This window comes from Rummeliibacillus sp. NPDC094406 (assembly GCF_044763875.1).
Lineage (GTDB): Bacteria > Bacillota > Bacilli > Bacillales_A > Planococcaceae > Rummeliibacillus.
The window spans coordinates 1-57,671 of the sequence record NZ_JBIWGZ010000008.1 but is presented as its reverse complement, the minus strand read 5'-3'; the positions used below and the strand labels follow the sequence as shown (position 1 = coordinate 57,671).

56 protein-coding genes and 1 riboswitch (1 of these 57 running past the window's edge) are annotated in these 57,671 nt (G+C 35.0%); of the genes, 39 read left to right on the top strand and 17 right to left on the bottom strand.

The genetic code is table 11. The annotated features are described in order from the left end of the window. From dltA to ACIQ4I_RS17860, 14 genes are all read left to right on the top strand, one after another. Nucleotides 1-1,027: the 3' portion of a D-alanine--poly(phosphoribitol) ligase subunit DltA gene (gene dltA / locus ACIQ4I_RS17925; RefSeq protein ID WP_403098471.1), read on the top strand. Its footprint begins 470 nt before the window's first position; 1,027 of the gene's 1,497 nt are visible here — the last part of the coding sequence; the start codon falls outside the window, past its left edge; its stop codon occupies nucleotides 1,025-1,027. Next, nucleotides 1,024-2,190 (top strand): D-alanyl-lipoteichoic acid biosynthesis protein DltB, encoded by a 1,167-nt coding sequence (gene dltB, locus ACIQ4I_RS17920; protein ID WP_403098468.1) that lies wholly within the window; start codon nucleotides 1,024-1,026, stop codon nucleotides 2,188-2,190. Before dltA ends, dltB begins: the two co-directional genes overlap by 4 nt. A gap of 15 nt (nucleotides 2,191-2,205) precedes the next feature. After that, a complete protein-coding gene (gene dltC / locus ACIQ4I_RS17915; protein ID WP_397540041.1) occupies nucleotides 2,206-2,439 on the top strand; it encodes a D-alanine--poly(phosphoribitol) ligase subunit 2 in 234 nt (77 codons plus the stop codon). Continuing rightward, nucleotides 2,436-3,611, top strand: a complete 1,176-nt coding sequence (gene dltD, locus ACIQ4I_RS17910; protein WP_403098466.1) for a D-alanyl-lipoteichoic acid biosynthesis protein DltD — start codon at nucleotides 2,436-2,438, stop codon at nucleotides 3,609-3,611. Before dltC ends, dltD begins: the two co-directional genes overlap by 4 nt. 213 nt (nucleotides 3,612-3,824) lie before the next feature. Further along, complete coding sequence (locus ACIQ4I_RS17905; protein WP_403098463.1) at nucleotides 3,825-4,013, top strand: hypothetical protein; 189 nt, start codon at nucleotides 3,825-3,827, stop codon at nucleotides 4,011-4,013. A gap of 405 nt (nucleotides 4,014-4,418) precedes the next feature. Beyond that, complete coding sequence (locus tag ACIQ4I_RS17900; protein WP_403098461.1) at nucleotides 4,419-6,164, top strand: protoglobin domain-containing protein; 1,746 nt, start codon at nucleotides 4,419-4,421, stop codon at nucleotides 6,162-6,164. Between the two features lie 486 nt (nucleotides 6,165-6,650). Then, nucleotides 6,651-7,247 (top strand): VanZ family protein, encoded by a 597-nt coding sequence (locus tag ACIQ4I_RS17895; protein WP_403098458.1) that lies wholly within the window; start codon nucleotides 6,651-6,653, stop codon nucleotides 7,245-7,247. Nucleotides 7,248-7,302: 55 nt separating this feature from the next. Continuing rightward, nucleotides 7,303-7,455, top strand: a complete 153-nt coding sequence (locus ACIQ4I_RS17890; RefSeq protein ID WP_403098457.1) for a Fur-regulated basic protein FbpA — start codon at nucleotides 7,303-7,305, stop codon at nucleotides 7,453-7,455. Nucleotides 7,456-7,600: 145 nt separating this feature from the next. Beyond that, on the top strand, nucleotides 7,601-9,427 hold the full coding sequence (asnB, locus tag ACIQ4I_RS17885) for an asparagine synthase (glutamine-hydrolyzing) (protein WP_403098455.1): 1,827 nt from the start codon (nucleotides 7,601-7,603) through the stop codon (nucleotides 9,425-9,427). Nucleotides 9,428-9,571: 144 nt separating this feature from the next. Continuing rightward, nucleotides 9,572-10,465, top strand: coding sequence for a C39 family peptidase (locus tag ACIQ4I_RS17880; RefSeq protein ID WP_403098453.1), 894 nt, complete (start codon nucleotides 9,572-9,574; stop codon nucleotides 10,463-10,465). A 647-nt stretch (nucleotides 10,466-11,112) separates the two neighbouring features. Then, entirely contained in the window at nucleotides 11,113-12,327 is a 1,215-nt protein-coding gene (locus ACIQ4I_RS17875; RefSeq protein WP_403098451.1) for a carboxylate--amine ligase, read from the top strand. Between the two features lies 1 nt (nucleotide 12,328). Next, the gene (gene cuyB / locus ACIQ4I_RS17870; RefSeq protein ID WP_403098449.1) at nucleotides 12,329-13,030 is read left to right on the top strand and encodes a cysteate racemase; all 702 of its coding nucleotides are present in this window, start codon (nucleotides 12,329-12,331) and stop codon (nucleotides 13,028-13,030) included. Between the two features lie 87 nt (nucleotides 13,031-13,117). Continuing rightward, entirely contained in the window at nucleotides 13,118-14,389 is a 1,272-nt protein-coding gene (locus ACIQ4I_RS17865) for a DEAD/DEAH box helicase (protein ID WP_403098447.1), read from the top strand. 21 nt (nucleotides 14,390-14,410) lie between these two features. After that, a complete protein-coding gene (locus ACIQ4I_RS17860) occupies nucleotides 14,411-15,640 on the top strand; it encodes an aminopeptidase (RefSeq protein WP_403098693.1) in 1,230 nt (409 codons plus the stop codon). Nucleotides 15,641-16,006: 366 nt separating this feature from the next. Here ACIQ4I_RS17860 and ACIQ4I_RS17855 read toward each other — a convergent pair whose 3' ends face one another. After that, nucleotides 16,007-16,363 (bottom strand): magnetosome magnetite crystal formation protein family, encoded by a 357-nt coding sequence (locus ACIQ4I_RS17855; protein WP_403098445.1) that lies wholly within the window; start codon nucleotides 16,361-16,363, stop codon nucleotides 16,007-16,009. Nucleotides 16,364-16,644: 281 nt separating this feature from the next. Further along, nucleotides 16,645-16,750: riboswitch (TPP riboswitch) on the top strand. A gap of 122 nt (nucleotides 16,751-16,872) precedes the next feature. Here ACIQ4I_RS17855 and thiT point away from each other — a divergent pair. Then, nucleotides 16,873-17,433 (top strand): energy-coupled thiamine transporter ThiT, encoded by a 561-nt coding sequence (gene thiT / locus ACIQ4I_RS17850; protein ID WP_403098443.1) that lies wholly within the window; start codon nucleotides 16,873-16,875, stop codon nucleotides 17,431-17,433. Nucleotides 17,434-17,680: 247 nt separating this feature from the next. Beyond that, nucleotides 17,681-18,433, top strand: coding sequence for a type I methionyl aminopeptidase (gene map, locus ACIQ4I_RS17845; protein ID WP_403098441.1), 753 nt, complete (start codon nucleotides 17,681-17,683; stop codon nucleotides 18,431-18,433). Nucleotides 18,434-18,480: 47 nt separating this feature from the next. Here map and ACIQ4I_RS17840 read toward each other — a convergent pair whose 3' ends face one another. Beyond that, complete coding sequence (locus ACIQ4I_RS17840; protein ID WP_403098439.1) at nucleotides 18,481-19,209, bottom strand: tryptophan-rich sensory protein; 729 nt, start codon at nucleotides 19,207-19,209, stop codon at nucleotides 18,481-18,483. A 189-nt stretch (nucleotides 19,210-19,398) separates the two neighbouring features. On the opposite strand from ACIQ4I_RS17840, the gene ACIQ4I_RS17835 reads away from it, so the two are divergent. After that, nucleotides 19,399-20,169, top strand: coding sequence for a polyphosphate kinase 2 family protein (locus ACIQ4I_RS17835; RefSeq protein ID WP_403098437.1), 771 nt, complete (start codon nucleotides 19,399-19,401; stop codon nucleotides 20,167-20,169). 75 nt (nucleotides 20,170-20,244) lie between these two features. Then, complete coding sequence (locus ACIQ4I_RS17830; RefSeq protein ID WP_403098436.1) at nucleotides 20,245-20,790, top strand: GNAT family N-acetyltransferase; 546 nt, start codon at nucleotides 20,245-20,247, stop codon at nucleotides 20,788-20,790. A 167-nt stretch (nucleotides 20,791-20,957) separates the two neighbouring features. Here the strand turns inward: ACIQ4I_RS17830 and ACIQ4I_RS17825 are convergent, their stop codons facing one another. The 4 genes from ACIQ4I_RS17825 to ACIQ4I_RS17810 form a co-directional block, all read right to left on the bottom strand. Continuing rightward, nucleotides 20,958-21,518, bottom strand: coding sequence for a beta-class carbonic anhydrase (locus ACIQ4I_RS17825; RefSeq protein WP_403098434.1), 561 nt, complete (start codon nucleotides 21,516-21,518; stop codon nucleotides 20,958-20,960). Between the two features lie 80 nt (nucleotides 21,519-21,598). Beyond that, nucleotides 21,599-22,597, bottom strand: a complete 999-nt coding sequence (mreBH, locus tag ACIQ4I_RS17820; RefSeq protein WP_403098432.1) for a rod-share determining protein MreBH — start codon at nucleotides 22,595-22,597, stop codon at nucleotides 21,599-21,601. A 244-nt stretch (nucleotides 22,598-22,841) separates the two neighbouring features. Continuing rightward, nucleotides 22,842-22,982, bottom strand: a complete 141-nt coding sequence (locus tag ACIQ4I_RS17815) for a hypothetical protein (protein ID WP_403098431.1) — start codon at nucleotides 22,980-22,982, stop codon at nucleotides 22,842-22,844. A gap of 179 nt (nucleotides 22,983-23,161) precedes the next feature. Then, entirely contained in the window at nucleotides 23,162-24,394 is a 1,233-nt protein-coding gene (locus ACIQ4I_RS17810) for an aminopeptidase (protein WP_403098429.1), read from the bottom strand. A 194-nt stretch (nucleotides 24,395-24,588) separates the two neighbouring features. On the opposite strand from ACIQ4I_RS17810, the gene motA reads away from it, so the two are divergent. Next, nucleotides 24,589-25,392: a flagellar motor stator protein MotA gene (motA, locus tag ACIQ4I_RS17805; protein WP_403098427.1), complete on the top strand. Its 804-nt coding sequence runs from the start codon at nucleotides 24,589-24,591 to the stop codon at nucleotides 25,390-25,392. After that, nucleotides 25,376-26,194 carry a flagellar motor protein MotB gene (motB, locus tag ACIQ4I_RS17800; RefSeq protein WP_403098425.1) on the top strand — a complete coding sequence of 273 codons (819 nt, stop codon included), beginning with the start codon at nucleotides 25,376-25,378 and terminating at the stop codon, nucleotides 26,192-26,194. Before motA ends, motB begins: the two co-directional genes overlap by 17 nt. A gap of 188 nt (nucleotides 26,195-26,382) precedes the next feature. Here the strand turns inward: motB and ACIQ4I_RS17795 are convergent, their stop codons facing one another. Then, a complete protein-coding gene (locus tag ACIQ4I_RS17795; RefSeq protein WP_403098423.1) occupies nucleotides 26,383-26,607 on the bottom strand; it encodes a DUF1128 domain-containing protein in 225 nt (74 codons plus the stop codon). A gap of 176 nt (nucleotides 26,608-26,783) precedes the next feature. Here ACIQ4I_RS17795 and ACIQ4I_RS17790 point away from each other — a divergent pair, with 176 nt between their 5' ends. Both ACIQ4I_RS17790 and ACIQ4I_RS17785 read left to right on the top strand, forming a co-directional pair. Continuing rightward, nucleotides 26,784-27,146 carry a YtxH domain-containing protein gene (locus ACIQ4I_RS17790; RefSeq protein ID WP_403098421.1) on the top strand — a complete coding sequence of 121 codons (363 nt, stop codon included), beginning with the start codon at nucleotides 26,784-26,786 and terminating at the stop codon, nucleotides 27,144-27,146. Nucleotides 27,147-27,173: 27 nt separating this feature from the next. Beyond that, nucleotides 27,174-28,175, top strand: a complete 1,002-nt coding sequence (locus ACIQ4I_RS17785) for a YihY/virulence factor BrkB family protein (protein WP_403098419.1) — start codon at nucleotides 27,174-27,176, stop codon at nucleotides 28,173-28,175. A 167-nt stretch (nucleotides 28,176-28,342) separates the two neighbouring features. Here ACIQ4I_RS17785 and ACIQ4I_RS17780 read toward each other — a convergent pair whose 3' ends face one another. The 3 genes from ACIQ4I_RS17780 to ACIQ4I_RS17770 form a co-directional block, all read right to left on the bottom strand. Continuing rightward, a complete protein-coding gene (locus ACIQ4I_RS17780; RefSeq protein ID WP_403098417.1) occupies nucleotides 28,343-30,244 on the bottom strand; it encodes a heavy metal translocating P-type ATPase in 1,902 nt (633 codons plus the stop codon). 269 nt (nucleotides 30,245-30,513) lie between these two features. Next, nucleotides 30,514-32,049 carry a fumarate hydratase gene (locus tag ACIQ4I_RS17775; protein WP_403098415.1) on the bottom strand — a complete coding sequence of 512 codons (1,536 nt, stop codon included), beginning with the start codon at nucleotides 32,047-32,049 and terminating at the stop codon, nucleotides 30,514-30,516. Between the two features lie 134 nt (nucleotides 32,050-32,183). Continuing rightward, nucleotides 32,184-32,372 carry an SE1561 family protein gene (locus ACIQ4I_RS17770; protein ID WP_397540013.1) on the bottom strand — a complete coding sequence of 63 codons (189 nt, stop codon included), beginning with the start codon at nucleotides 32,370-32,372 and terminating at the stop codon, nucleotides 32,184-32,186. 690 nt (nucleotides 32,373-33,062) lie between these two features. On the opposite strand from ACIQ4I_RS17770, the gene ACIQ4I_RS17765 reads away from it, so the two are divergent. Continuing rightward, the gene (locus ACIQ4I_RS17765) at nucleotides 33,063-34,235 is read left to right on the top strand and encodes an MFS transporter (protein WP_403098690.1); all 1,173 of its coding nucleotides are present in this window, start codon (nucleotides 33,063-33,065) and stop codon (nucleotides 34,233-34,235) included. A 52-nt stretch (nucleotides 34,236-34,287) separates the two neighbouring features. On the opposite strand, the gene ACIQ4I_RS17760 is transcribed toward ACIQ4I_RS17765, so the two are convergent. The 4 genes from ACIQ4I_RS17760 to ACIQ4I_RS17745 all read right to left on the bottom strand — a co-directional run bounded on the left by ACIQ4I_RS17760 (nucleotide 34,288) and on the right by ACIQ4I_RS17745 (nucleotide 39,413). Beyond that, on the bottom strand, nucleotides 34,288-36,036 hold the full coding sequence (locus tag ACIQ4I_RS17760) for a methyl-accepting chemotaxis protein (protein WP_403098413.1): 1,749 nt from the start codon (nucleotides 36,034-36,036) through the stop codon (nucleotides 34,288-34,290). 175 nt (nucleotides 36,037-36,211) lie between these two features. Further along, entirely contained in the window at nucleotides 36,212-37,585 is a 1,374-nt protein-coding gene (rlmD, locus tag ACIQ4I_RS17755) for a 23S rRNA (uracil(1939)-C(5))-methyltransferase RlmD (RefSeq protein ID WP_403098411.1), read from the bottom strand. 75 nt (nucleotides 37,586-37,660) lie between these two features. Then, nucleotides 37,661-38,458 carry a polysaccharide deacetylase family protein gene (locus ACIQ4I_RS17750; RefSeq protein WP_403098409.1) on the bottom strand — a complete coding sequence of 266 codons (798 nt, stop codon included), beginning with the start codon at nucleotides 38,456-38,458 and terminating at the stop codon, nucleotides 37,661-37,663. A 58-nt stretch (nucleotides 38,459-38,516) separates the two neighbouring features. Beyond that, nucleotides 38,517-39,413 (bottom strand): TIGR01777 family oxidoreductase, encoded by an 897-nt coding sequence (locus ACIQ4I_RS17745; RefSeq protein ID WP_403098407.1) that lies wholly within the window; start codon nucleotides 39,411-39,413, stop codon nucleotides 38,517-38,519. 254 nt (nucleotides 39,414-39,667) lie between these two features. On the opposite strand from ACIQ4I_RS17745, the gene recX reads away from it, so the two are divergent. The 3 genes from recX to ACIQ4I_RS17730 are packed head-to-tail and all read left to right on the top strand — an operon-like array spanning nucleotide 39,668 to nucleotide 41,053. Then, nucleotides 39,668-40,477, top strand: a complete 810-nt coding sequence (gene recX, locus ACIQ4I_RS17740) for a recombination regulator RecX (protein ID WP_403098405.1) — start codon at nucleotides 39,668-39,670, stop codon at nucleotides 40,475-40,477. A 13-nt stretch (nucleotides 40,478-40,490) separates the two neighbouring features. Continuing rightward, nucleotides 40,491-40,796, top strand: a complete 306-nt coding sequence (locus ACIQ4I_RS17735; protein ID WP_403098688.1) for a YfhH family protein — start codon at nucleotides 40,491-40,493, stop codon at nucleotides 40,794-40,796. Continuing rightward, the gene (locus ACIQ4I_RS17730; RefSeq protein ID WP_403098403.1) at nucleotides 40,796-41,053 is read left to right on the top strand and encodes a YfhJ family protein; all 258 of its coding nucleotides are present in this window, start codon (nucleotides 40,796-40,798) and stop codon (nucleotides 41,051-41,053) included. Before ACIQ4I_RS17735 ends, ACIQ4I_RS17730 begins: the two co-directional genes overlap by 1 nt. A 70-nt stretch (nucleotides 41,054-41,123) precedes the next feature. On the opposite strand, the gene ACIQ4I_RS17725 is transcribed toward ACIQ4I_RS17730, so the two are convergent. Continuing rightward, a complete protein-coding gene (locus ACIQ4I_RS17725; RefSeq protein ID WP_403098401.1) occupies nucleotides 41,124-42,098 on the bottom strand; it encodes a metal-dependent hydrolase in 975 nt (324 codons plus the stop codon). Nucleotides 42,099-42,228: 130 nt separating this feature from the next. Between ACIQ4I_RS17725 and mutY the strand changes: the two genes are divergently transcribed. The 9 genes from mutY (at nucleotide 42,229) to nikC (ending at nucleotide 52,030) form a co-directional block, all read left to right on the top strand. Further along, nucleotides 42,229-43,293, top strand: a complete 1,065-nt coding sequence (gene mutY / locus ACIQ4I_RS17720) for an A/G-specific adenine glycosylase (RefSeq protein ID WP_403098399.1) — start codon at nucleotides 42,229-42,231, stop codon at nucleotides 43,291-43,293. Between the two features lie 71 nt (nucleotides 43,294-43,364). Then, entirely contained in the window at nucleotides 43,365-43,625 is a 261-nt protein-coding gene (locus tag ACIQ4I_RS17715) for a gamma-type small acid-soluble spore protein (protein ID WP_403098397.1), read from the top strand. A gap of 132 nt (nucleotides 43,626-43,757) precedes the next feature. Next, nucleotides 43,758-44,306, top strand: coding sequence for a nucleoside tri-diphosphate phosphatase (gene ntdP, locus ACIQ4I_RS17710; RefSeq protein WP_403098395.1), 549 nt, complete (start codon nucleotides 43,758-43,760; stop codon nucleotides 44,304-44,306). A gap of 129 nt (nucleotides 44,307-44,435) precedes the next feature. Further along, nucleotides 44,436-46,181, top strand: a complete 1,746-nt coding sequence (locus ACIQ4I_RS17705) for an ABC transporter ATP-binding protein (protein WP_403098393.1) — start codon at nucleotides 44,436-44,438, stop codon at nucleotides 46,179-46,181. A gap of 181 nt (nucleotides 46,182-46,362) precedes the next feature. Continuing rightward, on the top strand, nucleotides 46,363-47,385 hold the full coding sequence (locus ACIQ4I_RS17700) for an ABC transporter ATP-binding protein (protein ID WP_403098391.1): 1,023 nt from the start codon (nucleotides 46,363-46,365) through the stop codon (nucleotides 47,383-47,385). Next, nucleotides 47,357-48,346, top strand: a complete 990-nt coding sequence (locus ACIQ4I_RS17695) for an ABC transporter ATP-binding protein (RefSeq protein ID WP_403098389.1) — start codon at nucleotides 47,357-47,359, stop codon at nucleotides 48,344-48,346. The genes ACIQ4I_RS17700 and ACIQ4I_RS17695 overlap by 29 nt, the downstream gene beginning before the upstream one ends. A gap of 25 nt (nucleotides 48,347-48,371) precedes the next feature. Then, nucleotides 48,372-49,988 carry an ABC transporter substrate-binding protein gene (locus ACIQ4I_RS17690; RefSeq protein ID WP_403098387.1) on the top strand — a complete coding sequence of 539 codons (1,617 nt, stop codon included), beginning with the start codon at nucleotides 48,372-48,374 and terminating at the stop codon, nucleotides 49,986-49,988. A gap of 125 nt (nucleotides 49,989-50,113) precedes the next feature. Beyond that, nucleotides 50,114-51,118 carry an ABC transporter permease gene (locus ACIQ4I_RS17685; protein WP_403098385.1) on the top strand — a complete coding sequence of 335 codons (1,005 nt, stop codon included), beginning with the start codon at nucleotides 50,114-50,116 and terminating at the stop codon, nucleotides 51,116-51,118. A 15-nt stretch (nucleotides 51,119-51,133) separates the two neighbouring features. Then, a complete protein-coding gene (nikC, locus tag ACIQ4I_RS17680; RefSeq protein WP_403098383.1) occupies nucleotides 51,134-52,030 on the top strand; it encodes a nickel transporter permease in 897 nt (298 codons plus the stop codon). 160 nt (nucleotides 52,031-52,190) lie between these two features. On the opposite strand, the gene ACIQ4I_RS17675 is transcribed toward nikC, so the two are convergent. Then, a complete protein-coding gene (locus ACIQ4I_RS17675; protein ID WP_403098381.1) occupies nucleotides 52,191-53,285 on the bottom strand; it encodes an FUSC family protein in 1,095 nt (364 codons plus the stop codon). A 275-nt stretch (nucleotides 53,286-53,560) separates the two neighbouring features. On the opposite strand from ACIQ4I_RS17675, the gene bcp reads away from it, so the two are divergent. The 3 genes from bcp to perR all read left to right on the top strand — a co-directional run bounded on the left by bcp (nucleotide 53,561) and on the right by perR (nucleotide 55,671). Continuing rightward, nucleotides 53,561-54,034: a thioredoxin-dependent thiol peroxidase gene (gene bcp, locus ACIQ4I_RS17670; RefSeq protein WP_403098379.1), complete on the top strand. Its 474-nt coding sequence runs from the start codon at nucleotides 53,561-53,563 to the stop codon at nucleotides 54,032-54,034. A gap of 3 nt (nucleotides 54,035-54,037) precedes the next feature. Beyond that, nucleotides 54,038-54,982, top strand: a complete 945-nt coding sequence (locus ACIQ4I_RS17665; protein WP_403098377.1) for a D-2-hydroxyacid dehydrogenase — start codon at nucleotides 54,038-54,040, stop codon at nucleotides 54,980-54,982. Between the two features lie 245 nt (nucleotides 54,983-55,227). Then, on the top strand, nucleotides 55,228-55,671 hold the full coding sequence (gene perR / locus ACIQ4I_RS17660; protein WP_397539993.1) for a peroxide-responsive transcriptional repressor PerR: 444 nt from the start codon (nucleotides 55,228-55,230) through the stop codon (nucleotides 55,669-55,671). Between the two features lie 237 nt (nucleotides 55,672-55,908). On the opposite strand, the gene ACIQ4I_RS17655 is transcribed toward perR, so the two are convergent. Beyond that, nucleotides 55,909-56,280, bottom strand: coding sequence for a YgzB family protein (locus ACIQ4I_RS17655; RefSeq protein WP_403098375.1), 372 nt, complete (start codon nucleotides 56,278-56,280; stop codon nucleotides 55,909-55,911). A gap of 131 nt (nucleotides 56,281-56,411) precedes the next feature. Here ACIQ4I_RS17655 and ACIQ4I_RS17650 point away from each other — a divergent pair, with 131 nt between their 5' ends. Next, on the top strand, nucleotides 56,412-57,287 hold the full coding sequence (locus ACIQ4I_RS17650) for a nucleotidyltransferase-like protein (protein WP_403098373.1): 876 nt from the start codon (nucleotides 56,412-56,414) through the stop codon (nucleotides 57,285-57,287). Nucleotides 57,288-57,671: the final 384 nt, after the last annotated feature.

Genomic DNA, 57,671 nt, shown 5'->3' with positions numbered 1-57,671 from the left:
TGTGCAAATAACAGCCAGCAATTTAGAAGCATTTGTATTATGGATAGAAGAGGATGCTCAGCTGCAAGATGGTGTATATCTTAACCAAGCACCATATTCGTTTGATTTATCAGTAATGGATTTATATCCAGCGTTGACAAAAGGTCGGACATTATATGCACTGACAAAATCTCAGATTAATCAACCAGCCATGCTTTTTGAAGCATTGCAACAATCAAATGTTAATGTTTGGACTTCTACACCTTCATTTGTGAAAATTTGCATGATGAATCCACTGTGGAATGCAGAAATGATGCCTACAATTGAAAAGTTCCTGTTTTGTGGAGAAGTATTACCACATGAACTTGCAAAAAATTTACAGGCTAGATTCCCAAATGCAAAAATTATTAATTTGTATGGTCCAACTGAAACAACTGTTGCAGTAACTGCTGTTGAAGTAACGAATAGCCTTCTTGATGATTTTAATGTTTTGCCAATTGCAAAGGCCGATGCTAATCATTTGATTTTACTTGATGAAGCTGGCGATATTGTGAGCGAAGGACAAAAAGGACAATTAGTAATTACCGGTCCTACTGTAAGTAAAGGTTATCTTGGTGCACCTGAGCAAACTGAAAAAGTATTTAAACTTTGGCGCGACGAAGATGTGTATTATACAGGTGATGTTGGTTATTACCAAAATGGCTACATCTTCTATTCAGGTCGTTCTGATTTCCAAGTGAAGCTTCATGGCTATCGTCTCGAAATTGAGGAAATTGAGAAAAAGATTGAATCATTAAATGAGGTAAGTGGTTGTATCGTACAGCCAGTAAAAGTACAAGAAGAAGTAGTGTCTTTAACTGCATTCGTCGTGCTAATTCAAAAGACCGATGAAAAACCATTCCAAACTACAAAACGATTAAAAAGCGCATTATCTGAAGTTGTCCCAAGTTATATGGTGCCAAAGAAATTTATATATGTAGATCAACTTCCGTTGAACGCCAATGGTAAAGTGGACCGTAAAAGATTGGCGGTAGAAGTAACGATATGATACCTTATGGTGATTTTACATTCTTCTTTATCATCGGTATTTTATTGATACCTACAATTATTTTAGGACTTAAAGGAAAATCATCCAAAAAGTATAACATGTTTATTTCAGTTATCATCTTGGCGATTATTTTTAGTTCATCAGTCAAGAGTATACTTTCACTGGTACTATTTACGATTTTCCAAGTACTTTTAATTAAAGGATATCAAACGTATCGATCAAAGAACAATAATGGTACTGTTTTTGTATTCGCTGTTTTGTTAGCAATTCTGCCACTTGTATTAGTAAAGGTGCTACCTATTTTAGGTCTTCACCATCTCTTTGGTTTTTTAGGTGTTTCTTATATTACATTTAAGGCTGTACAAATGATTATGGAAACACGCGATGGCATGATCAAAAAGCCAATTTCTATCGTGGAGCTTGTCTATTTCCTTTTGTTTTTCCCATCAATTTCATCTGGTCCAATCGACCGATGGAGACGATTTGAAAAGGATTTGAATCATGTCCCAGATCGCGATGAATATCGAGAGTTATTATTTAATGGTATTAATAAAATTTTCCAAGGATTCTTATATAAGTTTATTATTGCATTCTTACTTTACAATAAGGTTCTTTTGTATTTACCAAATCATACTTACAATTATTTAACACCTTTTGAAGGGCACCTTGCCTATATGTATGTTTATAGTCTCTACCTATTCTTTGATTTTGCTGGCTACAGTGCATTTGCTATTGGTGTAAGTAAAATCATGGGGATTAAAACTCCAGAGAACTTCAATCTACCGTTCTTAAGTAAGAATATTAAAGATTTCTGGAATCGTTGGCACATGAGTTTATCATTCTGGTTCCGAGACTATGTGTATATGCGTTTTGTATTTTGGATGACGAAAAAGAAATGGATTAAAAACCGTTATACAGTTTCCTATATAGGATACTTTGTCCTATTCCTATTAATGGGCATATGGCATGGGCTTGAATGGCATTTTATCGTCTACGGATTGTATCATGCATTACTTATTGTTTGCTTTGATAAGTTTGAAAGATGGAATAAAGTGCATAAATTTTGGCCAAAGAATAAATGGACAAATGTAATTTCAGTTGTAATTACTTTCCATTTTGTTTGTTTCGGTTTTTATATTTTTTCAGGAAAATTATTTAGTTAAAAGGAGTTTATTATAATGGAAAAACAAGAAGTATTTAAAGTATTAGCTGCTGTATGTGAAGATGATGTTATTTTGGAAAATCCAGATATTGAACTGTTTGAAGAGGGCTTACTTGATTCGTTTGGTACAATTACATTACTAGTTGAAATCGAAGAAAAATTAGGTATTAGTGTACCAATCACAGAATTCTCCCGCGAGGAGTGGAATACACCAAATCATATTGCGGAGAAATTAGTTGAATTAGCATGAAGAAGTATACTTTCCTTCCGCTAGCGATTGCAGTAGTGTTATTTTTCGCCTTTTTATTTTTCCCTAATCGTTGGTTGAAGAGCTGGATAACGGATCAAAGAGTAGAAGAAGCGAAGATTGAAATGAATCCGCTTATGTTTCAAGGTGCCTATTTGCAAAGTCAAATGTTAAAAGATAAGAAAACTCTACCAATTTACGGTTCATCTGAATTGGAACATTTAGATCCTTTCCATCCTTATAATTATACAAAAGCAGCAGGTACACCCTATTCTACTTTTATGGTAGGACGTGGAGGAACCCAAAGTATTACACATTTTTTGAATTTCGCAGAACAAGAGAAAAATTTAAAGGGGAAAAAGATTATATTTATCATTTCTCCACAATGGTTTATGCCTGGGGGGATTGATGATTTTCATTTATCTCCAAATTATTCAATGCTTCATGCTTATGACTTAGCATTCAATCATGAGATGGATCCTAAGATAAAGGAAAAAGCAATGCGTCGTTTATTGCAATTTGATACGGTTAAGCGAGATCATTTGTTAGTGTCAATGTATAAATACGAACTAGCAAAAGATAAAAAGCCAGTATTAGGACGTGTTTCGATGATATTTGGTTATTTGAATCGAGCACTTCTTGAAAAGAAGGATTTATATTATTCATTGATAAATGAAACGGATAAAAATCCACATGCGAAACCATCTCTTATCAAAAATCAAACATTTGAACAGCAAATTCACAATGCAGATGCATTTGGGGAAAAACGTGTTTCAAATAATAATTACAATGTAGCTGATAAATACTATAATCGAAATATTGCACCAAAATATAATGAGTTAAAAAATTCTAAAAAGGATTTAGACTTTTCGAAGTCACCAGAATATAAGGATTTTCAACTTATGATGGATGTATTAAGAGATGCAGGTGCAAAACCTTTATTCATATCAATTCCGATGAAAGGAAAGTGGTATGATTATACTGGATATTCTAAAGAAAAACGTCAAAGATATTATCAAAAAATACGAACTGTAGTAAAAGACTCAAACTTTCCTTTAATCGATTACTCATCCCATGAATATGACCCTTATTTCATTACCGATACGCTTCACATTGGTTGGAAAGGATGGGCATATCTAGATCGAGATATGGATCGTTATTGGCAAGTAAAATAAATAAAGAAGCTGTCTCAACTTGAGGCAGTTTTTTTTTTATAGATTTCTTGTTGAATAAATTATGATTTAAGTACAAGAATTACTTCTTTATGATTTTACTGGAAAAATTTTGTCCGAAATGTGAATGAAATGTTGACAAAATGTGTCCGGAGGTTGTATGATTATGACATAAAGTTGTCACATTTATATACGAAAATACGAGGGGGATGCAAAATGAATTATACTGATATTATTTTAATCGCGGTTGCTTGTATGAGCATTCCATTGATTTGTGCAATTTTCTTTGATGCATTCTACGCAGAGAAAAAAAGTAAATCCTTTTCATTAAAACGAGTTTCTATCTGGTATGCATTATTTTTTGCTGTATCTTTCATACCGTCCGTATTATTTTTAGCGCAATAATTATAATATTTTAAATGGGGAGCCTTCTAAATAGAAGGTTCTTTTTTTATTTAATGTGGCTGTTATTTGAATGGAATAGTCATTGTGCTAGCACTCCTCACACACAATAAGAAAATCTTTGCTATGTTCGCTCAGCGTGCTGGTACTTAGGATAATACATCCATAAACATAGCCTATTCATAAAAATGTCCAAAATGATACATATAATGCGATTGTAAATAATTATAGTAAGGTTTTTTACCTATAATACTATAGTAATAGTGGAAAATATTTATGAAAAAATGTATATAAAAATCAAAATAGTTACATTATAATAGTCTTAAAATCCCATATTTTTTAATATGAGAGGACTCAACTATTTAATGAAATAATCTAATGCAAGTTAAAAGAAAAAGGAGGAACGCTATGTTTGCAAAATCTAAGAAACATTATCAATATTTTTCTGCAACTCCAGGATCTGATATAAATGCTAACAAAAGATTTCAAATTAAATTGGATTTTTTGGGGTTATCTTCAATTAGAAGGGCTTCTGTCCAAGGTTTAAGAGAATTGTATGATGAACATCATAATGAAATTTTGGATAGTTTTTATGGGCATTTAATATCTTTTCAAGAGTTTAGAGAAATAATAGAAAACCATTCATCTGTTGAACGTTTAAAAATATCATTTGATAAGCATTTCAGAAGCTTATTTGAAGATCAACTAGATTTACAATATATTTTCAATCGTAGAAAAATAGCTCACACTCATGCGAAACTAGGCGTCTTACCTGATTGGATGATTTCTGCCTATACATTAATTAACCAAATAATTATCCCGTTAATATTGGAGAAATATAGCCGTAACCGTAAGAAAATGATGGACGTGCTTCTGGCATATGAAACCCTTGTGAGTATAGATCAACAACTTATTGTGGAGACATATATTGAAATTCAAGCAGGTTCAATTGTTAATGGGTTGGGGGAAATCATTGCATTTAATACCCAACTAGATCAAATAAAAAAACTTATTCAGTTTCAGGAAATGCAAAAGAAAGATGTTATTTCGGCCAATTCTTCAATGGAGCAATTAGATGCTAGTATTGAAGAAGTTTCTTCATCAATTGTCGATGTATCAAATGATACACAAAGCTCATTAGAAGAGTTAAGTAAAGGAATTCAGTTGCTTCGAAACGTAAATGAATTATTGAGAACAACTGATCAAGGACAAGAAAGTGTCAAAGAAAATGTTAGTGAATTAGAAAATAGAGTGAATAACGTTACAAAATTGGTGGAATTTATTCAAGGTATTGCTGAACAAACAAACCTGTTGGCATTAAATGCATCGATTGAAGCAGCTCGTGCAGGAGCTGCAGGTAAGGGATTTGCTGTAGTGGCAGAAGAAGTTAGAAAATTAGCTGACAATACCAAATCATCCGTACAATCGATACATGGAGATATACAAAAACTTCTCGAAATTACAAAGAATATTAGTACACTAACAAAACAATCTGCCGAAGACTTACATAAGGGTGTAAATGAAACATCCAACATTACAACAGCATTATCTACATTAAATGATACTTTGCAACACCAAGGATCTAGTATTGAAGAGATTGCTACTGCGACCCAACAACAAGCAGCGGCAGCTAACGATATCACTGTGAGAAATCGTAATATTGCAGAGAATGCCATAAAAAGTAAAGGGATTTCGAATGATACGGGTGAAGCCATTTATACTTTAAGTAGGATGATTGATAACTATCGCACGAAAACAATTTCAAAAAACTTCATCATTAGTCAGGAAGATATTGTTGCCCTAACGATTACTGATCATCTTTTATGGCGTTGGCATATTTATAACCTATTATTAGGATTCGGGCAAATGACAGTGGATGATGTAAAGTCACATAGAGAATCTCGTCTTGGAGAATGGTATTATGGGCAAGGTAAAGAATTGCTAGGAAATGAACCGACATTTAAAGAACTAGAGCAACCCCACGCACGCGTCCATGAAGTAGCGCGAAAAGCAGTACAAGCCTACAATACCGGTAACTATGAATTAGCAGAGGAATATCTAGTAGAAGTAGAAAAATGCTCAAAAATTGTAATTGATAAACTTACGAAATTACGAGAAATCATCATTGCAAGCAAAGAGCCATATATGCATTAAAGTGAATTAATTCCATAACATAATTCGATGTTTAAGCTAAAAACGCGGATGTATTAAATTTCTTTAATTTAAACGAACACTCCATGTAAACCAATGGAGTGTTTTCTTTTGAGGAGGCATGAATTTTAGTAGTTATGTGAACTTAAATGATTCAGGAATTTATCGACGGATATTTAGGAATTTGAAATTTCAAAAGAACCGTCTCATTTATAATAGAAGGTATTCAAAATTTATCCCAAAATTATTCCAAATAAAAATCAAAATGTGCTATAGTAAAATCGCTTTAAAATAAATGTTTTTATAGCACATCATTTTTGCGAAAAGGTAAAATAGTCTTTGTACGAAGGCCTACTGAATATGGTATCGTAGAAGTATAGAGGTAAATTATATAAAAGAAAAGATTGTTAATGAAATTTAATGTTTTTTTGCAACTTATTGTTATATAATTTGTCCTGTTATGAAGAAAGATAGAAATGAGTGACGAAGTTGTCTTATATACTTCAATATACACTCGATATGATGATTGTGATGATCATTGCAACTCCATTTGTTGTGTATATACGCTATAAATCACGGAAAAAACGTGATATTGGTCTAGTAAATCGTTGGCATGAAGTTGGAATTATGACATTTTGGGTTTATTTAATTGGTTTATTTTATGAAACCATTGTTCCCAAAAATGGTGTTAGTCTTCAATATGCAGAAATGCGAATTCAGAATCAAGACGGACTTGGTATTAATTTTCATCTATTTCGTGTTTTCACAGATGTATATAATGCCATTCATTATTTAAACTTATGGCAACCGTTTTTCATTAACTTTCTTGGTAACATCGCAATCTTTATGCCGATTGGTTTTCTACTACCATTACTTTGGCGGAAGATGGAGAAGTTCTTCTTTGTTTTTTTTACTGGACTAGGATTGTCTTTGTTTATCGAGACAATGCAGCTTCCCCAATATAGAAGCACTGATGTAGATGATTTATGGTTGAATACACTCGGAGCCATATTAGGATTTTGCATCTATAAACAGTTTGCTAAGCGAATCCCTAAACTAAAAGAGAAATTCAAAGTTTTCGTTTAGAACGCGAACTTTTGGGGAAAATGTCATAAAACAGTAAGGTAAGAAGGGATACAACATGAATAACCAGAAGATAACAGCTGAAGAACGAAAAAAGAATCATGTAATGGATCATTTAATGGAACTTGGCGTGTTTAAAATAAATGATAAACAGCTTTATCAAGTACCATTAGAAGTATTGATGAAAGAATACAAAAAGCATACAAGCTAACAGGTTGCTACTATGTGGCAATCTTTTTCGGTATAAGTCAATTGAAAAAAAGAGTATAATCAAAAGATGTCGAATGCAACATAGTGCATTCTAATACGTGCTAAATTAAATAGATTGAATGAAATAGATAGGAGAATTAAATTATATGTGTGGATTTACAGGATTTATCGGTGAGGTATCAAACCCTGACGTTGTGTTAGAGAATATGATGAACCAAATTATTCACCGTGGACCAGACTCTGCAGGGGAATTTACAGATGGTCAAGCAGCACTTGGTTTCCGTCGATTAAGTATAATTGACTTAGCAAATGGTAGCCAGCCACTTTATAACGAAGATCAATCATTAGTATTAATCTTCAACGGTGAAATTTACAATTTTAAAGAAATTAGAAAAGACCTTATTGATGCAGGCCACATCTTCAAGACAGATACAGATAGTGAAATTTTACTTCATGGTTATGAAGAATACGGAACAAAATTAGTTCAAAAATTACGTGGTATGTTCGCATTCGTTATTTGGGATCGAAACAAAAAACGCTTATTCGCAGCTCGTGACATGTTCGGCATTAAACCATTCTATTACGCACATATGAACGGAACATTACTATTTGGATCAGAAATAAAAAGTTTCTTACCACATCCACACTTCGAAAAGGTTCTAAATGAACAAGCGTTAAAACCATATTTAACTTTCCAATTCCCAGTGTTAAAAGAAACTTTCTTTAAAGGAGTTTTTAAATTACCAGCAGCGCACTATTTAACATTTGAAAATGGTAAATTAGAAATTACTCGTTATTGGGAACCAAATTTCAATCCAGAAGAACGTCCACTTGATCAAATCGTAGAAGAAATCGATTCTACAGTTCGTGAATCAATAAAAGCTCACGAATTTTCAGATCCCGATGTGCAAGTAGGTTCATTCCTATCTTCTGGTGTCGATTCCAGTTATGTGGCGTCTGTTTTAAAACCAGATAAAACTTTCTCTGTTGGTTTCGCAGCAGAAAAATTCTCTGAAGTCGATAACGCAAAAGCATTATCAAAAGAACTAGGTATTGAAAATGTCAATGAAGTATTAGATCCTGAAGTATGCTTCAATAAATTAGACGAAATTCAATACATGATGGATGAACCACACTCTAACCCATCTATCGTTCCTTTGTATTTCCTTGCTGAACTTGCGCGTAAGCATGTAAAAGTAGTTCTTTCTGGTGAGGGTGCTGATGAATTATTCGGTGGTTATGAAGAATACGATGAACTTCCTTCTATGCGCAAATATAAAAAAGTACCACAATTTATCCGTCGCCCAATTGCAGAAGTAGCAAAAGCTCTTCCTGAAATGCGTGGTAAACACTTCTTAATGCGTGGTGGTCTTCCAGTTGAACAAACATTTATTGGACAAGCGCATATTTTCGAAGAGCAGGAAGCAACTGCAATCTTAGCAGACAAATACAATCATGCCCCAACTGTTGCAGATATCGTAATGCCGGTATACAAAAAAGCAGCAGGTGAAGATGATTTAACAAAAAAACAAATTTTAGATTTAAATTTATGGTTAGTGGACGATATCTTGTTAAAAGCGGATAAAATGAGTATGGCCCATTCCATCGAATTACGTGTACCATTCCTTGACCGTGAAGTGATGAAGGTTGCTTCAAAAGTTCCTTCTCACTATCGTGTGAATGAAAAAGATACAAAATATGCATTCCGTCAAGCTTCACAACGTGCACTACCAGATGAGTGGGCGCATCGTAAGAAAATTGGTTTCCCAGTACCAATTCGTCTTTGGTTAAAAGAAGATAAATATTACAATCAAATTAAAGAAACATTTGAATCACCTGAAGCAGCACAATTCTTTGACCAACAAGCAATTGTGAATTTGTTAACAGATCACTACGAAGGTAAAGCGAAAAACCAACGTAAAGTTTGGACAATTTACATGTTCTTAGTATGGTACAAAAAATATTTCGGCTAATTATTCCTTTAGCTTAAAAGGGGATTGTCAGCGGTGTTTAAGAGAAGTAAAATGCCTCGGCATTTGCTCCTCTTTTGCTTTATAATGCTTTTTTTAAGTATTATAAGTGGCTGTTCTAGTATTCTACCAGCAAAAGAAGAGGAAATGGACGAAGGTATCAAAGTGCTTATTGTTGCATTTGGAAGCAGAGAACCTATTCCGGACATGAAAGTTAGTGTACGTGATTTGGACACGGACAAACTCGTTACAACTGCAACAGGTGATTCTGAAGGAGAAGTTACGCTAAATGGTTTAAAGACAGGTCATCGTTATTTATTTGTCCCATCATCTAAAGATAATTCTGATGTTTCAAAAGAGCCAACTAGTGTAGCGAAGGTTGTTAATGTAAAAGAAGATACTTCTTATGTCGTCCTTGAAACATACTATCAAAAGGAAAATCAACGACTTGATGTACCTGTAATTTTACAAAATCCACAGCTTCCTCATGGATGTGAAATTACAGCGATGACGGCCGCCTTCAACTACTATGGTCTAAATCTAAAAAAAACACAGATGGCAAAAAAGTATTTACCAACGAAAGAAGTTATCGATAAAGATGGAAAGAGAATTGGTCCAGATCCAAATAAAGCTTTTGCAGGAGATCCTGCAAATGAATTAACTGGTACATATGCCTTTGCCCCTGTTATAACAAAAGCAGCAAAAAAAGTAGCACATGACTATAAAACCGATTTAAAAGTGACCAATCTTACAGGTGCAAGTGAAAAGAAAATAATAGATAAAGTGCAACATGGTATTCCTGTAATGATGTGGGTAACGCTCGATTTATCAAAGCCGAAGAAAAAAGAAGGTTGGTATATTGAGAACACCAATAAGAAACCTAAAATGTATCTCAATTTACATGTCGTTGTCCTAACAGGGTATGAAGATAACAAAGTCATTGTAATGGATCCATTACATGGCTATGTTTCACATGATGCGACAAAATTCTTCTCAAGCTATAGAGATATGGGCTCTCAAGCTATTGCAATCGAGAAATAAATGAGAGATTATATAATTATTTGATGTTTTTTGGGGCTAAGCTATCTGATTTTGAATATATTCATAGAAATTATTTCTTTAGATAACCTTTTGTGAAAAATAATAAAGAAAGTGGGTAGGAATAGCGAGACTTCTGAGGAAAGACAAGTAAGAAAGAACCCGGAACGAACAAAGTGAAGCCGCTGAAAAAGCAAAAAAGGATACATTTTTTAAATAAAAATCTTATAAAGCTAACTTTGTTGAAGTGGAATCAGCGAAGACTCCTGTGGGAAAGCGAGACAGGTGAGACCCCGCAGATAGCGAGGTACGAGCTATCGAGGAGGCTTACCGCTCGCCCGCGGAAAGCGAAGCTGATTCCACTTCAGGTAAAATCAGATTTTTACTTTAAATTTTTGCATTCAACTAGTTTTTCAGTGACCTCAACGAAATTGAGTGAGGATTCTTTCTTGCTTTTCAGCGAGCGGTTTCTACCCATATTAGTTTACAAACGAAATCTTGAATAATCTTGGATATATTGAATATCAATTTCAAGTTGAACAAAGCCTTAAAAATTACCACATCAAAATAAGACATCATTCGTTTATAAAGATAAAATATGATAAACTAATGGCATTAAAATAAGTACAAAATAAGTGAGATGATAAGAGATGGCAGAACAACCATTTTTACCAATATTAATCGGATCAGATATGAATGCATATGGTATGGCACGTGCTTTTTATGAAGCATATGGAATCAAAGCAATTGTAGTCGGTCGAGCACATTTAACACCAACACAAAATAGTAATATTCTACATTTCAAACAAGTTTCAAACTTAAAAGAAAACTTTGTAGAAGAAATGAAAAAATTAGCAAAAGAGTACGAGCAAAAAGACTTACTACTAATGGGTTGTGGTGATGATTATGTCAAACTCATTATTAAAAACAAACCAGCTCTTGAACAATATTTCACTGTTCCTTACATCGATGAATCTTTAATGGATCGCATTTTACTGAAAGAAAACTTCTATAAAATGTGTGAAAAATATAACTTCAGTTATCCAAAAACGGATACTTGTACGTATGAAACATATGAGAACTTCCAAGTGAAAGTTGAATACCCAATCATAATTAAAGCATCCAATTCAGTGGCTTATTGGGCTTGTGAATTTCCGGGTAAGAAAAAAGTATTCATTGCACATGATGAAGCTGAAAAGAATGCCATCTTAAAAGCAATTTATAGTTCGTCTTATAAAGATCACTTAATCATCCAAGAATTCATCCCTGGTGATGATTCATATATGCGCGTATTGAATGCATATGTTGCTACTGATGGTAAAGTGAAGCTAATGTGTTTAGGTAACCCAATTCTTGAAGAACATTCTCCAGAAGGTATCGGTAGTTATGCAGCAATCATAACTACATATGATAAAGACTTGATGGACCAAGTGCGTTACTTCTTAGAAGATATTGGTTTTACAGGTATTGCAAACTTTGATATGAAATACGATTATCGTGATGGTAAATATAAACTATTTGAGATTAACCTTCGTAATGGACGTAGCAGTTATTATGTAACCGCAGCAGGCTATAACCTAATGAAATATGTTGCAGATGACCGTATGTTACATTTGCAACAAGAACTAACTTATGCGGATAACGAACACTTGTGGAGTATCATTCCAAATGGTGTATTATTCAAATACGCACAAAACACTGAGCTTAAAGCAAAAGCTCGTAAATTAATCAAAGAAGGTAAAGCAACGAACTCATTGTTCTACAAAGAGGACATGAACTTCAAACGTTGGTGCAAACTAACATTGAATAGCTTGAATTATTACCGTAAATACAAAAAATATTTTAACAATAAAGGTCTGTCTTAGAATGGAAAAGAAAGTACTTGGTATTATTGGTGGTGTTGGACCGCTAGCAACAATGCTACTTGGCGAATCGATTGTCCGTAGAACGAAAGCATTTAGTGATCAGGAGCATATGCATTTTATCATAGATAATGATACACGTATCCCCGATAGAACGGCATATATTTTAGATCATTCTAAACCAAACCCTCTCCCAGTAATGGTTGAGGATGCAAATAAGCTAGCCGATGCGGGAGCAGATATGATTGTAATCCCTTGCAATACTGCGCATAATTTTTACGATGATTTACAGTCAAATTCGAAAGTTCCCGTATTGCATATGATTCGAGAAACAGCGAAAAAAGCACGCCAATTAAATGCAAATCGTGTTGGTGTACTTGCTACGATCGGTACATTAACTTCCAATTTGTATCAAGAGGCTTTGATGGATGAAGGTATAGAACCTATTATTCCAGATGAAGTAATGCAAAAAGACATTATGACAGTGATATATGACTATGTAAAAGCAGGCAAAAAGATAACGTCAGCACAATGGCAACCAATCGAAGCAGCAATGAAAAATGCAGGATGTGACCACATTATTTTAGGCTGTACAGAGCTATCTGTTGTGAATAGAGAGTTATCGTTAGATGATTCGTATATTGATGCACTTATTGTATTAGCGGATTGTGCGATTACTAGTTGTGGTTACGAATTATTAGACTAATCATTGAAAGACCTGTCCTTTCTATAAGGGACAGGTTTTTACATAATGTAAATTATTAAATATAACTGAGAGAAGGTGTGGGAAACAATGTCATTCTTAACTTTATTGAGTGAAGATTTACAAAAAAAGTGGACTTTCCCATCCACAATGCCAATCCAAGATCAAATGATTCCGGCACTATTAGAAGGAAAAGACGTAGTAGCTGAATCCCCAACAGGTACAGGAAAAACATTAGCTTATCTATTGCCGATTCTACAAAAAGTTGATGGTGCAAAAAAAGCAACGCAAGCACTAATCGTTGCTCCATCCCAAGAATTATGTATGCAAATTGTAGAAGTTATTCGTACATGGACTGCCGGTACAAATATTACGGTTGTTCCATTAATTGGTGGGGCAAACCCACAACGCCAAATCGAAAAATTAAAGAAAAAACCAACCATTGCAGTTGGTACACCAGGACGTCTAAATGAGTTAGTTAAAGAGAAGAAATTGAAGTTACATGAGCTGACAACAATTGTTTTAGACGAAGGGGATCAACTACTAAGCCGCGATTACCGTGTCATTGTAAAATCATTTATCGATGGTGCAGACCACGAACGTCAAGTTGCAGTCGTATCAGCAACGATTACCGATGAAATCGAATTAGTGGCAAAACGTATGCTCCATGATCCCATACGTTTTCAAGTAAAAGTGGATGAAACATTAACAGGCAGTAAGGTCGTACATTCTTTTGTAAAACTCGAAGAACGTGATAAAACAGAATTTCTACGTAAATTATCACATGTATCAGGAGTTCGAGGACTTGCATTTATGAACAATTTAGACCAAGTTTTAATGAAAAAATCTAAGCTTGAATTCCGCAATGCACCAATTGTGGCACTACATTCTGAGATGAAAAAGGAAGAAAGAAAAGCTTCATTAGACAGTTTCCGAAAAGGTGAAGCTCGTATTCTAATTGCAACAGATGTAGCAGCAAGAGGACTAGATATAGATGGATTAACGTATGTTATACACGTGGCTGTTCCATATACAAGAGAGCAATATGTTCATCGTTCAGGCCGTACAGGACGTGCAGGAGCAGATGGTGAGGTTATTACATTACTTGCATATCATGAAGAACAAGCTTACCATAAACGCCTTCGTGAATTATCAATTAAACCAGTTGAAAAAATATGGTCTAATGGCCAACTTATAGAAGGTCACGCAGAAAATAAACAAGTTCGAAAACAAACAAAGCCAAATGGTAATTCAAATGCGCATAAAACATCTAAAAAAAGAAATGAAAGTAGTTCATTTGGAGCTTCTTTCAAAGATTCAGGAAAGAAAAAGTACTTTGCAAAGAAATCTAAGAAGAAATAATTAGAAGCGAGGTAATTAATGATGACATTTAAAGAAAAGCTAGAACAATTTGCTGAGTTAGCAGTAAAAGTTGGAGCTAATGTGCGAAAAGGCCAAACTTTATTGATCAATACAACGACAGATACTATTGAATTTACACGTCTAGTTGTAAAAAAAGCATATGAAGCAGGCGCTAGTCGTGTAACAGTAAATTTCTCTGATGATGTAATCAATCGTGCTTATTTTGATCATGCACCAGACGATGAATTTGCAAAATTTCCCCGTTGGATTAGTGAACAACGTGATGAACTCATCGAACGTAAAGGTGCATTACTATGGATTGATGCTGCAGATCCAGATAATTTAACAGGTGTTCCTGTAGAAAAATTATCAGCTCATCAAAAGGCCTCTGGAAAAGCTTTAGAAAATTATCGTGATGCTGTTATGAACGATAAAATTGCATGGTCAATCATTGCGGTTCCTTCAAAAAAATGGGCTGCTAAAGTATTTCCTAATTTGAAAGAAGAAGAACAAGTACCTGCATTATGGGAAGCTATCTTCAAAACGGTACATATCGGTGAAGGGAATGTCATTGATAACTGGGACCAACATTTGAAAAACTTAGATACACGTGCTAACCTACTAAACAAAAAACGCTATGCAAAATTACATTACACAGCACCAGGTACAAACCTAACAATTGAATTACCAGATAAGCACATCTGGTGTACAGGTGCTAGCTATACTCCAGATGGTACTTCATTTGTTGCGAATATGCCTACTGAAGAAGTTTATACAATGCCTTCAAAATATGGCGTAAATGGTTATGTTTCAAACACAAAACCATTGGTGTTCCAAGGTAATATTATCGATCAATTCAAAATCACATTCGAAAATGGTAAAATCGTTCAAACTGAAGCAGGTGTAGGTGCAGAATTGCTGCAAGAACTAACAAAAGCTGATGAAGGGTCTCAATATCTTGGTGAAGTAGCATTAGTACCGCACGAATCACCAATTTCAGCTTCTAATATTTTATATTACAATACTTTGTTCGATGAAAATGCATCCAATCACTTAGCAATTGGAGAAGCGTACCCAACATGCTACGAAGGTGGCAGTACACTTACAAGAGAACAACTTGAAGAAAAAGGCATCAACACATCCATTACACACGAAGACTTCATGGTCGGCAGCGGCGAAATGGACATAGATGGTATCTTACCAGATGGAACAGTAGAACCAATCTTCCGTAAAGGTAGTTGGGCATTTTAAACAACAATCTAAAACTCCGCTCACAATGAAATGAGCGGAGTTTTTATTCTTTAAAGGTTATTTGAATGAAAGTAGAAGAATCTTACCAACTAATTATGATAATAACGCTGAGAGGTGCTAAAGAAACTCTAAGTGGTACTGAAAAACTAAAAAATCGCCTCAAGGATCACAACCCCAGGGCGATTCATCATCAAATTATTTCTTTATAGGAGTCTTCTTCTTTTTAGCATCAATTGCTTTAATGATGATTGGATAAACAATTGGAGCTAACTTAATAGCTGCTTTTACAACTTTTCGTACTTGCATATAGTAGCACTCCATTCCAGAAACTTTTCTATTTCAGACTATACCCATAAAATTGTACTCTTAAGCTCTAAGTACTTTAATTCCTTGAATAATATTCCAGATAAAAACTACAAGTGATATTATTACTTCTACAATCACAAAAACAAACCATAAGATTACTAAGAATGTACCGTTACCAGATGATTCATTCATAATGTTCATTTCATAGCTGAAAGGGCTTGCCGCTATGGTAGCAATAAATATAATTACTCCAAAAATAGTAGGAATAATTAGCAGTAGATGAGAGATAAATGCACGTTTTGCATGCCTTTTTACATCTTGATCTGTAGATACAAAATAGACGATTAATGGTAATATAAATCCGGCAAAAAATATACTAAAATAACAAAGGGCTGACAGTATGCGATTATTATCCAATAATGACACCTCCATTTATTATACATACGCATAATAATGGGCAAAAGATTCGAGTTATACTTCATTTATTTTAGCGTTTTAAATCAATATTTAAACATTAATCATAGTAAAATTTTTAAAATCAATCCCTTAAAGTACTTCTTTCCATCTTTAATGTGTCGAATATAAAAATGCAATATCTTTTTACAGATAAACTGATTATCTAATTTTTTGGGCAACTAACATTGAAATACAATATTTAGTTAAGTAAAATAAATGTGTTCAATAAAATTTAATGATGTATCGACCACAAGGGGAGCCGTAATGGACGGCTGAGAGTGAACCCGAAGTTCTAACCCTTTGAACCTGTGAGTTAATACTTGCGTAGGAATGTGGATAGAAACCGACTTATTTCGATGTCAGGGCTATCCTGATGTCGTTTTTTTATGGTGAAATCTCTAATGGAAAGTTTCCTAGAATAGGCTTTGGGGCTTATGTGATCTACATCGGGACTAAGGAGGATTTGAAAATTGAACAACAAAAGATTATTAATGATGGTTGAGATTGCTATTTTTGCAGCAATCGGTCTAGTTTTAGACCAAGTATCCTTTAAACTATGGCCACAAGGTGGTTCCATTAGCCTTGTAATGGTGCCAATTGTGTTGATGGCATTTCGTTGGGGTACAATAGCAGGTCTTATAACAGGACTTCTAGTGGGAGGATTACAAGCAATAATGGGGGGCTATATTTTAACACCTCTACAAGGTTTTATTGATTATTTCTTTGCCTTTACTGCAGTTGGTTTAGCAGGAGTGATGAGAAATAGAATAATCAATGCAAGCAAAAAGGAAAGCAAAAAGCAAATGGTAGCATATATTGCAATTGGAACATTTATCGGGGGAATGTTACGTTATATTGCACATACTGTATCAGGTATCATCTTTTTTGCAGAGTATGCTGGCAAACAAAATGTCTATTGGTATTCCATTATCTATAACGGTTCATATATGATTCCAGCAATTATTTTAACGATTATTGTTGCAGCACTTCTATTTACATCTGCACCTCGATTATTAGAACAAAAACGATAGAACTACAAGTCTAGCCACCAAAATATGGGGGCTAGACTTTTTCATAAAACTTTTTTAAGAATAAATTCTGAGTCACAAAGTCATAAGTATATTATTAAATCTCTAATTAATATGGTAATCGTAAACATTTTCAAAAAGTATAATATGATAGCAATAGAGTCCGTAAGCAAAGGTTTTATAAGAACGGCTTAACGTAAAATTGTGGTATAGTTAAGTGTAGATATTTAATTAGAAGGGATCGTTAGAAATGATTGCAAAAACGCAAGCAGAAATAGATGCTTTATTGAAAGCTGGTCGTGCAATGGCTGAAATTCGAGATGCAATGAAAGCCGCAACAAAACCAGGTGTAACTACTAAAGAATTAGATGACCTAGCTGGTCGCCTATTTGAAGAAAAAGGTGCTGTATCAGGGCCTAAAGCAGAATATGATTTTCCAGGATACACTTGTATCAGTGTAAATGAACAAGTTGCACATGGTATTCCAAATCTTCATAAACTAAAAGCAGGTGACTTGATTAACATTGATGTATCAGGTCATGTTGACGGTTATTATGCAGATACGGGTATTTCATTTATCGTAGGAGAAGTTGATTTACCGGAAGTTCAAAAAATCTGTGACGTCGCTCAAAGTGCATTTGACCGTGCGATGACAAAAGTAAAAGCAGGTTCTCGTCTAAACCAAATCGGTAAAGCTGTAGAACGTGAAGCACATGATCATGGCTTAGCGGTGATTATGAACTTAACTGGACATGGTGTTGGCCGTTCACTACATGAAGAACCACAATACGTATTAAATTATTTCGATGCCTGGGAACGTACAATTCTTAAAGAAGGAATGGTTTTAGCAGTAGAACCATTTATCTCACAAAAAGCAGAACACATTGTAGAAGCAGGTGATGGCTGGACTTTTATCACTCCAGATAAATCACTTGTAGCACAACTTGAACATACAATCATTGTAACTAATGGTGAACCAATTATTACAACAAAAATTGATTAAAAAACACCCTGCTAATTAGCAGGGTGCGGGAAGCTCTCTGAACGTAATTATTCAGAGGGCTTTTGTTTTTTTATAAAAATAATACCGACCACTAATACACCACTCAAGAAAAGAGCTGCAGTCGTAACAAGCAATTCTTCAAAGCCATTTTTAAATGCAATTCCAATATAAGCCCAAATATAAACGATAGGGAATAGTATATCATCATAATGGAATCGTAAATGCAATGCAATCGCTGTTCCACATGTAAGCATAATAACGGCCCATAGTGGATCACTAAGCCCTAAGACGTTCCAATGATTATGAGTAAATAGAAAGGCAATATTCATAAAGGTTACAATACTAACCCAAGCAAGATACATCGAAATTGGTAATCGTCCGCCCCATGAACGATGCCAAGCAGGATATGTAAAATACAAACCTGTTAATGACAGGAGCATTAAAATGATTGCCACAATTGACCATGTGAAATATTCATAATGCCACAAGTAAATCCATAACATATTAAATAACGAACTAGCTACAAATAAGACTATTTGCATTAAACTAATATGATATTCATTATGGCGATTTTTCCATAATAGATAAATCCAATAAGCCAAAATAATATAAATAAATACCCTAATAATATAAACATACCCTGCTGGACTAAATAGGACAGTATAGCTGTTGGAGATTTCACTTGTTGTATGACCATTTAGTGGAATTATATTAGCAGCTGTACTAAATACAATCATTGCGATGTAAACAATTGTAACGACTAACAGTCTGCCCAATAAAATCTCCTCCTTTAGATTAGATTTCTAAACAAATCTAATGATCGATTACAAGTTGTTAAAAACTAAAATCATTATATAAAATCAGTCATCCTTAAGTATACAATCGTTTTGCTCTAACAACAAATACCATTTTAGTGAACTTTGCAGTAATATAGTAATATGGAAGAAAAAAGGGAGCAGATAAAGATGACCAAGCGCATAGAAAATATGAATATAGACCAACAGTTAGATGAAAAGATTTCCTACAAAAAAGAGTTAAAAGAGCTACAATTCGAAATGCTCAACATTCAGCAATTCTTATTTAATCATAATATTGGCTTAATCATTGGGTTTGAAGGTATGGATGCAGCGGGAAAAGGTGGGGCTATAAAACGTTTAACGCAACGTTTAGATCCACGTGGATATGTGGTACATCCAATTGCTGCCCCAACTCAAGATGAATTAAAATATAATCACCTATATCGTTTTTGGAAACGACTGCCTGCTCGTGGCCAAATCGGAATTTTTGACCGCACATGGTATGGAAGGGTTCTTGTAGAACGTATTGAGGGATTTGCTTCTAAGGTTGAATGGGGACGTGCTTACGAAGAAATCAATCAATTCGAGAAATTATTAACGGATGATAATTTCATCCTGATGAAGTTTTGGATTCATGTTTCAAATGAGGAACAGTTAAATCGATTTAAAGAACGTCAAGAAGATCCATATAAAATGTGGAAACTGACAGATGAAGATTGGCGTAATAGAGATAAATGGCCACTTTATATTGAAGCAGCTAATGATATGTTTGACAAAACAGATAAAAAAAATGCACCTTGGATCTTAATAGAAGGCAATGATAAAAAATATGCGCGTATTCAAGTGTTAAAGGAAACGATTAAACATGTAAAAAAAGAATGTGAACGTCGCGGTTTACAAGTTACAGATCCTGCTGAGGCTATAACACAAGAAGTGTAATAATAAACATCATTTAGCTGTATGAAGTAACTCAAATAGCTTCACAAGCTATCACAAAGGGTGGGTATGGTTAGTATGGTTTTTTTAGAGGGGCAGCGTTGTTATTTACGTACATTAGAAATGGCGGATGTGATGTCATATACAGAAATGGTTACTCGTAATATGCGTTACTGGTCTATTCATGAGCCATTACATCCGCCTGAATATTACACGGAAAAAGTACAATCGAAGAAAATTCAAGAATCTATTAGACAGATGCATGCAAATCGTGAGTATAGTTTTGGTATTTTCTCTTCTGGAACAACTGAAATCATTGGGCATATTTCAGTATATTCTATTAGACGTCTGCCTTTCTCAAGTGCATTTGTCGGTTATTCAATGGATGAAGCGCATACTGGAAAGGGAATCGTTTCCGATGCACTTTCACTCGTTTCAAAATTTGCTTTTGAAGATTTATGTATACATCGTTTAGAAGCATATGTTTCTCCAAAAAATGTAGCGTCTGTACGTGTATTAGAGAAAGCAGGATTCATAAGAGAAGGGTTATTACGAAAGTTGCTGTATATTAACGGTAAATGGCAAGATCATTATTTATATGCTTTAATGGAGGAAGATTATTGAAAGGGAAAGGCCGCTTGGCGGAGATGGAGAAGTAATTTTCGCAAATTCTTCAATGGAATGTAGGAGAAAAGTTGTCGAATTTCCCAGGAAATATGTCGATAAATAATTAAAAAGCGATTTTCCCGTAAGTTGAGAAAATCGCTTTTTGCCATGCATTCTAGCTTGTATTATTTAGAACCGTCTACTACGACATCTAAATGACCTGTTTTTGGGTCAATAACTAAACCATGAACAGGAATAGAGTCTAATACTAATGGATGGTTTTTGATCATTTCAACACTATTACGAACGTTAGATTGTACGTCATCAAAACCATGTAACCATTGATTTAAATCTACTCCAGAATAATTAAGTACATCTAGTGTTTCTTGTTTAATACCACGGTCTACCATATTTTGCAGCATTTTATTTGGATCAACTGCACTCATACCGCAGTCGTAGTGACCTACTACAAAAACTTCGTCTGCTTGTAACTCATAAATTGCAACAAGTAAACTTCGCATAATTCCTCCGAATGGATGGTTTAAAATTGCACCAGCACTCTTGATCATTTTCACATCACCATTACGAAGATTCATCGCCTTAGGTAGTAATTCGACCAGACGGGTATCCATACAAGTTAAAATTACAAAACGTTTATCAGGATATTTACTAGTAATGTAAGGTTCATATCTTTTTTCATTCACAAAGGATTCATTGAATGTAAGAATATCATTTATTATAGACACGCTATCACTTCTCCTTTCCCAATTCCCCTTTCCTTACATTACTAATTGTAAGATAACTATTACCAAAAATATAGAATTTTTTATTTTTTTAGTAAATGGATTGTATCTAATGCTTTTCCTGTACCTACTGCTACTGATTCCAGTGGGTCAGGAGCTAAATGTACAGGTACCGCTAATTCAATTGAAAGCCACTCTGTCATACCTTTTAAAAGAGAGCCACCACCAGTTAGAACTATACCACGATCTACGATATCACCAGATAATTCTGGAGGGCAACTTTCTAATGTTCTACCAATCAATTCTAAAATAGATAATAGATTTTCTTTTAGACAATCCTGAATTTCAAGAGAAGACACTGTAATTGTTTTTGGCAGACCAGTAACAATATCACGCCCACGAACTTCCAATATTTCTGATGAATGCTCAATCAGTGCATAGCCAATTTCTTGTTTAATTCTTTCAGCAGTAGGTTCACCGATTAATACGTTAAATGCTTTACGAGCGAATTGAATAATTTCTTCATTCATGTGGTCGCCACCAAGTTTCATTGTATTAGAAGTAACGATTCCTCCAAAAGAAATAATTCCGACTTCTGTTGTACCGCCACCTATATCTACGATAACGCTTGCTATTGGATCACTGACAGGGAGTTCTGCACCGATTGCAGCAGCGACAGGTTCATCGATTAAGTAAACTTCTTTTGCACCGCATTGTTTAACTGCGTCTTGAATAGCAAGACGCTCTACAGAAGTTGCGCCAGATGGTGTACATACGACCACATTAGGCTTGCGTAAGGAAGAACCCATTTTTTTTGAGGCTTTTTCCATCATAGCTTTAATCATTGCTGTTGTCATATTAAAGTCCGCGATAACGCCGTCTTTTAATGGACGAATTGCTTTAATAGATACTGGTGTTTTACCAACCATTTCTTTTGCTTCTAATCCAGTAGCGATGATTTCATTTGTGTTTATATTGAACGCAACAACTGATGGTTCATTTAAAATAATTCCTTTACTTTTTGTATATACTAACGTATTGGCTGTGCCAAGATCGATTCCGATTGCTGTTGTCGAAAACATACGTAAAAATTCCTCCTCTAAATACCTCAGGTTACATAAGTATAAATTATATTTTTCTATTAAAGTATGTTATTTTATGGTATATAACAATCATTACATAGGAGAATGAATAGATAGTTGAAATAAAAGGTTAAATAATGGGAGAAATATAGTAGAAAAGGTATTAAATGTTATAAGAATGTTAAATAATTGTGAGAGAAATTTAAAAAAGAGCTACTTGGATTTTGCAAGTAGCTCTTTCATATTAAAATTTAGTTTTTGGTTTTGGATCGACGATATGAGAAGTAGAAGAGTCAAGACCAACTCTTAAATAATGAATTAATAATGCAGTTGATACTAGGAGTAAACCAAACATTCCACCTACTGTAGCAATAAATGAAGCCATTATCGATAACCCTCCCTAAAATTAAGAATATTCGTTATTTAATAGTATACATGATTTTAGCTCTTAAAATAAGGCTAAAATATGAATTCTATAAAATCTTTACAAGAATTATAGAACACTATCATCATAACACGTTTTATGAAAAAGGGAATGGTTATTTATAGCAACGTCTATTGATGTTAAAATGCCCAGTTACCATTGCGGAACACAGCTTCTATTTTATCGTCTTCAGTAATACCGTCGATATCCATTTCACCAGAACCCACCATGAAATCTACATGGGTAATACTACGGTTTAAACCTTTATTTAATAATTCTTCTTGCGTCATGTTCGTGCCATTTTCAATACAGAAGGCATATGCACTTCCGATTGCTAAATGGTTGGATGCATTTTCATCAAATAAAGTGTTGTAGAATAATAGACCGGATGCAGAAATAGGAGATTGATGTGGTACTAGGGCTACTTCTCCCAAATAATGAGCACCTTCATCAGAAGCTACGAGGTTTTTTAAAACTTCTTCGCCTTCTTGTGCTTCGATTTTGACGATTCGTCCTTTTTCAAAGGTAATTGTAAAATGATCAATAATATTGCCACCATAGCTTAGTGGTTTAGTGCAAGATACATAGCCATTTACACCTTCTTTATATGGGGCAGTGAAAACTTCTTCCGTAGGGATATTTGCCATGAAAGCTTTGCCAGATTGGTTAACACTACCACCGCCACTCCATATATGACCTTTAGGCAATTCAATTGTTAAATCAGTTCCTGGAGCTGTGTAGTGAAGCTTATGATATTTTTTATCATTTAAATATTGAACTTTTTTATGCAATGTTTTGTCATGATTTTCCCACGCCTTTAATGGTTCATCTAGGTCTGCACGTACAGTTTTAAAGATGGCTTCCCATAAAGCGGGTACTTGTTCTTCTTGTGGAAGTTGAGGATAGACCTTTGCTGCCCATTCAGGTGATGGGGCGCCAATAACTGTCCAACTTACTTTGTTCGACTGAGTGGCTTGGCGGAAAAGGCTTAAAGCTTTTCCAGATGCCTTTTGCTGGTTAGCGATACGATTTGCATCAACACCTTTTAGTAAATCTGGACTTTGAGATTTAATCGTCATAAATGCAGCTCCGTGGTCTGCTAGCCAATTTTTTTCTTCTGCATACCAAGGTGCGAAAAATTCAAAAGCATCTTCTGGAGCAAAGTCATAATGCATACGACTTAATACATCATCAGAATAATGTACAAATACTTCTCTTGCACCAGTTTCATACGCTTTTTTCGTAACAAGACGAACGAATTCTACATTATCCACAGTAGCTTGGATAAACAAGTATTGGTCAGGTTGGATATTCACACCTACTTTAACAACTAATTCAGCGTAACTATTTAACTTTTCCAGAAATGTTTTCATTAAAAATTCCCTCCTTTAAATACTAAAATAATTGTAGCAATTTCAAAAAATTAAGCAAATATGACAAATCGATATACATTTCTACTTTTTTTACAGATTTTCGTCAAATATCCTCTATTGTTCAAAGTAGAATATTAACATTGGGAAAAAATAACCGAAATAATAACAAGAATGACGACTTTGGAGGTACTAAAATGGATTTATCATCAGTTGTGGGTCTAATAATGGGCGTCGTAGCAGTAGTTGTGGGCATGTACTTTAAAGGTGTGACTCCAGATGCGTTGCTTAACCCAGCAGCAATCTTAATTATTATCTTAGGGACAATGGCAACAATAACAATTGGGTTTCCTAAGAGTGAATTGAAAAGAATACCAAAACTATTCAAAATCATATTCACGGAGCAAAAGCTAGTGAGTGATGTAGAAATCATCAAAATGTTTTCAGGATGGGCTGATTTAGCACGACGTGAAGGATTATTAGCTTTAGAAGGTAAAGTTTCTGAAATTGATGATCCTTTCTTAAAAAATGGTTTAACTTTAGCTATTGATGGTCAAAATGCCGATTATATTCGCGATGTATTAACAGAAGAAGTGGAAGCGTTGGAAGAGCGTCATACAAGTGGTGCACAGATTTTCTCTCAAGCAGGTACATATGCTCCAACATTAGGGGTCCTAGGGGCAGTTGTTGGTTTAATTGCAGCGCTGAAAGATATGAGTGACATAGACAAATTAGCGCACGCCATTTCTGCGGCATTTATTGCAACATTGCTAGGGATTTTTACAGGTTACGTTTTATGGCATCCGTTTGCTAATAAGCTTAGACGTAAATCTAGTATTGAAGCACGTCAAAAAATGATGATGATTGAAGGGATTCTTTCAGTTTTAGAAGGGGAGGCTCCTCGCGTAATTGAACAAAAACTTGCTTCATACTTAACTAAAAAAGAACGCCAACAAATTATGGATGAAAGCGGGGCGAGCGGCCTTGGCAAAGAAGACTAAAAGAAGAAAAAAACATGATGAAGAAATGTCAGAGGCATGGTTGCTTCCTTATTCCGACCTTCTTACACTATTATTGGCATTATTTATTGTATTATTTGCATCCAGCTCAGTAGATGCTCAAAAGTTAAGTCAATTATCTGCAGCGTTTAATGCTATGTTTGATGGAGGTAGTGGGGTAATGGAATATCCTTCCCCAGTAGATCCAACAGACCCAAAAAGTATATCAAATAGCAAAAACTCAGCTTATGTAGAAGACCAAAAATCGCTTTCTAAAATAAAAGGAAAAGTTGATGATTTTATAGCTGTAAACGAGTTAGAAAAACAATTCGAAACAAAGTTAACTGATGAGGGTCTTCTCGTTACAATTCGAGATAGTGTGTTATTCGATCCTGGTAAAGCAGATGTGAAAGAAGAACACAAGGCTACAGCAAAGGAATTGTCAAAACTTCTAGTATTTGATCCTAAAAGAAATGTAGTGATTACAGGATACACAGATAATGTTCCAGAGCGCAATGGTGAGTTCGCATCTAACTGGGAACTAAGTGTAATGCGAGCTGTAAATTTCTTGACACTAATCGTTGATAATAATCCAAAATTAGATTCAGCTTACTTTAGTGCAAAAGGTTATGGTGAAAATAAACCAATTGCCTCAAATAATACAGCTGAAGGACGTGCAAAGAACCGTCGAGTAGAGGTGCTAATTCAACCATTAGTGAAAAAAGATGGTACACCAACAAGTCCTTCAAGCGAGACAGATTCATTAAACAAATCAGATAGTAAAGATAAGACAACAACAAAATAATAATAAAAAGGTATATCTAGAGAGATATACCTTTTTATATACTTTTTGATGCATTACATATGAAACGATAGCTTTAAGCATTTAATCTATCCAGCTCCACGCTCTAGCTTTTCGGTCCAGATAACCTTTCCGCTGTTAGCAAAAAGCGCCTCTCGCGGAAAGAACATCTGAACGAGCGCGTTCCGCTTTTAATCTTTACGTAATGAACCGAGTTCAGCTACAATCGCTTGCATTTCACTTGGACTAAAAGCTTCACGTTTCATTACCATTTCATACAAGTAAACTAAATCTTCGTAGCTATCTGTATTAAAATGTTCTGGTTTCATAGCATCTGCATTAACCATACGAAGTTTATCCTTGATTCCTTCGATCATGAAAGTTACATTCTCTGTAGATGGTTGTGTAAGATTCAAAGGGATTCCTCCTACCTTTATTCCATTCTTTTACTACAGTATCATTTCACGATGGCTTATGAATGTCAATTCCCATTTGCTAAAAATTTTAAAGAGTAGTATATCATAATGAAACTGTTTTACATGTAAAGTAGTGGGGTATAATAATATATATAGATGTTTGGAGGAGGATAAATATGTCTAACAAATTAGTTAAAGGTATCGCATTAGGAGCAGTTGCGGGAGCAGCTTTAAGTATGTTGGATAGAAGTACTCGTGAAACTACAACGAAAAAGGTTAAGCATTTTGTAATTGATGTGCAGTATTTTGCATATAATCCTGAAGAAATATTTGATAAAATCCAGTCTACAACAAGCAGAGCCCAATCTATGTATAAAACTTTTATGCATGACAAAGATTTTTATTTGGAAAAAATAAACGAAATTCAAGAACTGACTCCTCAAGTTAAAGATATTGTTATCGAGACAAAAGAGGTATTCGCTGCTGGGATTGAAAAAGAAAAGAACGCTCCCGCCTCTGAATCAGTTATCCATCTATAAGTTACTCATACAAAGGGGGGATCCCTTATGGAGAAACATAGAAAACGCAAAAAGTATTTTAGATATAAGCTTTCTAGAAACTCCAAAACGATGTCAACTAATAGAGGAAATCAATCTTCTGAAATTTTTAATAAGATGAAACTTATGCATGTAGGAAAAAAGGATAAGCTAAATCAGGAATATGATGTCACGAGCCCAAAGGGGTTTATATTGGCATTTTTTCAACGATTGATAGATGCGGATATTACTGGTTTTGGCGCACAATTAGCATATTTCTTTTTGTTATCATTATTTCCTTTGTTAATCTTCTTAATGACATTATTACCTTTTTTAGATCTTCCTACAGATCTAATTTATAAAATTATAGAGAAAATTCTACCGAGCCAAGTGTACACAATGATAGAAGGAACGCTTGCAGAGGTACTTGGAAATCGTAATGGGGGCTTGTTATCAATTGGGGTGATTGGTACGATTTGGTCCGCATCCAATGGCGTAAATGCTTTGGCGAAATCATTGAATCGTTCTTATAACCAAGTTGAAACAAGACCTTTTATAATTGCAAGATTTATGTCTATTGTCTTTACTTTAATGTTAATTGTATTAATTGTCGTAGCGCTTGTGCTTCCCGTATTCGGGAAACAAATTGGTCTATTTTTATTTTCAGCATTTGGATTCGAGGCAGACTTTTTAATAGTTTGGAATAAGTTCCGATTGATCTTGCCTCCTATAGTAATCTTTATCGTTCTAACATTGATGTATTGGGTTATGCCGAATATAAAGTTGTATTTAAGAAGTGTGATAATAGGAGCGTTATTTTCTACGATCGCATGGCTTTTCGTATCATATGTCTTTTCTTATTATATAAATAATTTTGCAAATTACTCAGCTACATATGGTAGTATAGGTGGGATTATTATTCTCATGTTATGGCTATATGTGACAGGAATAATATTAATGGTGGGCGGTCAACTGAACGCCATTATGCAACAGCGAAGAGAACTACTAGAAAAGAAGAAAAAAAATAGATAAAAAGACTTCTCACCATATGAGAAGTCTTTTTTTGAAGGCTCTGTTTAATTTGATTATGATATTGTCCATCAATTGACTCTATAACATTACGAAAGGGAGTGTTATTTAACAATATGCTTAACAGAGTCTTTGGTAAAAATAAAATTAGTTCGTTCATATTTGAAGAATTAAATCTTCTTTAACAACCTTAAACTGTTTAGAATAACTAAAATCGTACTACCCTCATGTCCGATAACACCAAGTGGTAAATCGACTGCTTGTAAGAAGTTAGAAATAATAAGTAAAACAATCACAGAAATTGAGAATATGATATTTTGTTTTACGATTGTTTGCATTTTGCGTGAAAGTTTTACAGCATAAGCAATTTTAGAAAGGTCGTTTTTCATTAAAACAACATCTGCTGTTTCGAGTGCAACGTCAGTGCCTTCTCCCATAGCTATACCTGTTGTTGATGTAGCAAGGGCAGGTGCATCATTAATACCGTCGCCTACCATTCCGACATTATTGTATGTTTTCATTAAATCTTTGATATGATTAACTTTTGTTTCAGGTAGGCATTCAGCAATATAAGCATCAACACCAGCTTCTTTTGCGATTACCTTTGCAGTTTTTTCATTATCACCTGTTAACATAACAGTATGAATGCCTAAATTTTTCAATAGAGCGATAGCTTTTTTTGATTCTTCACGTACCGTATCTTTCATGGCAGCAAGAGCAACAATGCCATCATTATCTGCTAAAAAGACTACTGTTTTACCTTCTTCAGCAAGTTTAGGAGCAATTCCTCCAGCAAATGCAAAAGCATCATCTCTCCCTACAAAATCGGATTTACCTACTTTGTATGCACTGCTATTCACAGTTGCTTTTAATCCCCAACCAGGTACATCTTCAATTTGTGCTTGATCGAATGAATCAAGACCACGCTTTTTTGCGTAAGCAGTAATTGCTTGGGCAAGAGGATGGTTTGATTTTGCTTCAATTCCAGCAATAATTGATAGCATATGTTGTTCATCTTCAGCTTCACGTACGATAAAGTCAGTAACAACTGGTTTACCTTTTGTAAGTGTACCTGTTTTATCAAAAGCGATTGCTTTTAATACACTTAAATGTTCAATGTGTAAGCCACCTTTAAATAAGACACCGTTTCGTGCTCCGTTTGAAATTGCTGATAATGTAGCAGGCATTATAGAAGCTACAAGCGCACAAGGTGAAGCAACAACTAATAAGACCATGGCACGGTAGAATGTTGTTGTCCAGCTCCAATCAAGAAGGAAGTGAGGGACAAACATCATAAGAGCAACTACAGTTAAAACACATTTTACATACGTACCTTCAAAACGTTCGATGAATTGTTGTGAAGGGGATTTTTCGCTTTGGGCAGATTGAACAAGATCAATAATCTTTTGGAATAATGACTCAGAGTTTGGTTTAGTCATTTCCATTGTAACAGCACCTGTCATATTGACAGTACCTGCAAATACATCTGCACCAACTAATTTTGTAACAGGGATCGATTCACCAGTAATAGCGGCTTCATCAATTGAGGTAGCACCCTCTATAATAACACCGTCTGTTGGTACTCTTTCACCAGGTTTGATTAGTAAGTGATCTCCCAATTGTAGTGAAGTAACAGCCACGCGTTCTGTTTCGCCGTTTCCTTTTATTAACCATGCTTCTTCTGGTTGTAAATTCATTAAAGCTGAGATTTCCTTATGGCTTTTATTCATCGCATAAGTTTCTAATGCGCCACTAACGGCAAATATGAAGATAAGAATAGCACCTTCAGTCCAGTAACCAATGATAGCAGAGCCAATAGCTGCTAATATCATTAAAAACTCGACATTTAATTCCTTATTGGCAATTGTTTCTTCAACGCCTTCTTTAGCTTTTGCAAACCCACCAATAATGAATGCTAATAAATAGAAGATAATTGAAGCGGTAGTTTCGTCATTTTTGCCTATTAACCATGCAATTAAGATTAAAACACCAGAAGATAGCGCTGCTATAAGTTCTGAGTGTTCTTTTGCTTTCTCAATTAGATGATAATTATTCTCTTTTACTAATTCCATCTATAATCCCTCCTGATAATGAAAATCAATATCAAAACCCTTATATATAGGCGTTTGTTAAAATTATATTGAATTCGAAAATTATTTTAAAGTCATTTTTAATTTAGAATTATTATAACATATGGTTTGGATGGTGGAAAGTACGATATTAATGTTTTGATTTATTTTAAATGGATTTATGACATCTTATTGAAAAGAGAAGGGGAGTGTGAAAAAAGGTTAAAGAAAAAACCTCTCCAAAATTTCTTTTAGAGAGGTTCAGGATTTTATTAAAATACACGTTCAGAGTGTTCAGCTAATTTCTCTAGTGAACTTTTTTGAACATCAGCGTGTAATGAGTTTCCATGAGAATCCATTGTAACAACGGCAGTGAAATCTTCAACAGCTAGATGCCACATTGCTTCTGGAATACCAAATTCCATTAGGTCTACACCATCAACTGATTTAATGCAATCTGCATAATATTGAGCTGCACCACCAATTGCGTTTAAGTAAACGCCGCCATGTTCTTCAAGAGCTTTTAACGTTTTTGGTCCCATACCGCCTTTTCCCATAACTGCACGGATACCAAATTTTTTCATAATATCACCTTGATATGGTTCTTCACGAATAGATGTTGTAGGGCCTGCTGCTTTAACAGTCCAGTTATCATTTTCGTCTTTTGCCATTACAGGACCACAGTGATATACGATTTGACCGTTTAGATCTACTGGGGCATCATGACTCATTAAATGATGATGAATTGCGTCACGACCAGTGTACATACGGCCAGTGATTTTCACAACGTCACCTACATGAAGAGAGCGAATTTGTTCTTCTGTAATTGGTGCACGAAGTTCAATAACTTCTTTTTTATCTTCTTTATCTGCATTTTGAGCTGCATCTTCAAATGCAATTTTTTCGCCTTCTTGATAATGCCAATTTTTGATTTCACCTGTAGTTGCATCAATATCAACAGCCATTCTGCGGTAAGCCCAACAGTTATATGCGACAGAAACATAGAAAGAAGCTGGAATACGGTTCATCACACCGATTTTACAACCAAGTAGTGTTGCTTCACCACCAAATCCCATTGTGCCAATGCCCAATGTATTTGCTTTTTCTAATATGTAATCCTCTAATTTAGCAAGATCTGAATTTGGATTGGTATCATCTACATTACGGAATAATTGTTCTTTTGCCAAATCATATCCAGAAGAACGATCTCCGCCAATACCAACGCCGATAAAGCCAGCTGAACAACCTTGACCTTGTGCTTGATAAACAGAATGTAGGATACATTTGCGAATACCATCTAAGTCACGTCCTGCACGACCAAGTCCTTCTAGTTCGCAAGGTAAGCTATATTGGATATTTTTGTTCTCACAGCCGCCACCTTTTAGAATTAGCTTGATTTCGATAAAATCATTTTCCCATTGTTCAAATTTCATAACAGGAACGCCTGCTCCTAAGTTGTCTCCGCTGTTTTTGCCAGTTAAAGAGTCCACTGAGTTTGGACGTAATTTTGCATCTTTTGTAGCTCGAACGATTGCTTGTTTAATTACTTCTTTGATTTCTAGTTGGTTTACGCCAACAGGAGTTTTAATTTTGAAAGTAGGAAGACCGGTGTCTTGGCAAATAGGTGAAACGTTATCATCTGCCATGAAAATGTTATTCGCGATTGTATCTAAGCTCATTGCTGCACGAGTACCAGCGTTTTCTGCGTCCTTTGCCTTTTTAATTGCACGACGAACGTCTTTTGGTAAATTTGTAGAAGTTTCAGTCACTAAATCGTAAATGCTTTGTTCTAGTGTCTCTAGATTCATAGTAATAGCCCTCCAAAAAGGTAATTTTTAAACCAATCCTATTATAACCTGTCCAAATCACGAAAAAAAGAGCGTATATATACGCTCTTGTCGAAATTTCATGAGTAATAAGAAAAACATTAATAATTTGAGATTTAATTTTCTGGACGGTTTTTGAATTGCTCCATTTTATCTTCTAAATCATCCATCATATCAATAAGGCGATCGATATCTTGTAAGTCTGCAGTTTCTGGATCAATAGCATCTAATACTTCTACGAAGATTTGCAGACGTTCTTTCAAATAAGTTACTTGTTGTTCTTTATCCGTAATTGATTTGCTCATCGTTACACCTCATTTCATCATCACCATCGTAAACGATTTTATCAATTTTTTCAATTCTAAATCCAAAATTATAGGCCGAAAGAAATATTTTAATATTTTGTAAGTTAAGAAAATTTACAAAACTAATGTAAAATGTTAATATGAGTTTAACATAAAAGGGAGGAGGTAAAAGTGAGAAATCGCTAAAATGGCAATCCATTCGTAGGAGAAGTCCTCTTCCTTATAATAATGCCCACAAATGCAGCACATGTATACGAAAAAAGCTGGTAATGTATTTATTCCCTTGAGATTTAAGGAATATGTTTTCTAAAAATGGGTCCTCTCTAATAAGGAAGCAATTCGTAAGGAATGTGATATGATTTACCGCTGCGATGGGTACGGAACAGGCGCCTATAGATTCGCAATACGAAGGAGGGAGTTAAACAGATTCTCGGTCCGAGCTTAGGCCGAAAATGGGTTTAATGTAACAACGAATGATAATAAGTGAACATTAGCAGACTCAGTACACAATTAATTTATGTGGACTGAGTCTTTTTGTGCATTCGAAAGTATTTCACATGCTATGTAAGATTATGATAAAATTGTTCAAGTATCCAAAAAATACATATATAAAGTTTCATATAAGATAATTTCATACTTTCGGTTACATATGAAATCAATGGTTAGTAAAAATTGGAGGTTGCAGTGGAAATAAATCAGCGATTAGAACAAAAAAGATTTTGGATTTTAGTCATTATAGTATCCATTTCAGGATTCTCACAAGGTATGTTAATGCCACTTATATCAGTCATTTTCGAACAAGATGGTGTAGCATCGTCGCTTAATGGTTTAAATGCGATGGGACTTTATATTGGAACGTTACTTATATCCCCATTTATCGAGCAGCCATTACGGAAATTTGGTTATAAACCAATAATTTTGGTGGGTGGAGCAATCGTCTTTGCATCCCTTCTTTTATTTCCGTTATGGAAGAATGTATTATTTTGGTTTATCCTTCGATTACTGATTGGGATTGGGGATCACTCCTTGCATTATTCAACTCAAACTTGGATTACAAGTACATCACCTCAACATCGTCTTGGCAAAAATATTGCGATTTATGGATTATCATTTGGTACAGGTTTCGCTGTTGGCCCGCTATTGGTTCCATTGACAAAGATTTCCGAAGCCTTTCCATTTATCCTTTCTTCGCTCCTTTGCTTATTAGCTTGGTCACTAGTATTCTTTTTGAAGAATGAAAAGCCAGAACCGATACAAACGAAAAGTGTAGGGGAAAATATACTTAAACGTTATGCAGTTACTTTAAAATTTGCATGGATCGGCTGTTTACCAGCCCTTTGTTATGGTTTTTTAGAATCCTCATTAAATTCGTTATTCCCTGTATATGCCCTAAGAAATCATTTCGAAGTTTCAATGGTATCGATTATTTTAGCGGCGTTTTCAATAGGTGGGATTATAACACAAATTCCACTTGGAACTTTGGGAGATAAAATTGGACGTCGGAAAATTATATTAAGTTCACTACTAGGTGGAGGAATTTTCTTTGGGGTAGGAAGCATCGTAGAATCATATGAAATTTTAGTAGTTGCTAGCTTTTTGTTTGCAGGAATGTTCTGCGGTTCATTATTCTCACTAGGAATTTCGTATATGAGTGATTTGACCCCAAGAGAGTTGCTACCAACAGGGAATTTAATGTGTAGTATTTTCTTTAGTGTTGGTAGCTTATCAGGACCATTATTAGGTGGGGTATATTTACAATTTGTGCAAAACTACAGTTTCTTATTGCTAGTATCCATTATTTTGCTTGTTGTTTTTGCGATTAGTCTGATCTTCGGAAGACAAAGTAATAAGCAAATATTGTAAAAAGAAAAGGGGAGTCCTAATTGTCAAAACGACTTTAGGCTTCCCTTTTACATTATTTAATTTTGAATTGTTCAATTGAAGCTTTTAAAGATTGAATTTCATCAGATAAGTCTGTAGCTGATTCTGCTACGACTTGGATGACTTTTTGTTGTTCAGCTAGTGATGCAAATACTTCTTGAGTGGCACCAGCGTTTTGTTCACTTATACTCATAATATTGTTCATTGAATCCATAATTTCATCCTTAGAAGTCAATAAAATATTAAAACTAGTTGATACATTTTCAATAGCCAATAAAATGGTTTGAACGTTTTCTTTAATATGGTCAAATGATTGACCAGTATGTTGAACAGCTTCATTTTGCTGTTGAACAATCATGGATGTTTTAGAAATTTCGTCGTTAGCAAGTATTGTTTCTTCTTCAATTCCTCTTAAAGTGTGTTGCACGCTAAGTGTAGAGTTTTTCGTTTGTTCTGCTAATTTTCTTACTTCTTCTGCTACTACTGCAAAGCCTTTTCCATGTTCACCTGCACGCGCGGCTTCAATGCTTGCATTTAATGCCAATAAGTTTGTTTGAGCTGAGATATCGTTAATGGATGAAATAATATTTTCGATATCTTTCATTTTTAAAGAAAGGGAAGCAAATACTTTCTGAACATGTTCAACTAAATCTGTCGATTTTGATGATTTTTCTTTTAATATAACTAAGTTGTGTAATCCTTCTTCATATGACTTTTGCATTCCTTCTGAAGCTTGTAACATATGATTGTTTTTTTGGTGGAGTAATTGGATGTGCTGAGAAACTTTGCTCACTGCTTCTTTTGCATGTTCTGCATCATTGACTTGTGTTGTCGTTCCTACCGAAACCTCTTCTGCAGCTTTTGTAATTTCAACTGTTGAAGCGGTTACTTCCTCAGAAACAGCTGCAAGATTTGTGGACGATTCTCTAACTTCCTTAATCGTGCCATCTACTTCTGTGATTAATTTTTTTAGATTCATGACCATAAAATTGAAATGGTTATTTAATTGACCTATTTCATCATTCCGCTGCATTTCATCAAGCTTTATCGTTAAATCACCTGAAGAGATCTTCTTTAAGCGCCGTGTTAATTTCGCAATAGGGATCCCAATATGTTTTGCTAAAAAATACATTGCAATGGCACCAATAACAAGTGATAAAGCTAATGCAATAAATAGCACAACAAGTAAATTATTTGCTGATTCATTGAAATCCTTTTTGTATGTACCTGCAGCAACAACCCATCCCCAATTTGGATCAATTTTTGAATAAGTAATCTTATCAGCTAGCTTATCCGGATTGTTGGGAAGTGGAAATTGATATGCGGCATAACCTCCACCTTTTTGTGCGTTTTTAATTACAGATTGAATATAATATTGACCGTTACTGTCTTTTAATCCCCAAGATTGAGTATCTTCTATATTCGGATGTGCAAGCATGTAACCATCTTTTTGTAAGATAAAAAGATAGCCGCTTTCTCCTAAGTCAACTTTATTCGAAATTTTACGTTTGCCATTACTATCTTTTTTGCCAAGGATTTGCTCTTTCAATTCTTCTTGCGCATCTTCTAATGAGAGGTTTCCTTTCTCAACCTCAGTGTTTAGAGAGTCAATTTGTTGCAATGTTGCTAATACGCTATTTTTTATAATCGTTTTACCTAAACCATCCATACTTTGTTTAGCATTAAAGTAACATGTAATACCGATGATAGAGCAGGGAATCATCATTAATAGTAAACAAGTTATCATTAGTTTCCATTGAATTGAATTTAGTATTTTTTTCATATAATACTCCCATTTGTTAAGTGATATTATAACTATTATGTATGGATTCTTATGGGCTGTAAATAGGAATATCGACATTTTATAGAAATAAAGACGCGTAAAGGAGAAAATACTTAAAAAGTTTCTTTTTTTAATAAAATAGACGGCTTCCTAAAGTGGAAACCGTCTATTTTTACTATTTTAATGTTAATAATGAGACTGATTCTACATGAGATGTTTGAGGGAACATATCCATCGGTTGAATATATTCAACATGATAAATTTTCGTCAATTCTTGTAAATCTTTTGCAAGTGTTGAGGGATTACATGATGTGTAAACCACTCGCTTTGGTTTTACTTGCAAGATGGTTTTGATTAGGCTAGGTGCAAGGCCCGTGCGTGGAGGATCGACTGTTAGAACATCTGGGACAAATCCTTCTTTTTGCCATATATCCAACCATTTTTCGGCTGTACCTGTTTCGTATAGAGTGTGCTTAAATCCATGTCTTTTTGCATTTTGCTTTGCATCATGAATGCTCTCAGGAATAATATCCATACCGCGCACTTCTTTAGCGTCTTTTGCAAGCCAAAGACCAATTGTTCCAACACCACAATATGCATCGACTACTGTTTCTTTACCCGTCAAAGCAGAAGCTTTTTTAATCTGGTCATATAGATGAACAGTTTGTTGTGGATTCAGTTGGAAAAATGCTCGGGCTGATAAATCAAATGCAAGTTCCCCAAGTTCTTCGTGGATAGTATCCTTACCTGCAAGAGTAATGGATTGCTCTCCAAAAATAAGCGAAGTTTTATCAGCATTAATATTTTGAACAATTGATACGATGGATGAATCAATTTGTTTTAATTTTTCTACGAGCAATTCTTTTTTAGCAAAGTTTTTACGGGTTGTGATCAGTACAAGTTGAACTTCACCAGTTTGTATCCCAACACGTACAACAATTGTACGGATGATCCCTTTCATAGAACGACCGTCATAAATTGGAATTTGTAATTCATCAATAACCTTTTTCGTAGCATTTGTAATTTTCGTAGTTATCGGATGTTGTACAAGGCATTCGTCAATATTCAAAAGTTTATGGCTATTTTCTGCATAAAGACCTGCTAGTACATGTTTACCTGGTTGTCGAACTTGGAATTGACTTTTATTACGGTATTGCCATGGATCATCCATTCCTATTGTTTGGCGGATTTGAATATTTTTTGCTTCGGATTTAACATATTTATTTAAAGCTTGGACAATTACATCGCGTTTTGCTGTAAGTTGATATGAATATTTCATATGCTGTAATTGACAACCACCACATTCCTCATAAACAGGGCAGGGGGGAATTTGACGAGCTTTTGACTTTTTTTGAATTTTTAACACTTTCGCTTCAGCGAAGTTATGATTAATCTTCGTTAATTCAGCATAAACTTCTTCTCCAGGAAGAGCACCTTTTACAAAAACAACATTACGTTTATAGTAACCGATCCCTTCTCCATTAATGCCTAATCGTTTGATTGTAAGTGGGATTTTTTGTCCCATTGTCATTGTAGGTTGTTGCACCAAAACTTACACGTCCTTTTTCACTTCATCTTTTCATTATAGCGAACAGCAACGTGTAAGGGAAGAATCAGCGCCCAACTAAGAATTAGATACAAAAGGAATATCATTGACTAAATTATTAATGGAATCAAAACGATAGCCTTTTTTCTTTGCATCTTTAATAAATCGAGGAAGTGCTTCTGCATTATCAGGAGATACAGTATGCATTAAAATGATTGCTCCTGGGTGCATTTGAGACATTAAGTTGTTATATGCGTATTCCCAGCCTTGTGGTTTATCTCTAAGCCAGTCTTTAAATGCAACAGACCAGAATATATGGCGATACCCTGCTTTTTGACCAACTCGTAATAACTCTTCGCTGAAAACGCCCTCTGGAGGCCTTGCAAATACTGTTCTTTCCACATCGGTTAATTCAGCTAGTTTTTGATCAAAGCGTTTCCATTCATCTAGCATTTGTTGTTCGGTAAGTCGTGCCATATTCGGATGTTTATCTGAATGGTTTCCGATTTCATGCCCTTCTTTTACCATGCGTTTTACTAATGGAGTAGCACTAGTTAAATAATGTCCAGTTAAGAAAAAGGTAGCTTGAATCTGCTCTTTTTTCAAAGTGTTTAAAATCGATTCAGTATAGCCATTTTCATAGCCACAATCGAAGGTAAGATACATCACTTTTTCATCATCTTTTCCTTTATATACGGCTCCGTATTTTTCAAGCATTTGATCGAATGTAGCGCCGGCTTCCGGTGGTACTTCGTTTTGAGCCTTTTTAAATCCCCAACTAAATTCTTGAGCAAATGCATTAAATGGATTCACAATTATACCCGTAATGAAAATGGACATAGCTAAAACAATACCAGTTGCATGCTGTTTAATCATGTTCAACGCAACCTTTCTTTTTTTAGATAGGTTGCGTTGTTTAAATGGAATTATGCAATTACAATAAATTTTCTAATGCACTATAAAGAGTTGGATATTGAAATTGAAAATCAAGAGTCAATAAAACTTTTGGTAAGACTTGCTGACCTTCTAAAACAAGTTGGCTTTTCTTACCGAGTGCTAGTTTCATTAAAAGTGCAGGTACGGGGAACCAATGAGGACGGTGCATTACTACTGCAATTGTATCACCGAAATTTTTCATTCGAACTGGATTTGGAGAAGTGACATTTATAATGCCATGTAAGTTTTCATTGCTTATTGCAAAGGTTATAGCATTAGCTACATCCTCGACATGAACCCATGACACCCATTGGGAGCCTGTGCCGACTGTTCCACCTATGTAAAGTTTATATGGCATGACCATCATTGGAAGAGCTCCTGCATTTTTTCCAAGAATCACACCAAATCGAGCTAAGACAACCCGTACACCTAAATCTTCTGCCACCTTAGCTGATTGCTCCCAATCGTGAACTGTTTTTGCAAGGAAATCGTTGGCGATATCCCGTGACGTTTCGGTATATGTTGTTGTTGTAGAAGCAGGATAAATACCAATTGCACTGGCATTCACTAATACTCTAGGCGGTGTTTTTAGTGCCTTTATGATTCGAATGATTTCATTTGTAGCGGATATTCGACTGTCATAAATCTCTCTTTTTTGTTTTTCGGTCCAACGCCCTTTATTTAAGGAAGAACCAGCTAAATTAACGATCGCTTCAATTCCCTCTAAATAGTTTTCTGGAGAGGAGTTTTTGGATAACCATTGAATGTATTGAATGCCATTTGTAAAATGACTATTATTCCGAGTTAAAATAACAATTTCATGCCCTTGCTGTTGTAAGTGTTTAACTAGTTCTTGACCTACAAATCCTGAACCACCTGTAATCGCAATTTTCATAACAAAAACACCCTCCTTATTTAATTGAAGTAATTTAATAAATATTTCATATCTAGTATATGCTTAGTATGCCGCTCCAGATGGCGCTTTCCGCGGGCGAGCGTCGTATTTAAAAACCAAAAATGAAATTGATTCATCTAATAAAAACAAAGTGATGTTTGTACTTACTTGAATCAAAGATATGCTATATATGACACATTCCATGATGTTAGGATGGAAAAGTTGTATACTAAGCATAGCAAAGGAGGGATTGGATGTCGCGAGTCATTACGAAAATTAGCCGTCAAAAACGAAATCAAGAACGTTATAATATTTATTTAAATGAAGAATATGCATTTAGTATTGATGAGGCTATTTTAATTCAGTATAGTCTAACAAAAGGGAAGACGATAGATGACTTAACAGTAGATGAAATTGCTTTTGACGATGAAATTCAAAGAGCATTCAATCGTGCACTATCCTTTTTAAGTTATCAAATGAGAAGTGAATATGAAGTTCATCAAAAACTGAAAGACTTGGAATTTGGTGAAGCAGTCATTCAAGAATCATTACAAAAATTGAAGAAGCTAGGCTTTTTAAATGATGAAAGCTATTCAAAAGCATTATTAGAAACAAAAAAGAAAACGGCAAAAAAAGGTCCTAGAGCTATTCAGAAGGATTTGGAGAAAAAGGGTATAGATAAAAACATCCAACAGCAGGTTTTACATTCGTTTTCTGAAGATGAACAATTAGAAATAGCATTGCAATTAGCAGAAAAAGCTGTACGCAATGAAAATCGTAAAACGCCTAGCCAAATGAAGAAGAAGATACAAGAAATGCTTGTACGAAAAGGATACTCTTTTGCAATCGTTGAACAAGTCTTAGACCAAATCGAATTATCTAAAGATGAAGATGAATGGACAGAAATGATCGCTCAACAAGGGGATAAAGTTTGGAATAAGTATGCTTCAAAATATTGTGATTATGAGTTGAAGATGCGAGTGAAACAGGCGCTTTATCAAAAAGGTTTTCCTATTGAAAAAATTGAAATGTATATAGAACAGAAGGAGCAAGACAGTGGATAAAAAATATAGTGAAATGAAACCCAATGAATTACGTGAAATAATTGCAACATTAAAAGAAAAAGCGCGTAAAGCTGAACAACTTGGTATTTTAAATGAATTTGCGGTTTACGAACGTAAAGCGTTATTAGCGCAAGCATACTTATTAAATCCAGATGACTTTAAACCCGGAGAAATTTACCGCATCGAAAACGATCCAGGTATGTTCTTCCAAGTAGATTATTTAAAAGGTGTTTATGCTTGGGGATATCGCTTAGGTGGCAATCATTATGAAGAAGCACTTCCTATTTCAATGTTAACACCAGTCAAGGAGGCATTTTAGTGGAGCAAAAGATTAACGAGCTAATTTCTAAATTACGAGCTAAAAATACTAGTGTTTCTGAACAAAAAGCACGTATTTGGATTGAATTACTGTGGTCGGATTTTGAATCCACATATGCTAAGGCAGGTTATGATTATCGTGGTGCCGAGATGACAGAAAAAATTATTTTACAATGGATTGAAAGCTACGGAGCTCAGTTACATGAGTTTGCAGGACGCAATCCAAAATATGCTCATTTATTAGATGAAGTAGAATAAAAAAATGACCGTTCCGTATATTGGAACGGTCGTTGATCTTTTGAGGTAGGCGAACACCCTCTGTATTCATTTAAACAACCAATTTCTTCTGCAATTTATCCTCACTAAAAATCCACCCGGTAAAGGAGTTTACGATTTCGTAGTCCTGAGTTAGGTGAGCAATTGCAACAAATGGATAACGATTATTACTACGATAACGTAAATCAATCAGTCTAACTTCGAGTAAATCGTCTTCAATGTCAGCAACTTCCCATCTATATAAAGGAGAAAAGGAGACAAAAGATATAAAGTTAGGATCCTTCATAACTGCTTTAAATTCAGGTGTATCAGGCAAGGGCTCGATTAGAAACTTATCGTAAATCGTTATTGAACGACCATATGCACGTCCGACATAATGGTGAGTAGTAGAGTTTGCTGCTACACGATATTGGAAAAAGTGTGATGTTGGTGACAATATGATAAGCTCGGCATCAGGAATTGTATTGCGAACAGCATTCTTTACGGACTTTTGAAGCAAATACCGGATTATATAATAGATGAAAATGATTCCATACAATGTAAACATCGTCGAAACTGGATTCGCGCCAAAAGCCCAAAACATTAGAGCAATAACATGGAGTGAAAAAATGATCGGATCAAACGTATTAATCCACCCGAGTGCAATCCATTGTTTTGAAAATGGTCTTAAGGCTTGTGTTCCATATGCATTAAAGATATCTACAAAGACATGTAAGAATACAGCAAAAAACGTCCAAAGCCAAAGATGTAAAACATTCGCATTAGAGAATATAATAGAAAGAAAACCGGTAATCAAAATAGGCCATAATATAACTGCTGGAATTGAGTGTGTAATTCCTCTATGGTGCCGAATATAAGTGGCATTGCCACGTAATTTCAAAATTGTATCAATATCTGGAGCTTGAGAACCCACAATCATGCCTGTAATGACTGCAACTGTGGTAGGTGAATTATGAGCAACAACTGGGTCAACCAAAGCTAGGCCACCCAGAGCAATCCCCATAACTAGATGTGTGCCAGAATCCAAGATGATCAACTCCTTAATTTGTAGGGAGACAGAAAATATAAAATATTTATGAAGTTCCTATATGGACTAGTTTACACTATAATACCCATTTTTTATGTGAAATAAAATCGAAATAAATTAGGAGATAATCGTGTACTATCAATATAAAAAACAATTTCAACATGCATTAGTCGAATGGTTTCAAAAAGAAAAAAGAGATTTACCTTGGAGAAAGACAAAAGACCCTTATAAGATTTGGGTATCAGAAGTAATGCTTCAACAAACTAGAGTAGATACGGTAATACCGTACTATAATCGATTTATGAAAGAGTTTCCAACACCTGAGGTATTAGCTGAAGCTCCTGAAGAAAAATTATTAAAGCAATGGGAAGGTCTTGGTTATTATTCAAGAGCACGTAATTTACAAGTCGGTGTTCGTGAAGTAGTCGAAAACTATGGTGGTAAAGTTCCAGATAACCGTCCTGAAATTTCAAAACTTAAGGGAGTCGGTCCATATACTGCGGGTGCAGTATTAAGTATTGCCTATAATAGGGCTGAACATGCAGTTGATGGTAATGTTATGAGAGTGCTTAGTCGAGTTCTATTAATAGGTGAAGATATCGCATTACCCAAAACCAAAAAAATATTTGAAAATGCTGTAATGGAGCTAATTGATACAGAGCACCCATCAGAGTTTAACCAAGGATTAATGGAATTAGGCGCGTTAGTATGTACGCCTACTTCTCCAAAATGTTTGCTCTGTCCAGTAAGAGAGTTTTGTACAGCATATAATGAAGGAAATCCTGAAGAACTGCCAGTCAAAACGAAAAAAGTAAAAACAAAAAGTCTCTATTATGATATGTTTGTGGTACAAAATGAGAAAGGCCAATTCCTATTAGAAAAAAGACCTGATAAAGGGTTACTTGCGAATATGTGGCAATTTCCAATGATTGAACAAAATAGCAAAGAAACACATACAAATGAATCACTACTTGCAACTACTTATCAAGTGGAACTTATTAATCGTGAAAAACTTTTAACATTCAAACATGTTTTCTCGCATCTTGTTTGGCACATGGACAGTTATATTATTGGTGTAAAACAAAAAGGAGATACACCTGAAAATAGTGCTTGGTTTTCAATTGAAGAAATGAAAGAATTACCTATGCCAGTACCGATGCAGAAGGTTTGGCAATACTACAAAGAAGAAGTTTAAATAATTTAATAAATCTCAGAGTATAAAAAAAGCCTCGATGCACAAATTATATTGCGTGGAGGTGATATTCAATGAAGAAGAATTTTACCAATTCAAAAAATGCTAGTACAGAATTTGGTTCAGAGACAAACTTGCAAGAAGTAGCAAAACAAAACCAACAAGCTGAAAAAAACAAACAACAAGCTTCTGGTCAATTTGGCCAATCAGCTGCTGAAGAGTTTGGTTCTGAAACAAATTTAAATGAGGTAAAAAAACAAAACCAACAAGCAGAGCAAAGTAAAGCTCAAGCTTCAGGTAAATACGCCCAACAAAATCAACAAAACAATTTTTAGTTAAGAAATTCCCTAATTGGTGAAGGATTTGTACCTTCACCAATTTTTTGCTACAAGTTTTCCGCTAGGATTGTTATAATGTTACAAAAGAACGCTCATTTAGGAGTGTTTGTTAAAAAGGTGGGCTTTTGAATGGCAATTCCGTCAGAAGGGGAAATCATACAAATACATAGTTACAAGCACAACGGCAATATCCACCGAGTTTGGCAGGAAACAATGGTTTTAAAGGCTACCAAAAATATAGTAATCGGTGCGAATGAAAGAACACTCGTTATTGAGTCAGATGGACGCACTTGGGTTACACGAGAACCGTCAATTTGTTATTTTCACGCAGAGCACTGGTTCAATATTATTTGTATGTTAAGAGAAGATGGAGTATATTACTACTGTAATATGAGTTCACCATTTGTATTTGATCATAATGCAGTAAAATATATTGACTATGATTTAGATATCAAAGTCTTTCCAGATATGTCTTACACATTACTTGATGAAGATGAGTATGAGCAACATAAAAAGGCTATGGGTTATCCACCTGTAATTGACAATATCCTAAAGTCTAATGTAGATAAACTAATCAGTTGGATTCAACAACGGAGAGGTCCATTTGCTCCTGATTTTATCGAAGCATGGACAAGTCGTTATGAATTCCAAAGACAGCTACACGAAAATGATGAGTAACTTGGGATGCCTCACAAGTGCGTAAATGCACTTATGGGACATCCCTTCACACTTATCGGAAATCGCAAAGGAGTTGCCCGAAAGTAGCTTTGGGCAGCTCCTTTCACTTGGAAAGGAACGTGATTTGAAATGGGGAGTATGAAACGCTATTTGCGCTTCGTTAAACCTTATCGATTTGACATTTTTCTTACTTTCATTATTGGTGTTATTAAATTTGCCATTCCACTTTTTACACCAGTACTGATTAAAATAGTAATTGATGATATTATCGGTGCAGATCATCTATCAAATGATGAGAAAACAAAAGAATTATTTTACTGGCTCGGAGGAACAGCGGTATTATTCTTTATCATCCGACCACCAGTTGAATACTATCGTCAATATTTTGCACAAAGATTGAGCAATAAAATTCTGTACGATATCCGTCAAAAACTATATGCGCATTTACAAAAACTAGGTTTGAAATTCTACGCAAATAATCGTGTAGGAGATGTAATATCTCGTGTGATCAATGATGTTGAGCAAACAAAAGAGTTTGTTATGACAGGGTTGATGAATGTTTGGATTGACTTATGTACGATTTTAATAGCTATTGTCATTATGTTGAAATTAGATGTGAAGTTAACATTGGTTTCATTAATCGCATTTCCATTTTATGCGATCAGTGTACGCTACTTTTTTGCTCGTTTAAGATCATTAACAAGAGAACGTTCGAAAGCACTTGCAGGTGTACAAAGTTATTTACATGAACGTGTGCAAGGTATGAGTATTATAAAAAGTTTTACACTTGAAACTCATGAGCAACAAATATTTGCTGAAACTAATGGGAAATTCTTGGATAAAGCTTTGGAACAAACACGTTGGAATGCAAAAACATTTGCTGTAGTTAATACAATTACGGGTATTGCACCGTTAGTGGTAGTTGGATATGCAGGATACCAAGTTATTAATGGCCATCTTTCAGTAGGGACAATGGCTGCTTTTGTCGCTTATATTGACAGTTTATATAACCCATTACGTCGTCTTGTTAATGCATCTACGACCTTGACTCAGGCAGTTGCTTCAATGGATCGTATGTTTGAATTGTTTGATGAAAAATATGATATTGAAGATGTTCCAGGTGCGAAGTTATTATCTCAGGTAAAAGGGAAAATTGATTTTGAAAATGTGACATTCCATTATGGAGAAGAAGGCAGAGATGTTCTAAAAAACATTAACTTCAACATTGCTTCTGGACAAACAGTAGCACTTGTCGGAATGAGTGGTGGAGGTAAATCTACTATTATTAGTTTAATTCCTCGATTCTATGATGTTATTGAAGGAGCAGTCAAAATAGATGGCATTGATGTTCGAAATGCAACAATTGAATCATTACGTTCACAAATTGGGATAGTATTACAAGATAATATTTTATTTAGTGATTCAGTGAAATCTAATATAATGATGGGGAATCCACAAGCTTCAGATGATGAGGTAATTGCTGCTGCAAAGGCTGCCAATGCTCATGACTTTATCATGTCATTACCTGAAGGCTATGATACAAAGGTAGGGGAACGTGGAGTCAAACTTTCCGGTGGTCAAAAACAACGTGTTGCTATAGCTCGTGTGTTCTTAAAGAATCCACCAATTCTCATTTTAGACGAAGCAACATCTGCATTAGATTTAGAAAGTGAGGCTTTGATTCAAGAATCCCTTGATCGTCTTGCACATAATCGAACGACGGTGATTGTAGCACACCGTTTATCTACTATTACACATGCAGATCAGATTTTGGTCATTGATCATGGTGAATTGAAAGAACAGGGTACACATGACTCATTGATGAATCAAAATGGTATTTATCATGATTTGTTCCAAGTTCAAAAGTTAGATTAAACCTAACATAATATGTAAGTGAATTATTAAGACTTCTCTATTAAAGAGAAGTCTTATATTTTTCTATAAAATAAACAATTTATTGAATAATCTGAAATATGTTGCAATTTATATATAAATAATAATAGAATTAAGAAAGGTGAATTAAATAGAAAATATGGCTCTTAAAGGAGTGAAAACAATGAATCATCGAAAAGACCTTTTGCAGGTTAAAGGACTTGAGACAACGTTTTTTACGGATGATGGGGCTATTTCAGCTGTCGATCATATCGATTTTTCTCTAAAAGAGGGAGAAATTCTTGGAATTGTAGGTGAATCTGGTTGTGGTAAAAGTGTAACCTCACTTTCCATTATGGGGCTGGTACCATCTCCACCAGGGAAAATTACAAATGGACATATACTATTAGAAGGAGAAGATTTGACAAAATATTCACAAAAAGAATTACGGAAAATTAGAGGGAAAGAAATTGCAATGATTTTCCAAGAGCCTATGACTTCATTGAATCCGTTGTTTACCATTGGTAATCAGTTAACAGAAGCTATTTTAATTCATCGCAAAGGCTGGTCAAAGAAAAAGGCTTCTGCACGTGCTGTAGAAATGATGAAATTAGTAGGGCTCCCAAGAGCGGAAGAGTTATTAAAAGAATATCCACATCAATTATCTGGAGGAATGCGTCAACGTGTCATGATTGCAATGGCTTTAGTATGCGATCCTAAAATTTTAATAGCGGATGAGCCTACAACAGCTCTTGATGTAACGATTCAAGCACAAATTTTACAATTGATGAAGGATTTAAATGAGCGACTAAATACAGCAATTATGCTGATCACGCATGATCTAGGTGTTGTTGCAGAAACATGCGAAAGAGTTGTAGTGATGTATAGTGGACAAATTGTAGAAGAAGGTCCTGTTGATGTTATTTTCAAAAACTCCGAGCATCCTTATACAAAAGGACTGATCCAATCTGTTCCTGATATGAGATATAAAAAACAACGACTCTATTCAATTCCAGGAAATGTACCAAAGCCAGGTACAATAAAGCAAGGTTGCCGTTTTGCTGCACGTTGTGAATTTGCATTTGATCGTTGTACACAAGAAACCCCAGAATTGTATCAGACATCTGATGTACATAAAACCCGATGCTTCTTACATGAAGGAAAGGAGGCATCTATCGATGACAGAACCGCTATTGAAAGTAAATAATTTAAAGAAATACTTTCCTATCCGTAAAGGTGTTCTTGGAAAAGAGCAAGGTAGCGTAAAGGCAGTAGATGATGTGTCTTTCTATGTGAATGAAGGAGAAACACTAGGTATTGTTGGTGAGTCCGGTTGCGGAAAATCGACAACTGGCCGAATGATTATGCGATTGTTAGATCCAACTGAAGGCTCAATCGAATTTGAAGGAAAAGATTTAGCTAAATTATCTAATGTGGAGATGCGTAAAGCACGAAGAGAAATACAAATGGTCTTTCAAGATCCATATGCTTCTTTGAATCCGCGTCATTCAATAGGGAAAATCCTTGAAGAACCATTGATTGTACACGGGATAGGTGATGCAAAGGAGCGTAAAAGAAGAGTAAATGAATTGTTAGAAATTGTAGGGTTGTCAAGTTACCATGCTAAACGGTACCCTCATCAATTTAGTGGCGGTCAAAGACAACGGGTCGGAATTGCTCGAGCGTTAATGACAAATCCAAAACTAATCATTGCAGATGAACCTGTATCTGCTTTAGATGTATCAATTCAAGCGCAAGTTTTAAATCTGATGCAAGACTTACAAAAGGATTTAAAACTCACATATATCTTTATTGCACATGATTTAGGGGTAGTGCGGCATATTAGTGATCGTGTGGGGGTCATGTATTTAGGGAAAATGGTTGAACTAGCAGAAAGTGAACAACTTTACAGTAATCCGCTGCATCCTTATGCGAAGGCATTACTATCAGCAGTACCTGTACCAGATCCAGATTTCACAAGGGAACAAATTCTACTGACGGGGGATATTCCTAGTCCATCGAATCCTCCTACAGGTTGTACATTCCATACAAGATGCCCATTTAAAACGGATATCTGTAAAAATGTCGTACCAAAGTTAGTAGAAGTGGAAAAAGGTCATTCTGTTGCTTGCCATCTCTATGATGAGCAGTACAACAATGATATATAAATTAATCAAACATGGGGGTTATTGAATGAAGAAAAAGAGGTTATTATCTGTAGGTCTATTGTTAGTGCTAGTATTATCAACACTTCTTGCGGCATGTTCATCTGATAAAAAAGATGACACTGCAAGTAACACGAACACTGGCGATAGCAAAAAAGAAAAGATTCTTGTATTCGGGCGTGGAGGAGATTCAGTATCTCTTGATCCAATCACTGTAACAGATGGTGAATCATTTAAAGTAACACAAAATGTCTTTGAAACACTTATTAATTTTGGAGAGCAAGATACAACTTTACAACCTGGTCTTGCTACAAAATGGGAAGCGTCTAAGGATGGTTTAACATACACATTCGATTTACAAGAAGGTGTGAAATTCCATGATGGAACAGACTTCAACGCAGAAGCAGTAGTAAAGAACTTCGAACGTTGGATGAGTGGGAATGCCGATAAATACCCTTACTTTATCTCAATGTTTGGTGGTTTCAAAGGAGATAAAGGTGCAGTTATTAAAGACGTTAAAGCAGATGGTGATTATAAAGTGATTATCACTTTAAATCGTGCGCAAGCACCATTCTTGAAAAACCTTGCTATGAGTCCATTTGGTATTGCAAGTCCAACTGCACTTGAAAAAGAAGGAGACAAGTTTGGTGACAACCCAGTAGGTACTGGTCCATTCAAATTTGTATCTTGGAAACGTAACGACTCCGTAACAATTGAAAAAAATAAAGACTATTGGAAAGAAGGACTACCTAAATTAGATAAAATCGTATTCCGCTCTATTCCAGATAATTCAGCTCGTCTAAATGCTTTAAACACTGGGGAAATTGATTTAGCTGATGGTATCAATCCATCAGATGCAGCTTCAATTCAAAGTAACAAAGATTTACAAATCTTCGAACGTCCATCGATGAACGTTGGATATCTAGGTTTAACAACTACTCGTCCACCATTTGATAATGTAAAAGTTCGTCAAGCAGTGAACTACGCTATTGATAAACAAGCGATTATTGATGCCTTCTTTGAAGGAAAAGCAAAAGCTGCGAAAAATCCAATGCCTCCAGTAATTGGCGGTTACAACGATGATGTTAAAGGTTATGAATATAATCCAGAAAAAGCAAAAGCTTTATTAAAAGAAGCTGGATATGATGGAAAACAAATTGAACTTTGGGCAATGCCAGTACCGCGTCCATATATGCCAGATGGACAAAAAGTGGCAGAAGCGATTCAAAAGAATCTAGCTGATGTTGGTATGAAATCTAAAATTGTTTCGTTCGAATGGGCAACTTATCTTGATAAAGCAGCCAAAGGGGAAGCAGATGCATTCTTACTTGGATGGACTGGTGATAACGGAGATGCAGATAACTTCTTATATACTTTATTAGATGAAAGTAACATCGGAAGCAACAACTATACATTCTTCAAAAACAAAGAAACTCATAAATTATTATTAGAAGCACAAACAGAAACAGATGAAGCAAAACGTAACGAACTATACAAAAAAGCTCAAGTAATTCTTTCAGAACAAGCGCCATGGGTTCCACTTGCTCACTCTACACCATTATTGGCAGGTAAAGCGGGTATCGAATACTTCAAACCTCACCCAACAGGTTCTGATATCTTATCAAATGTTGATATTAAAAATTAAAGAAAAAGAAATAGAAAAGTACTGAAAAACTATTTATAAGATTAAAATCACCTTTTACTTTTTATTGGTGAAAGGTGATTTTTTATCCAAGTAAAATGACAACACGAGGATGGAGAGGTGAAGGTATGCTGCACTATATCGGTAGAAGATTATTACAGTTGATCCCTGTTTTGCTCGGAATGACGTTTATCGTATTTTTGATTATCCGTGCAATTCCGGGTGACCCTGCGCAAGTTATTTTAGGTCAACAGGCTACGAAAGAAGCAGTCGCAGCATTGCGAGCAAGTCTGGGATTAGATAATCCATGGTATGTGCAATATTTTCATTACTTAGGTGATTTACTTACAGGTGATCTAGGTGAATCAATGCGTACAAAAGTACCGGTTGCAAGTGAGCTTTGGCCGTATCTAGCGGCAACTTTAGAATTATCCTTATGCGCAATTATTTTAGCAGTGATTATTGGTGTAAATGCAGGCATCATTTCGGCTTGGTTCCAAAATTCATGGTTCGATTATACAGCAATGGTTATCGCATTAATTGGTGTATCAATGCCTATTTTCTGGCTTGGTTTGATGGAACAGTGGGTGTTTGGGATTCAGTTAGATATGTTACCAACATCAGGACGAGAGGATGCGCGAGACCCTGTTAATCCAATCACTTACTTATATGTATTAGATACCATTCTTCAAGGGCGATTTGATCAACTAATCGTAGTACTTCAGCATGTAATTCTACCAGCTTTAGCATTGGCAACAATTCCGATGGCTATTATCGCACGTATGACACGGTCAAGTATGCTTGAAGTTTTACGTTCAGACTATGTTCGTACAGCTCGTGCTAAGGGTCAAAAGATGTTCTGGGTTGTTTACAAACACGCGTTAAAAAACGCAATTATCCCTGTATTAACAGTAATTGGTTTACAAATGGGGCTATTACTTGGCGGTGCTATATTAACTGAAACAATCTTTAGTTGGCCTGGAATTGGCCGTTATATCTATGATGCAATTGGTTTCCGGGATTATCCAGTTATTCAATCTGGAATTTTAGTGGTAGCATTTATCTTTATCATGATTAATTTAATTGTTGATATTTTATATAGCCTTATTGATCCAAGGATTAAATATGACTAAAAGGAGGAGTCCAATATGTCTCAAATGGCACCGAATGTAACATCAAATGATTCAACACAGAAAGATCAATCGGCTGGTCCATGGAAAGAAGCATGGCGTAGCTTTAGAAAAAATAAAGTTGCGCTAATTGGAGCGATTATTGTGGCTTTCTTTATCCTACTAGCTATATTTGGTCCTCTTATTGCTTCACAAGGAATCAATGAACAACAATTGAGTAATAGATTAAAAGCGCCATCTGCTGACCATTGGTTTGGAACAGATGATTTTGGACGAGATATTTTTTCTCGAGTCATACATGGAGCTAGAATTTCCTTAATGGTTGGTTTCTTTTCTGTAATAGGTTCTGTTGTAGTTGGAAGCATTTTGGGGATTGTAGCGGGTTACTATGGTCGCTGGGTAGACACGATCATTTCTCGTATTTTCGATATCTTACTAGCGTTTCCAAGTATTCTTTTAGCTATTGCAATTGTTTCTGTATTAGGTCCTTCTTTAACAAATGCTCTGATTGCAATTGCGGTGATTAACATTCCTAATTTTGGAAGACTGATACGTTCAAAAGTATTGAGTATTAAACAAGAGGAATATATTACAGCAGCTAAGGCTATTGGTATGAAGGATTTTCGAATATTGTTCTCACATATTTTGCCGAATTCCATGACGCCGGTTATTGTGCAAGGCACACTTGCAATTGCATCTGCAATCATTGAAGCTGCAGCACTTGGCTTCCTTGGACTAGGGGCCCAGGCACCTCAACCAGAATGGGGCAAAATGCTGGCGGATGCTAGAATTTATTTAGTCAATGCACCTTGGACGATGATCTTCCCAGGTTTAGCAATAATGTTAACGGTTCTAGGTTTCAACCTAATGGGGGATGGTCTACGTGATGCACTTGATCCAAAAATGAAAAACTAGCTAAAAAACTCCAATGCGTCTAGCTAAAGACGATTGGAGTTTTTTTCTATATGTGCTGAGTTCCATGTCAAATGTAGACTTTGAAACCATCTAACGATACTGTTTTACAATAGATTAAATCCTAACAAATCTTTCGGAATCAATTTCATTATCAGCCTTACTAAATAATTCGATCATCTATTTCTACTTTTAAAACTTCATGTGAATGACGGCTTTGGTATGCCTTTATCAAAGTATCCAAATGCTCTAGATTTTCTTCATAATCTAATATTCGAGAAAGAATATGCAGTAGATGATAGCTTGAGAATTCTTCTTCATTTTCATCTTCATGTGCTAATACAATGTGCTGAGCGAATATATCCATTACTTCATTGCGTTGTAAATATTCCTCTTTCCCAACCCAGGTAGTATGCTCATGCTTTAATTTACCGGTATATTTCAAAAATAACTGTTCATGATAAGTTAGTAGATAATCTAAGCGTTCTTGTATCATAATACGAAAACGTTCAGGTAAATGGGCCATTTCATTTTCATGTAAATGTAGTCGATTTAATACTTCAATACTCTTTTTAGTCGTTAAGATCATTTGACGATAAATAACTAGTTTGCGAGCCTTTACAAATTTCTTATTACCAAAATATGCACGTTCTTCTTTGTACAGATTATACAAAATCTTGATACGTTCGTATCGCTGTTTCAATGTTCGTAACGATTGTTTTGTAGAAGTATGCTCTGATGCTTGACGAGCTGCCAAGCGAATCCACCGAATAATATCGTCCTGTAAAATATTTAGGGAAGCATAAAGACGTGTTTCGTATCGAGGTGGAAGGAATAATAGATTAACGGCAAATGCTGATAGTACACCAATCATAACGGTAGCGAAGCGAATAAGTCCAAATGTGATAAATTGTTCGCCTTGAACTTCCATAATAACAACCATCGTAACAAGGGCTAGTGAAATACTATCCTCAAGTTTAAATCGAATCATTACTAATAATGTTACAATTGCTGCTAATCCAACTGCTACGAACTCTTGTCCAAAAATGTAGCCAAAAGCAATTGCGACAACTGCTCCAATGATATTTCCTTGAACTTGTTCAATTATAGATCGATAAGAACGATAGAGAGAAGGCTGTAAAGAGAAAATAGCAGCAATTCCTGCAAATATAGGAGATGGACAATGTAATGCCTGTGCTAAAAATAAGGCCAATACAATGGCGACTCCCGTTTTTAATATTCGGGCACCTAATTTCATGTGAAAATGGGTAACCTCACTTTCTATATACTGTATTCTGGTACTTTAAACGATAAAGCATCATTGGTCAATATCTCTATATTGTTAATATTTATCCATTCCGTATTGATAATATGTTAGATGTTGATATTACTATCAAAATATCTCATTACACTAACTATTTCTCAGGAAAAAGAGTACCTAAAGATTGTATGACTTTATTGTAGTTAAAAATTCATCCGAACATCAAATAAATTGTTACAATATTAGTAAGTATATGAAATGGAGGATTTATCATGACAATGTTAGAAGGATTAGAAGCACCCAAGTTTACATTGCTCAATGAAAAGGGAGAAATAGTTTCATTAGCCGATTTTAATGGGAAGGAATCAGTTGTACTCTATTTTTATCCTAAAGATATGACTCCTGGCTGCACAACAGAAGCATGTGATTTCCGTGATGCTCATCAGGATTTTTCCGATTTAGATGTTGTTATTTTAGGTGTAAGCCCCGATGATGAAAACAAACATGCTAAGTTTATCGAAAAACATGGACTACCTTTTTCATTACTGATTGATACAAATCACGAAGTAGCAGAAGCTTACGACGTTTGGAAATTAAAGAAAATGTATGGCCGCGAATATATGGGGATTGAACGCTCTACTTTTTTGATCAACAAAGAAGGAATTGTTGAAAAAGAATGGCGTAAAGTACGTGTCAAAAATCATATCGAAGAAGTGTTAAATTATCTGCGTAGAAAAGGGGAATAAAGCATGAGAATATATTTTACATTCGATCCTCGCCCTGATTTAAAAGAAGATCTATTACACGAGTTTCCGGAGCAAGATTTTATCTTTCGTAATTCAGTAGAAGAAGACATATTAAAAACAGCAGACATTTTAGTCACGTATGGTGAAGATTTGACCGAAAGACATATTGAAATTGCTAATCAGCTACAATGGATTATGGTTTTCTCAGCAGGACTTGAAAAAATGCCATTAAGTGAAATAGCAAACCGTGGGATTACAGTTTCAAACGTACGTGGCATTCACAAAGTACCGATGGCAGAATCAGTAATAGCACATATTCTGGCATATAATCGTTCACTACAATGGATTTATGAAAAAGAAAGAAATGCAGAATGGAATCGCAAATCTAAATCCAAAGAATTACGGGATTCAACAGCACTGATTTTAGGTCCGGGAGCTATTGGGGGAGAAATTGGGCGTATACTCCAATGCTTTGGTGTTAAAACGATTGGTTGTAATCGCTCTGGTAAGAACGCAGATTATATGAATGGTATGATAAAGTTTGATGAATTGACGACTGTTTTACCAGAAGCGGATATTGTAATTTCAGTATTACCAAGCACAAAAGAAACGCATCATTTATTGGGTGCTGAGCATTTTAAAGTGATGAAAGACAGTGCGATCTTTATGAATTTTGGCCGGGGTGACTTGGTAGCGACAGATGTATTACAAGAAGCACTTTTGCAAAAGGATATAGCCTATGCAGTATGTGATGTGTTTGAAGAAGAGCCTTTGCCTAAAGATCATCCATTTTGGACAATGGATAATATAACAGTGTCACCACATGTTTCTAGTCATTCCTCTCGTTATTTAGAACGGAGTTTCGATATTTTTAAACCAAACTTGAAAAAGTGGCTAAAAGGGGACAAGCAACTCGAAAATATCATCAATCCTCAAAAAGGATATTAATTATTTTCTCTTGTTAAGTGGCTAAACTATCATTAACTTCCTTTAATTGAGAAAATTAATGAGAATATGATCTCGTTTACATAGCAAATTACGGTCGTTTTTCAATTTAAAATAAGAAGCAATAGCTCAAAAGTGAACAAAACACTCTAACGATAGGTAGAATTATTGACATTTGTACCACTTATTAAGTAAACTAATTATAACGATTATAAATAAATAATACTTATGAAGTGAGGTGCATGGCGATGTCCGAAATGCAATTAAAAAGTGCACTTGACACGCTAAAGACAACTGGCGTAAGGATTACTCCTCAACGTCATGCGATTTTAGAATACTTGATCGAATCAATGTCACATCCTACTGCTGATGATATTTATAAAGCATTAGAGCATAAATTTCCTAATATGAGCGTTGCTACTGTATACAATAATTTACGTGTTTTCCGTGAATCAGGTCTTGTAAAAGAATTGACTTATGGAGATAACGCTAGCCGTTTTGATTTTGTAACAAGCAAGCATTATCATATTATTTGTGAATCATGTGGTAAAATCGTAGACTTCCATTACCCTGGACTTGATGAAGTAGAACATCTCGCAGCTCATGTTACAGGCTTCAAGGTCAACTCTCACCGTTTGGAAGTATACGGAACCTGTCCTGAATGTGCAGAAAAAGCAACGAAGCTTCAATAATGTAATGCAAAAAAAAGCTATACATGGTGTTTATACCGATGTATAGCTTTTTTCTATTAAGAATTTTATGGTAGACTATCTTATATTATTTTGTATTGAAAAACCCCGCCTCAGGCAGAAATGAGGTTCATCCCCCGTATGAACGGGCAGTGTAGTTATAAAAGAAAACGAGAATATTCTGATAAAAATAACTGCCCGTAAAAACTCGATTCGTGCTGATTAACAGGATATTTCACTTTATAATTCTTTATGCTCAAGGTTTTTGTTATAATCTTGATTGAATTCTTTGCCTTCTAATGACTTGTCCAATGTTAAAGGTTCGCTACAAAACATACACATATCTACACGACCTAACACCTTTGTGTGTTTATGACAGTTTGGACATTCAACTAGAACGGCTTGTGTTGATAAAAAACCAATCCAAGCATAAACCATTGTGCTACCGACAATACATAGCACACCAAGAGTCATGAAAATAACTACCAACCATTTATGTTCCCTAAAGATAATGGCGCCATACATGATGATAAAGCCGATAAAAATAAGTGATAAAGCAAATGTACGGATTTTGTTAATTTTACTTTTATAAGGTTTCTTATTGGATTTCATTTGTAAGCCTCCTAAACTACAGGATACTAAAAACAGTATAGTTAGGCAATACGATTTGAAACTACAAAGAGGAATCTATATTTTACTGTCGAAAGATTATTATATAGAGATTTTATTCTAGGAGGATTCTTATGGAGCAATTACTTCGTCCAATATACCAAGAACGAGCAAGCCAGCCCAATACATTAGGGGTTATTATTATAGAAAAAAGAGAAGATGTCAGTCCAATTACTGATACATTCGATACAATCCTATTGATCATAACAAAAGATAATCGTGTACCAGTCTATACAAAACACTATACATTTGAAGATCAAAAAGCAGCAATGCATATTATAACTGAAAAGCAATTACATAAATGGTTACTTGTAGGCACAAATAAGAAACTAATCGATTGGATTTTATTTGGGAGAATATTATTTGATCGAAATGAGTATGTAAGTAATCTAAAACAAAATCTAAAGGACTTTCCCTTCTATGGTAGGAACGTCAAAATGGGCATCGAGTTTGCAAAGCTAATTCGTCATTATTTGGAAGGTAAAGTATGCTTTGAAGAAACAAATTATTTAGATGCCTATAATCATGTGGTAGAGTCATTGCATCACCTAGCTCGATTAGCAGTGTTGGATAAGGGGTTATATCCTGAAGTTACTGTATGGTCTCAAGTAAAGCAAATTGATCCTGAGATTTACAAATTATATGAAGAGCTGATTTCAAGTGAAGAACCTATTAATAAAAGATTAGAACTTTTATTCTTAGCTAGTGAGTTCTTGATTCATTCACGTACGGCAGATGGAGCTCGTCATATATTAAAAGTAATGTCTGAAAAGGAATATTGGACAATTCAAGAGTTACATGAACAAGAAGAATTGAAAAACTACTCTGTGGATTTGGAAGTGTTCGTTGAGTTTCTAATTAGTAAGGGATATATTCAAGCCGAAAACGTAGAAACAAAGAGTAATCAAATCTTCCATAGACATTATAAAATTGAACAATCTACAAAATAGTTGTATATTGATTACAGCACTTTTATGGATGGTGAAATTATTTCACAAAAAGTGTTGACATTCTCAAATAAACTATTGTATTATATTAAATGTCGCTAAGACGTACTAAGTAAATCGCTAAATATTCTACTAAAAAACTTTTTCAGAAAAGTTCTTGACAGTAAGAATTGAAAGTGATAAGATATAAAAGTCGTCAAGATGACAATGAGATATGAACCTTGAAAACTGAACAAGCAAGACGTTAATCAATAAACTTTGTTCACTAACTTATGTTAGTGACAAGGACAAAAATAGATATCATCTTATAGATGATACGCTAGCAAAGCTAATGAGCTTTCAAACTTTACTTTTATGGAGAGTTTGATCCTGGCTCAGGACGAACGC

Coding starts and splice junctions, on each gene's coding strand:
- ACIQ4I_RS17760 (WP_403098413.1), bottom strand. CDS start 36,036: ATGAAAAAAATACTAAATTCAATTCAATGGAAACTAATGATAACTTGT.
- map (WP_403098441.1), top strand. CDS start 17,681: ATGATTGCAAAAACGCAAGCAGAAATAGATGCTTTATTGAAAGCTGGT.
- ACIQ4I_RS17735 (WP_403098688.1), top strand. CDS start 40,491: ATGAAACCCAATGAATTACGTGAAATAATTGCAACATTAAAAGAAAAA.
- asnB (WP_403098455.1), top strand. CDS start 7,601: ATGTGTGGATTTACAGGATTTATCGGTGAGGTATCAAACCCTGACGTT.
- ACIQ4I_RS17880 (WP_403098453.1), top strand. CDS start 9,572: ATGGACGAAGGTATCAAAGTGCTTATTGTTGCATTTGGAAGCAGAGAA.
- ACIQ4I_RS17810 (WP_403098429.1), bottom strand. CDS start 24,394: ATGAAAACATTTCTGGAAAAGTTAAATAGTTACGCTGAATTAGTTGTT.
- ACIQ4I_RS17775 (WP_403098415.1), bottom strand. CDS start 32,049: ATGAATCTAGAGACACTAGAACAAAGCATTTACGATTTAGTGACTGAA.
- ACIQ4I_RS17650 (WP_403098373.1), top strand. CDS start 56,412: ATGGAGCAATTACTTCGTCCAATATACCAAGAACGAGCAAGCCAGCCC.
- dltD (WP_403098466.1), top strand. CDS start 2,436: ATGAAGAAGTATACTTTCCTTCCGCTAGCGATTGCAGTAGTGTTATTT.
- bcp (WP_403098379.1), top strand. CDS start 53,561: ATGACAATGTTAGAAGGATTAGAAGCACCCAAGTTTACATTGCTCAAT.
- ACIQ4I_RS17890 (WP_403098457.1), top strand. CDS start 7,303: ATGAATAACCAGAAGATAACAGCTGAAGAACGAAAAAAGAATCATGTA.
- ACIQ4I_RS17700 (WP_403098391.1), top strand. CDS start 46,363: ATGAATCATCGAAAAGACCTTTTGCAGGTTAAAGGACTTGAGACAACG.
- cuyB (WP_403098449.1), top strand. CDS start 12,329: ATGGAAAAGAAAGTACTTGGTATTATTGGTGGTGTTGGACCGCTAGCA.
- ACIQ4I_RS17750 (WP_403098409.1), bottom strand. CDS start 38,458: ATGATTAAACAGCATGCAACTGGTATTGTTTTAGCTATGTCCATTTTC.
- ACIQ4I_RS17835 (WP_403098437.1), top strand. CDS start 19,399: ATGACCAAGCGCATAGAAAATATGAATATAGACCAACAGTTAGATGAA.
- ACIQ4I_RS17770 (WP_397540013.1), bottom strand. CDS start 32,372: ATGAGCAAATCAATTACGGATAAAGAACAACAAGTAACTTATTTGAAA.
- ACIQ4I_RS17685 (WP_403098385.1), top strand. CDS start 50,114: ATGCTGCACTATATCGGTAGAAGATTATTACAGTTGATCCCTGTTTTG.
- perR (WP_397539993.1), top strand. CDS start 55,228: ATGTCCGAAATGCAATTAAAAAGTGCACTTGACACGCTAAAGACAACT.
- ACIQ4I_RS17655 (WP_403098375.1), bottom strand. CDS start 56,280: ATGAAATCCAATAAGAAACCTTATAAAAGTAAAATTAACAAAATCCGT.
- ACIQ4I_RS17865 (WP_403098447.1), top strand. CDS start 13,118: ATGTCATTCTTAACTTTATTGAGTGAAGATTTACAAAAAAAGTGGACT.
- ACIQ4I_RS17705 (WP_403098393.1), top strand. CDS start 44,436: ATGGGGAGTATGAAACGCTATTTGCGCTTCGTTAAACCTTATCGATTT.
- mreBH (WP_403098432.1), bottom strand. CDS start 22,597: ATGTTTTCGACAACAGCAATCGGAATCGATCTTGGCACAGCCAATACG.
- ACIQ4I_RS17745 (WP_403098407.1), bottom strand. CDS start 39,413: ATGAAAATTGCGATTACAGGTGGTTCAGGATTTGTAGGTCAAGAACTA.
- ACIQ4I_RS17905 (WP_403098463.1), top strand. CDS start 3,825: ATGAATTATACTGATATTATTTTAATCGCGGTTGCTTGTATGAGCATT.
- ACIQ4I_RS17785 (WP_403098419.1), top strand. CDS start 27,174: ATGGAGAAACATAGAAAACGCAAAAAGTATTTTAGATATAAGCTTTCT.
- ACIQ4I_RS17715 (WP_403098397.1), top strand. CDS start 43,365: ATGAAGAAGAATTTTACCAATTCAAAAAATGCTAGTACAGAATTTGGT.
- recX (WP_403098405.1), top strand. CDS start 39,668: ATGTCGCGAGTCATTACGAAAATTAGCCGTCAAAAACGAAATCAAGAA.
- ntdP (WP_403098395.1), top strand. CDS start 43,758: ATGGCAATTCCGTCAGAAGGGGAAATCATACAAATACATAGTTACAAG.
- dltC (WP_397540041.1), top strand. CDS start 2,206: ATGGAAAAACAAGAAGTATTTAAAGTATTAGCTGCTGTATGTGAAGAT.
- motA (WP_403098427.1), top strand. CDS start 24,589: ATGGATTTATCATCAGTTGTGGGTCTAATAATGGGCGTCGTAGCAGTA.
- ACIQ4I_RS17780 (WP_403098417.1), bottom strand. CDS start 30,244: ATGGAATTAGTAAAAGAGAATAATTATCATCTAATTGAGAAAGCAAAA.
- dltB (WP_403098468.1), top strand. CDS start 1,024: ATGATACCTTATGGTGATTTTACATTCTTCTTTATCATCGGTATTTTA.
- ACIQ4I_RS17900 (WP_403098461.1), top strand. CDS start 4,419: ATGTTTGCAAAATCTAAGAAACATTATCAATATTTTTCTGCAACTCCA.
- ACIQ4I_RS17675 (WP_403098381.1), bottom strand. CDS start 53,285: ATGAAATTAGGTGCCCGAATATTAAAAACGGGAGTCGCCATTGTATTG.
- ACIQ4I_RS17665 (WP_403098377.1), top strand. CDS start 54,038: ATGAGAATATATTTTACATTCGATCCTCGCCCTGATTTAAAAGAAGAT.
- ACIQ4I_RS17790 (WP_403098421.1), top strand. CDS start 26,784: ATGTCTAACAAATTAGTTAAAGGTATCGCATTAGGAGCAGTTGCGGGA.
- ACIQ4I_RS17695 (WP_403098389.1), top strand. CDS start 47,357: ATGACAGAACCGCTATTGAAAGTAAATAATTTAAAGAAATACTTTCCT.
- ACIQ4I_RS17875 (WP_403098451.1), top strand. CDS start 11,113: ATGGCAGAACAACCATTTTTACCAATATTAATCGGATCAGATATGAAT.
- ACIQ4I_RS17815 (WP_403098431.1), bottom strand. CDS start 22,982: ATGGCTTCATTTATTGCTACAGTAGGTGGAATGTTTGGTTTACTCCTA.
- nikC (WP_403098383.1), top strand. CDS start 51,134: ATGTCTCAAATGGCACCGAATGTAACATCAAATGATTCAACACAGAAA.
- ACIQ4I_RS17690 (WP_403098387.1), top strand. CDS start 48,372: ATGAAGAAAAAGAGGTTATTATCTGTAGGTCTATTGTTAGTGCTAGTA.
- ACIQ4I_RS17830 (WP_403098436.1), top strand. CDS start 20,245: ATGGTTTTTTTAGAGGGGCAGCGTTGTTATTTACGTACATTAGAAATG.
- ACIQ4I_RS17860 (WP_403098693.1), top strand. CDS start 14,411: ATGACATTTAAAGAAAAGCTAGAACAATTTGCTGAGTTAGCAGTAAAA.